Below are 57,671 nucleotides of genomic sequence, written 5' to 3' on the forward strand. Positions count from 1 at the left end.
ATGCAGGAACTGGCGCGAGACGCACTTCATCTGAGTGCGCCGCCGGCCGACGATGACTATCGACGAATCCTGGATGTCGTGGGGCAAAGCGACGGCCAGCCAAGAAGCGCAGCAGCGCTTGCCGCCTATTTCCTGTCCGAGGAATACGGAGTTTTGGGCGAACTAACCGCATTCGTCGATGCGAACGGCCTCCAAGTTGGTCGAGACTGGTCAGGTGCGAGGACCCCCGCGCCCGATACTGCAAGCTATACGACCAGCGATCCGACCATGGGAGCAGTCAAGCATGCAGCCCCTTGGAGTGAACCTTATGTGATCATGACGGCCGGTCCGGCCGGTGCTCTTGTAGTCAAGGTAGGAAGTCGCGCCGTCCGAATCCATCATCCTGCTGAGCTGGCCGAACTCATCGCTCTGGACAACGGTCGCACTGGAATTCAAGACATCGTTCTAGCCATATCCCACGGAAAGGATCAAGGGTTCGGTCAACTCATAGCTGACCGGACAGGCGCGGTAGTTTGGGCGACCGACGCGCAGGTGAGCGTTGAAGTGGACGCTCAGACCGGGGCGGAGCATCTCCATCTCACCGGTGGTCAGGGAAGATGGTCACCGCACCAAAGCGGATTGGCAACTATCGAGGACGATGCACTGGCACATCTGCGGGCACGCCCGCTGATGACCACCGACTATGAAGTGATCGGAGCGCCCCCGGAAGCTGAACTCTTCGGCCACCCATCCAGTTTGACGGGAAGGGAGTTCCTCTATCGGTCGGAGGGCTCCGGAGACCTGCCGCCCCTGACGGTGCCAACCGTAGAGCGCCAGGAGGTAAGGGTCGATGCTCATCCGCCGTTGCATGTTTCTCAGGACCTTTCCCTCGCCACGATGCGAGATGCATATGGTCAGCAGGTCTTCGCTTCCCACCGCGCTGTCGAAGAGGCAAACCGAAACCTGGAACTCGCCGGCAGTCGTGTGAGAATGAAGATGGGGGATGTCCTTCTTCGTTTGTCGGATGGCAGTGGTCGGCATCGCGACCTGGTGAGAGTCACTCCCCAGTTCCTGACGCGGTCAGGACGGTCGGAAGAGGACATTTGTCGGGACTTCGCCCAGATGCTGGCAGGCGGAGTTTCTGCATCGCACGTGATCTTCCGAAATCCCGACGGCTCCGCAGCAGTCAAGGGTCCCATCAACGCCTTGGGGCGTACCGAGGTGACGGGGATCAACCATCTCGCTGCGGCTGTCAGTCAAGTCGCGGAAGGCCGTGAATCCATTGCTGTCGTGAATCCAGAATGGGCTGCAGGGCAGGTGCTGCAGGATAATAGGCTGATCGGTGAAGGTGATGGTCCCGCGCCGGGAAGGGAATACGGCAGCGCGTTGAGTGTTGCCGTGGATAATCCTCAACGCGAAGTCCTGTCTGATGTGGCGCGAATGATCGGTGTCAACGAGCATGCTTGGGCAGAGGTTGGCGAGACGTACCTCACCCAGTCGATCAACGCGCTCGACGAAAATGGCCTGCCTAGCATTTCACGAAATTATGCGAAGCCGTCCGAGATCGAAGGGAGTCACTTCGGATACCACTTTGCCATGGTTGTGATCGCCAGCGAGGACGGCAATCATCAGATCACGCTCGAGAATTTTTCGCGACGTGCTGTCGTTGCTGCAGAAGTGAAATCAGCTGTTGATGTAAACCTTGATCGAGTCTCTCCAGACGAGTTGAGGATGTTGCGCGTAGCCATCAACGAGGAGCTGGATCGTAACGCGGTCGACGGTTTCCCCGATGATGTGCTCAAGCAACTGCGTCAGCATGCGCGTTTGGTAGATGGTCTCATCACTGCAGCGGAAGCTAGGCGTGAAATTGCCCGGCATACCCCTGGGACCGAGCAGCATGAGGTCGCCACAGCTTCTGCCGAAAGGGCGGAACGGGCAGCCAGGTCGCGTATGAAGGAAGCGGCAGACCTGCCAAAGTCCAGTGAGCTGTGGCATTTTCGGATGTTTTCCCGACGTCCCGGAGAGTCCTATCATGAAAAATCTGCAGACCTACTGACCTCCGATTGGTCGCCCGTAGCGAACCCCTTGACCTCCGTGATATTGCATGGACATAGGCTCCCGCAGGTAGGAATCGTCTTCGATGCGGATACTCAGCGCATAGAAGCCGCCGAAGGGCGCAAGCTGGATTACGTGGTCGAGCAAGTGGTGCGAGTCGGTCTGTGGAACCTTCGCAACGGGCTCCCCATCCCGCAGATCGCCGTTACTGGGCGAGGCGAAGGGCGTCGCGGCTCGCTGGGGACCGTTCCTCGCGGAAGTGCACAGGTGCGAACTGCTGGAGTGCACTCCGAACTGTTGCGTCGACTGGAGGAAAAACTCAGCCAATTCCAGAAGAGCTTGATCGAGCCGCAGTTGACGATCGCTGACTTCCTCGTCATCGCCTCGATCGATCGCCCATCGACGTTTTGGCAGAGGCGGCATCATCGCCGGATGGCGAGTCAAGGGACAGTCGGCAGCACTGCTTCTCGGACCCCACCCTCCAGTCCTCTGCGGCATGATGGGCATTCGACGAGTCTGTCGTCGGCTCAAGATGCGGTGAAGGTGACTGCCTATTTCGCCGACCGTGCAGAAGACCCTGCCGTGCCGCCCTCGCCGCGCTCGCGTAAGAAGTCGGCGAGTTGGAATCTCCTGCTTCACTCGCCCCGCGTGCTCCGTCGCGTATCGGGGCCACCTGCCCTCTGGGGCTCCGGTGCTATCTCTGAGGAGCATGCGCCGGGTGCCCGATATTTTTCGGTATCTGAGACACCGCCTGCAACACCCGGAGCCTCCCGGCGCTTCACTGTCGGTCTGCATGCGTCCGACACCGCGCCAGCACCGACCCAGGCCACGGAAGCTGGCCGGCCGCACTCGTGGCATTCGTCCGCTACCGGCCACGCGCCTAGCGGCGGACAGACTGGTCAGGAGACGGTCACTGTTCTGCGAAGCTGGCGCCGAATGTCACGGCAAGTGGCAGATCCCGTTCCAACCCGCAGCCACTATGTAGAGTCGCCTGAGCCGGCAACTCCGCTAGGTGAAGACCATGCGAGCCGCGGCGACATCAGTAGGGGACCTGCATCTGACACGGGGCCTGGGGCTGCTCTCGGTTTCGGGCCCAAGCCTTCCAGCAAGACTGAGGACGCGGCCCAGCCCACGCCTCCTGGGCGCGAGCGCCGGGTGAGGTTCGCAGAGGACGTGATATCCGCTCCCGTTCCTCGGATCACACGCATCCGAGGAGTCCTCCAGCAGCTGGAGAACGTACGCTCCCATGCACGCGACGCGCTGGGGCGACCTGAGCCTGAGGTGCCGGGTGGTCGGCTCGCTGGTTATCCGACTCTGCCGACCGTAAGTGAGACCTCTGAGCTGACCGCGCCGCGGGCTCTGAGTGCAGACGAGCAGCAGGATTGGGTGGACTTCGTCGTCCACCGGGAGCTGTCAGGGCTACCGGGTAGCGCAGAGCAGCACCAGGAGTTTGAGCAGCCCATACGCGATCGCGCCTGGCAGTACCTTCGTGACCTGCATCGCGAAGTGCTCTTTGCTGCGCGCGGCGACGAGGATGCACCGCCACGTTTCGTGCGAGATGCCGATGTGACCATCCCCGTCGAACACCTGGAGGCCGACCGGCCTGCTGTCCTCGAGTACGGGGCCACCGACCCTGTCATCTCGGAAGGCGTCGTGGACGCCTTTGACGACGGAAGCACGCTCGCGCGGGACATCACCACGACTGGTGGAACCGAGATCACGCTGCGTCGATCCGCTGATGTGGCGCACGCTATCCTCGGCGTCTTGCGCCCGCGCGACATGCAACTTGTCCTGCACCGCGGAATGCCGCAGCAGATCACTCACAGCCATGAGGAGACCCTGCGGGAGACTCTTCTTGACCTTCTGAGGCGTCCCCCAGCAATACTTGCCGGACTGGCCTCCAGTTCCCAGGATGCGGCGGTGGTGTCACCTGCCGCCACCGGCAAGCGCAACACTCTCGAGGCTTCCTCTGCGCTGGGGGACGGGGCGTACATCCGGTATCAGGGCGCAGATGGGCGCGACTACCTGGCCACAGTCCGGGCACGCAACATCGGGTCCTTCACCCGCTATGCCGACAAAGTCAAAGTTTTCCTGGATGAGTCTCGCAGCTTCACGGAGAGCAACTCGCAGTCTTCGAAGCAAGCGTTCAACTTCACCCCGAACTTTGGCACCACGCTGACCCCCGGAACGGGGCTCAGCGGAATCGGCGCGATCAACGTCAGCGGCGGCTTCCACCAGAGCACGCACGTCACGACGCGCGGCTTCTCCTCGCAGGAGAAGCAGACGATAGGAACGAAGGAAGGGTCTGCCACCTTCGTCAGTGACATTGTTTACGACATCGACGTGCAGGAGTTGGGCGCTGACGGCTCACTGCATCCGGTAGCGGGTCGATCCAGGCGGTTTGTCGTACGCAACGGTTTCCAATGGCGCGTCCCGGACTACCTCACCAAGTCCAAGGAGGGGCGACTCGGGCTTCCCCGGAAGATCCGTATACCAGACGGAACGGTGCGGGCGAAGATGGTTGTGGTCGATGACTGCGTCCCGCCACGAGACCTGATCCCCTGGGCACTGGGGGTCGCAAACCAGCATGCAGGCGTCACTCTGGGTTCGCCCGGGGTCGACGAAATCACCAGGTTCTTCCGTCGCGGCACCATGGCGGACCGGTTCATCAAGTCGATGCGAGGGGTGGTGTGGTCCTCTGACCTGTTGGACAAGGACCGCAACGTGGTGGGGCACTTCAGCTACCGCGTCCTCTCGGATCCCAGCCTGACGGCGACCCTGGAGCGCTCCGTGCGCGGCACGCGGATGAACACCTCCAAGAACACCTCCGGTTCCGTGGCACGCGACAAGGAAGTCGCCAGCAGCATCACGGCATCGGTCATGGGCGGCCCGATCCTCAACTACCCCGGTGTCCGCGCTCAAGCCGGTATCACCGGACAGGCCAGTACTTCACGCTCCAATGACTCCTCCGTCAAGGAGCAAGGGCAGAAGGACTCCGGTATACGGCACAAGGGACTTCAGGGCCTCTACCGCCTGCAGCCCAGGGTGGAGGTCACCTTCCACCCTGCCTGGAAGAGCGGCGGCCTGGATCGCCCGCCGCACCTGGAGGACACCGATCCACAGGCATTGACGACGGTTCTTCCCATGCAGGCCGTCCTGCGCGTGCCGGAACACGAAGCACGGCAATGGGGTGGATGGGACACCAGCCCCAACAGGCCTCCACGAGAGGAGGCGCCGACGGCGCGGCGAGTGACTGCCCGCACGCAGGCCACTGAACTGGGTGCGGCGCAGTCGCCGGCGAATCCTGCCGCTTCCGGGCCCAGCCTGCCCCGCGAGCTCAGCGGCAGCATTGCTCAGCTGATGCCTTACCACAGCGTGCGTTTCGATGCCCGAACCACCGCGGGCCGCATCCTTTCTCCCATGCACGACGACGCTGACGCCACACGGCAGGCTTCGCGTCCGCTCGTCGACCAGATGGTTGACGACTTGCTCGCCAAACTACGGGCTCATCCCGATACGCACCGGTTCGTCGCACCCGCTCCCTCCGCAGTGCGCCGCTTGTCCGATCGGGCGGCGTATCCGGCCTCCCACGCCGTTAGGAAGATGCGTCAGCAGCTGCAGGCTGCCAATAGAGCTGGGGCGAACCTCGACCGAGCGACAGGCAAGCGCCGTCCTACCGTCCTCAAGACCACGCCTGCGCGCCACCCCACGATGAGCCGCGAGGCTCGAACCACCCAGCACAATAGGAACCGGCTGCGGACGGCACTGACTCAGCTCCTCCAGGACACGCGCATGCTCTCGGACGCCGAAAGCTCCGTGGTTCTGGTTGCGCAAACTCCCATCCATACACACAAGCTCGTACTGACCCTGCGTAGCCAACCCGAGCCACTGCAGTGGACGGGGCACCGGCCTGACCTGAGCCTTCGCGGGGGGCAGTCAGGGCAGACTGAGATAAGCCAGAGCACACAAGTCACCACGGGATGGAGAGTCACTGCAGGGCCCGAAGCCGGCATTAAGCCCATGGGGCCGAGGAGCCGGCTCACCGCAGGTATCGAAGCCTCGTACGGCGTGAACATCAGCCGTGGATCCACGACGGGCATGGAGGCGACCAATGTCCACCAAGTGACCGTCGAGGGTGTGCAGGCGTACGAGGCTCCCGCGACCATCACCGTCACGGCCGCCTACACCGTGAGGCCTCGAACGGTGGTTCGGATGACCACCGGCAACAAACTGAGGCAGCAAGACAAGCCGATCGCCCTGGGCAGCGCGATCGGGGAGGCCCAGGTCTTCCACACCTGGGCCCAGGTACTGCATCCCGCCGCCCTTATGCCCGATCGTCTGCGCCCCCTCCGGCGCGACCAGGACGATGGCCCGCAACCTCGGCCGCCCGAGTGGCTCACCGAAGACCAGGCCCTTGCCATGGACAGCGCCCGCAGGCGTGACCCCGCGTACTTTGACATGGTCCGCCACACGCACGTGCGTCTGGAGCATGCTGCACCGGTGGCCGAGCTGATCCGTAAGGTCCTTGTTGCGATATCACCGCGCGAGACCAAGTGGGTCTTCCGAACCAAGGGCACGGATGAGGATCAGGCTGTCGTGGTGCTCTCCGAGCAGGTCCCGTCACACCTCGATGCTCTGCTGGGAGAGGGCTGGATACAGCATCGCTGGTTCATTCAAGGGCAAGTGTTCCGCCACGAGGCGGTCATACGCATTGACGCAGTGTCCCAAGGCCTTCGCGCCACCGACGTCGTCGACAGGGGCGTCAGCGCGGAGCGCTCCGTAACGAGCACGCTGACGGCGGGATCGAGCACGGGAAAGCAGCACCAAAAGGCGCTACAAGCCCAGATCAACGTTGCAGCACCCGACCCGACGGCAGCCCCGGTTGTCGCTGGGGCGAGCTATCAGTTCTACGGCCGCTCCACCCGCGACGGCGACAGCCAGGGCCTTGCTGTTGCACACCAGGTCTCCGAGGAGCAGTCGGGCCGGCTCGTGAGGGCGGTGTACGACAGCACGACCTATATCGCTGTGGGGGAGGAGTGGTCGCACCGGGTGGGGGCGTCCAAGCGCAAGGCTGCGGCAGGAGTGGTTGTTTTCGGGCAGCGCGACGAGGCCCTACCGTGGGTGGACGCTCGGCGACTCGGTCTCGTGGACAACGGCTTCGAGGAAATGAGGGAGCCGGCACTGCTGCGACCGTTGGTCGGTCAGCCCGTCTTCGTATCCCTTGTCGGTGCTATCGACAGTGGACAGGCATTCCGTTCATTCCAGCAAGCGATGCAGCAACAGGCACCCGGTTCATTTCCGACAGGGCCGCGCGATGCGAGCGGTCTGAGCAGTATGTTGCACAGCTTGCTCACGCCTGTAAGCCTGCGCGCGAGCTACGATCAGCTGACCGCCGAGGGAGTGACCCTGCGGCACGGTCGGACCGCTTTGCTCAAGGATCACTCCGGCGTTGTTCGCGTACGGCTCCTCAGGGGCGCTCCGGTATATCGCAGTACACGGTACGGCTGGACCACAGCCGAGAATCGGTCGGCGACGGACAAGAGCCAGAGCACAACTGACCGCGAACACCGCCAAGGACTGTCGGTCACGGGTCTCACTCTGCCGGCCACGGGGGACGATGCTGTGCGGGCCGTAGCCTCGAGCCTGCAGGCGGCCATCAGCTTGCCCTCGGGCCACGGGAACTCGACAACCCAGGAGACCACTCTTAAGCAGTCTCTCTCGACGAGAGGACGCCACGTCGAATTCGACGTGCCCCTCGACCTCGAACTGACGTACACGCGGCACGACGGCAAGACAGTGCAGGTGGTCTCCAAGGACGTGGGTACCTTCCGCGAACTGCATCCCTCCTCCCTGCTGGTAGACGGCACGGACGACCAGCCACAGGATGCTGACCGCGCCCCAAACGTCTCCGAAACCGACCCGATCGAGTCATCCGCACACCAGACCACTGTGGCCGTCGAGACCGGCCCGAGCCATGGCGTACTCCGAGAGCCGGTCACCGTCGAAGAAGTCTCCCCAGGCGATGCACAGAGGTGGCTCCAGGACGGAGATGAGTCAACCCGCAACTTCCTGACACACCGTGACGTGTCGTTCCTGCACGTGCCCGACGTGGAACGCATGCAGCGTCACCTGATCCATGTCGTCGACCATGCCGACGACGCGAACCCCGGCGCAGCCGCCGACACCGTCAAGGGCCTCGAAAAGTCGCCATCGATCCGCTCTGACGGACATGTCCCACGCAACTCACCCCACACGAAATCCCGCTGGGGAAAGCTGTTCCGTTCACCAGAACTGAAGAATTCTGCGAGCCGCACCACCGTCACCCGGCAGGGAAGCGCATCGTTCCAGCAACTGACACAACAGCTCTCGTCCCGCTTCATGCGTGCCACTGGCGCTGCCCAGGCGCTCGGCCCGGATGGGTACCAGCCCCCGCCGGTCCCCGACAGCGCAATGATCGGCGCCACGACCGCCAACCCGACGATCCGCTACCGCCCTTCCCCAGGAGCCAAGCCACGGCTCATCGGGGTAGTGGACGACATCGCCGCTTCCTCATACCGCGGTGTTTCGGAGTCTCAGCAGCGCCAGGAGTTCACGCGCGCGATCGAGTCTGTCGTCAACGGCTCGGCCCTCCCCCTGCTTGTCGTGCCGGACGGCAACCCCGCGACGGGAAACCTTCTGCCGGGGCAACGAGTACCGCTGAACCAGGTGTCCGAGCCCACTCGAACCGCAGGGGGCATAAAGGACGCATTCCAGGTGGGCCCCAAGCCGGACCCCGAGCGCATGCTTCTGCTCGAGTTCCAGATCGATCAGAGAGTTGAGGCACACGTCACCAAGAACTGGGCGAGGCGGCTGATCGATGCACTGAGTCACCCACTTCGCCATCTACGCCGCACATCATCCGACAAGTCGGCAGCAAGGAGCCAGGCCTTCGCTGCCTCCTTCCCGGCGGAGGGCCGCCTGGTCGTCCTGGCGCCGGAGCGGGTTGCACGTGAGCACGGCATCATCGACGACGCACGCTACCCAGCAGAAGTAACCACTGCTTTCGACCACGTCAAGGACCTGACAAAGCAGCTTGACGAGGCCGAGACGGCGTACAGGGCGGCAGTCGTACCCGTCGAGCGCGACCATGCGGAATGGTACGAGATCCTTCGCGATCCGGACCCTCAACGGCGCAAGGATCGATTCGCGGCCGCGGCAGCTCGGTTCGTCGAACACGAAGAGGAACGTGCCCGACGGCGTGACGCGCACAGGCACCTGGTTGCCGAGTACGGAAAGGCCAAGGCCAGTGCTCAGGAGCAACTCGAATGGCACAGGGACGCCCACAACGACGACGACGTGGCCAAGCCCGTGGCCTATCAGCCGGCTAAAGCAGCCGACCTGCAGCGCCACGTACTTGCGGACACCGATGAGCGCTCCCAGCACCTTCTCGAAGTAGACGAGCCGGCCCCCTACGATGACGCCGAACTGAGGCGACTCGCCGCCACGGCACAGTCGCCAGGCGACCTCTGGCCTGGTGGCGTGCCCCCACGCCACACGGCGCTCCTCGAAACCATGAAGGCGCATGCACTCCGTCTGGTGGCGCAAGCCAAGCAACAGGAAGCACACGAAGCCCTGGCCTCGAGCGAGCACGACCTCGCCCGCCTGCTCCGCGCCGAAGCCGCCTACTACGAAAACGCGTACGCCCGTGCGGTCACAGCACGAGACGCCATGAACGCGGCGATCGAACGCGGCCTCTCCACGCTGGGCAGGACTGAGGCCGACCATCTCTCTCAAGGCCATCTCGTCGACGTTCGACCCGACGAGATCGAAATCCTGCGCAACGAACTCCGTATCCGCGTCGCTGAGGACAGTCAGCACGGCGTGTCTGCCTCCCTGCCATCAGTGACGGCAGGCCAAGATCGGGAGCCACTGCGCATCTCCTCCATCCTGCTGCCTCCACGCGCCGCCCACACTGCCGCCGCCCGGCGAGCCGCCCGGACTAAGCAACTCACACACGCCGCACGCGAAGCCGCACAGGATCGAGCAGCGCACATAGACCGGCTTCGGGATCGTCTGAAGCAGGCCCTCACCCAACAAGCCGTAGCCGACTTCGCCCGCGCACAGATGCCGCGACCCTCCGCACTCCCCACGACGGCCCTGGCACAGGACCGACCAGAGGCCGAGCGCCGCGCGCTGACCAACCGCGACCGGAACGACCGACAAGAGAAGTTCACAAGCGGACAGGACACTGAAGACGGCCCCGCTACCTACTACACCGCCCCCTCGGGAACGATCTACGACATCCGTGACCCGCATGATCCGGAACGACCCGAGACGACCCGAGGAGAGGGCCTCCCGCTCGCCCTCCATACGGCCTGGTACGCCCAAGCCCATCCCGACCAAGCCCCTCCGACCGACACCGCACAGGAGATCGCCCACCGCGTCCGCTCTGCGCTCGCCGAGCAGCTGCGCCAAGACGGAGCCCGAAATGCCTCCTGGCTGCTATCCACATCCGACGACGACAGCACTACGTGGTTGCAGCCCGAACCCGGCCGAGACGTCTTCACCCAACAGGACCTGCAGGCCGCAGGACTCGACCATCTAGAGCCGGGACACCGCGCCGAATTCGACCAAGACCACACGCTGCACACCAACGTCCCCCTCGGCCACGCCGCTCGCATTGAACTCCTCGCCCGTCAGATAGAACGCGACGCCACATTCACTTCAGGCGGGCCGGCAGACAGAGAGCCTGCGCACCACGACCACTCCGCGGCGGACTACATGCCTGTCCTATTCGCCCGCAGGTACGGCGTCGAGGTGAACATCGTGCGCCCCGACAAGCCAGTCCTCACCTTCCGCCCCGAGGACCTTGGCGCTCCGGACATGCATCGTGTGCACGTTCTTCTCGACGACGACACCTTCAAGGCGCTCATCCCGCGAACAGTGCCCACGGCCCACAGCCCGTCGCTCGCCCAGCACACGGAGCCAACACCCGAAGAGCGATCCGGTGAACAGCAGCCAAGGCTCAATGTTGCTCACCAATCCATGCTCCAACGGGCCCGCACAAGGCTTGGCAAGCTCACTCCAAGTCGCTATGACGAGTCCCAAGCATGGGCCAAGCGGCAAGTCACCGCTGACCGGCTAGCGACGAGCACCAGCGGAATGCCCGACAGCACGGCACAGACAGGGTCATCCGCACTCGCGCTGGAGCTCACCGACCTGGTGGCCCATACGTACGCCACGCAGGGAACGAAGGCCGCAGCCGCCCTGTCTGGCGAGTTGGCCGCCATGTACGGGATGCGGTCTCAGCAGACTTCAGCAGGAACGGTGCTGGTCTCCGACTCAGAAGCGACGCCTGAAAGGGCCAGCCGCTGGTCTGCAAAGCCCGTTCGAACGATGCCCCTCCACAACGCAACTGGTGAACAGGTGGGACTGTCCTTCCTGGACCAAGACGAGCACGACCTGGTTGCGGCGCGCGGATGGACAGGAAACCTGGCCGCACGACAGGTGACGCACGTCCTCACTCAGCAAGAAGACATAGGGCACCCTGTTCGCTACCAGCTCGCAGCTGGGCTACCGACCGAGGACGTTCCACTCCCCGACGACACCTACTTTGTCGACGCACACGGAACCGCCTCCGGCCTGTGGGCGGACAACGGCACACTTGCCGCGGACGACGTGGCGGACGTGCTCCAAGCGGACGGCAGCTACTGGCAGCTGCCCCGGAACGGTGCCGTCGTGCTTCTTGCCTGCAAGTCCGGAGATACAGCTCAAAGTCTTTCCAACCGACTCCGTCGACCAGTCTGGGCACCCACAACCCGACTGGACACAGTGGCGGGCATCTCCTCCATGACGCCATCCCCGCTGGTACTCATCAGCGAAGACGGGCAACGGGGAGAGCTCGCCCTTTACCAACCCGACCCGGATGAGGCCGAACTCCGATCGGTCGCCATTGCTGCCAGCATCCGAACTGAATCAGATGGGCCTCTGACTGAAGCAGAGCAAGCACGCCTCGTCGGCCTGGTGCGGACATTCACTCGCCTGTGGCCGACTGCAGACATCCGGCACCAAATCAGTGACCTTGCATCACTGCACGCTCTTGACCAGCTCTGGCTAGGCCTGGCTCCAGACACAGGGCAAGACAGCGGCAGACAGCCCATGAACTCGAACACTCTCAACGACTTGGTACGCGAAACCCTTCGACTGCCGGTCGACGGCGTGGTCCAGCCAGCAGATCACCGGCAACTTGTAACCATGATCACCCAGCAGAAACCCACCGGTGCACTCAACCTGACCCAACTGCGCATCACCGCCAGACTGACTGGACTTCGACCGTCTGATCCTTTGATTGCAGGCCGGGGTGAGCCTGTGTTGTCGGTGTTGCCTCGGGGTGATGAGCCTGCGCTGGGTGGTGCTCGTCCTTGGTATGCGCCTGTTGATTGGCATCGTGGTGAGGGGTCTGAGAGCAGGGCTTTGGACGCTGCTGAGCGGCTGGGGCGGGAGCTGGGATTTTCCTCCGTTCGTGCAGATCTGCATCTGAGTTTCGATGCGTTGCCGCCGGCAAGGCAGGTGGCACGTGTGGTGGCGTGGGCCTTCTATACCGGAGCGAGTGAGGACCTGGTCCGGAGCAAGGTGCCTGGGTGGGTGAAGCAGGCCGCTGCTCAGCGGGTGTCGTGGGGGCGTGACAAGCCAAGTGAGGCCCGGAGCCCAGGCTCGGGCCGGGGCCTGTACTGGCCGACGCGACCCAGCTTGCCGACGGCTGAGGCTGGCGGCACAGCTACAGCTACAGCTACGCAGCGGCCGCGGGCGGGTTCGTTCTCTGCTCAGCCTGCATACGGTGGCCTGAGCCATGCGGCACGATCACTTGGCCCGAGTGCCCCAGACGCTCGGCCGCGCACGAACTCCTCAGGATCTTTGATTGCAGGCCGGGGCGAGCCTGTGTTGTCGGTGTTGCCTCGGGGTGATGAGCCTGCGCTGGGTGGTGCTCGTCCTTGGTATGCGCCTGTTGATTGGCATCGTGGTGAGGGGTCTGAGAGCAGGGCTTTGGACGCTGCTGAGCGGCTGGGGCGGGAGCTGGGATTTTCCTCCGTTCGTGCAGATCTGCATCTGAGTTTCGATGCGTTGCCGCCGGCAAGGCAGGTGGCACGTGTGGTGGCGTGGGCCTTCTATACCGGAGCGAGTGAGGACCTGGTCCGGAGCAAGGTGCCTGGGTGGGTGAAGCAGGCCGCTGCTCAGCGGGTGTCGTGGGGGCGTGACAAGCCAAGTGAGGCCCGGAGCCCAGGCTCGGGCCGGGGCCTGTACTGGCCGACGCGACCCAGCTTGCCGACGGCTGAGGCTGGCGGCACAGCTACAGCTACAGCTACGCAGCGGCCGCGGGCGGGTTCGTTCTCTGCTCAGCCTGCATACGGTGGCCTGAGCCATGCGGCACGGCCGCAGAGTGTGGGTCCGGGGTTCGGTCAGGGTGTGCCCGAGGTTCGGCCGCGGGCGGGTTCGTTCTCTGCTCAGCCTGCGTACGGTGGCCTGAGCCATGCGGCACGGCCGCAGAGTGTGGGTCCGGGGTTCGGTCAGGGTGTGCCCGAGGTTCGGCCGCGGGCGGGTTCGTTCTCTGCTCAGCCTGCGTACGGTGGCCTGAGCCATGCGGCACGGCCGCAGAGTGTGGGTCCGGGGTTCGGTCAGGGTGCCCCCGAGACTCGGCCGCAGGCGGACGCGTACTTCAGGCACGCCGGCTTGTCATGGCCGAGGCACACAACGACAGGCGATGGCGGGCTCAGTTCGCAGCGGCGCGCTGAACGCAACCCTTCCGCAACTGACATGCATCCGTCCCACCGCTTCTTCACGGGCTTCCAATCGGTGCGCTCCAGAAGGCCAGCCCCGTCATCGCCCTTCGGGTATATCCCCCCGGATCCCGACCTCGGGATCCGGAGCGCCCCGACGGTACTGCGTACGACTTGGTCGTCTCCCGAATCTGCCGACCTCTTCCAGGTTGACTGAGCTGACGATGTCGGGTTGGGCTCTGACTGAAGAAGAGAGTGGGAAAGCATCGCTGCTCGCTTCGTACGTGTGGGTAGCGCAGTTGCTCGTCGCGCCTTCGTCAACTAGCGCGCGCTCGTGCACGGCAGGCAGTGAGGCGTCGAGGATGGCGGGCAGGATCGCTGCTTAGACTCGCTGCGCCGACGTCAGTCTGCGGGCCTGGTAGCGGGACGGTAGGCCCGCGAAGGCTTGGACGATGTCACTCATGTGCTCGCGGCGGGCCAGCCCCCGCCAGTTCCCCAGGTGGGCGAAGCGACGCTCGATGCGGGTGCGTCGTGAGGCGTGCGCTTTACGCTGCCACTCGTGCATTTCCTCGCACGCCGTGATCACAGCCCCCATGAAGATCATCTAAGTCGTGGGCCCGGCATCCCTGCACGGTCCAGACCTCCGGCCCTGGAACCGCCGGCCGGGGTCAGTAGGGCCAGCGGTCCAGGAACCCTGGCCAGAGAAACCCCTCGTAGCCGTTGAAGGCCGCCGGGGGTCGATCTCCTTCAGCTCCTCGGCCAGCCGGTTCAGCCCGGTGAACTCCAACCCGCGAGTCGGCGACCATGCCTCCGCCGTCCGGCATGGCGAAGTAGACCGCCCCGGTCTCCGGCTCGACGCCGAACGATGACCGCTAGGTCTGACTATCGGGGTCCGCCTGCTCGGTGAGACGGTAAAGCGGGTCCCCGGACGTGAGCAGGGCTGGCACAGCTTCACTCTGCACCACGACTCGTTCGACGAGGCGTGGAGCCAGCAGGATGCCCACCTCGACGAGCTGCGCCTTCGCGAAGCCGGGGATCCGCCTGACGGCCGCATCGTCCCCATCCGGCTCGCGTGACATGCCCTAGACCAGCCCACTCGGTCAGCTGGCCGCACGTCGCCATCGAACGATTCTCTTCCGTCGGTAGTGGTCCTGACCCTATCGAGCCGGTCTCAGGCCACGGCAGGCCGCACTTGCCGGGACAGCCTTGAGTTGGTCGGCTCCGGTAGGGCGCTCAGGGCGAGCCTCACGTTGCATGGACCGAATGTCTACGTGGAGAAAGTACTAACGGACACAGTTGTCTTGAGCTTTGAGCCCTTGAGAGGGACGCACTCGTACACTCCGGTAAGCGCGCCAGCGGTGTGGCGATTGAACGTGACCGTGTCGACTGGTCATCTAGTTGTTGCGACGAGTAGGCGTTCGTTCCTCGCTTGTCTGCGGCGTGTTCCGATGTAGAGAGAGGACGGGTTCATGCCGGATCTGACGCACTTGGATTCACAGGCGCTGAGGACGTTTCGTGAAAACGACGTCGCAGGGTTCATCAGCAATCTGGACAAGATCCAGAAGGATGACCCGGCGGGGGTTCAAGCCGTGAAGAGCATCGCCGAGGGGCGCACCACGCCGGACACGCTTTGGTATGCGGGAACCTCTTCCCACCCCCCGGTTGCGATCGGCTTGATGGGTGCAGAAGACACCGTGCACGGCCAGACACTGCTGAAGAGCATCATGACAGCCGCTTCCTCGGTAGCGGGAATCCTCGATACCCAGCAAAAACTCTTCGCCAACATTGATCGCAACCTCGGCGAAACTGTTGACACCCTGCTCAAGAATCAGGGTGACACTCTCGAATCCATAGGCGCTGAAAAGATGCTCGACGCCTTTGCGGACACCGGTCGAAGCGCTGTCACAGGTCAGCCCACCGGATCCGTTGGAGGCGTCACGCTTCCCTCGGGGACCGTGTAAGAGCCTAGAGCCAGTTCGGCTCCTACACCGCACACCCAACACGTCTGAGTCGCCCAACTTCCTCATCAAGGTGGAGCAACGCTGCCATGCCTGAGAACTCCGAGCCCCGCTTCGACGCTGATGACACCTGGGCCAGGGCTGTCTCGACGTTCACCGGGTTCCCCATGACCGGTAGGGCTGCGATGTTCGAGAAGCTTACAAGCAGCGACGGCATCCCCCTATTCCGCATGGGCTTCGACAAGGTCGCAATGAAAGCTGTTGACCTTGACAACATGGGCTGGATGAGAAGTAACGGTGAAGATTACGTCCTACCGTTCTACAACGCCCCTGGCGACGGTCATCACAAGGACGGGATCTCGATGTATGAGGCCCTGTTCGTGTTCATCGGCGTCATCATCGGCGAGGACGGCCGGGCGCGCCTGCTCCCTCAGGGAACAGGGGGCAGAGGTGGTGCTTTCACGGGTGTCTTGGGTGATGAATGGGACAGCACTGCCAAGGCACAGTACATCGGCGGTCCAGGAGTAGCCCTCGGAGCGCTGCTGCAACCCCCCTACTCAACCAGGGACCACGGAGATCACAACTCCGACGTCATCTCCGACGCAAACGCTGTTGACCTCGGCTCGTTCGAACGAGTGGCGCAGTCATTCGACCGCACGAAACAGTTCATTGTTGATCACGCAGCCGTACTCAATGCGTGGGAGCAGGCGATGGGGGCCGACGAGGCAGCCTGGAGGGGAAGTGCAGCCGGCGCATTCAAGGACCTCTTGCACACCCTTCGGACAAACTACGACGACTATCTGCGGCAGATGGGTGGACCCACGTTCCAAGGTGCTCACACCACCCTCGGTGGATACACGCCCACCTCCACGTACGGCGACGCCATGGCCCAGGCGCAGCAAGCCCTCGCCGTAGAAGCCAGGCGGCTTTACGACGCTTGGCACGCGTGGTCGCACGATCCCAATTACATTCACGATCCGCATCACGCTGTGCTGACCATGCTGGACAGAGTGCAGCAGTGGCTCTGGGTGAACAACATCAGCCAGGTCAACGTGCGCACCGGCAGAGGGCACACACCTTCCTACGAGACCACCGCGGCCTTCAAGGAAAACCTCGAACTCGATGTGCCCGAACTCGGTCGCGTGATCTCGGGCAACCTCCGCGATACGAACACCTGGAAACAGATCGGCCAGGCAGCAGTCGACCTGTGGAATCTGAACGTCAACAGAACGCTTGTTCCTGCCGCAGAGACTGCCCTGTCGAACCTGAACAATGCGTGGGCAAGCATCAGTTCCCTTATCGGAACGCCAATGGAGACCAAAGCCACCAGCCCGCTCTCCGCACAGACCCCAGGGGCGCAAGCAGCGGATGCCAGCGCGAGGGCCGGCCGAGCAGCTTCGGAACTCGAACGCCTTAACGAGACACTGGGCGCTGGGCCGGGCAGCAGTGGTCTGAACGGGGGTGGATTGGGCGGGGGCCTGGGCGTTCCAGGGGCGAACATCCCTGACGGGCTGGGTGCACCCGGGACCCCGGGGGGCCTCACTGAATCGGCTGACAGTCCGGGGTCGTCCGCTCCCTTGAACGGCTCTGGTGGAATCCCGGCCCTGGACGGCACCGCTCTGGATGCCCTCAATGGTCCGGGAACTGTTCCGAGCCTGCAGGGTGCCACCGGCGATTCCGGCTTGCCGACAGGCGGAACATCGTCTGCCGCGAACGGATCAGGTGCAGGGGCGCTCCCCTTCCTTCCACTGAGCCCTGGCATCCTCCCTCCGGCGCCCCCCAATAGGGGCACCGGCCCCGGCGGGCAATTGTCGTCGCCGCTCAACCCGGGCCTCGACACGAGCAGCCTCACCAATCCGGACGGCAGCGTTACTCGGCTGAACCCCGACGGCTCGCTTGTGACAAGCAATCCGGACGGTACTACCACTGCGTTCGACCCGGACACTGGCAAGCTCACAACGCTTTCTCCCGACGGCAGTGAAACGGTCACGGACCTGAGCTCAGGGCGTGCCGTCACCGGCTCGGATGGCATCACGTCGAGGCTGAACCCTGATGGCACCCTCACCACCGTCTTCCCCGACGGCACCAGTACGACGGTGAGCCCGGACATCGGTTCGGTAAGCACCACTACTCCGGACGGTGAAGTGTCCACGGCCCGTCTCAACCCCAGCGGGGGAGTTGACGGGTCCTTCGGTGGCGATGGTGCGTCCGGTCTGGACACCAGTGTGTCTGGGCTGTCCGAGCTCCGGGAAAGTCTCGGCGACCTGGGGACCCCGGGGGGAATTGGTGGTGGTCTGGCCGGCGGCGATTCCATTGCCGGACTGAACCCGAGTGGGGGAGGCGACGGGACGTTTGGGGGCGGTGGGCTGTCCGACCAGGGTGCTGGAACGTCAGAGCTGTCCGCGCTCAACGACAGTCTCGGAGACTTGGCGTCTGTCGGCTCGGGAGGGGGAGCGGGACTTGATGGACTTGGCGCTTCCGGTGGTCTCAACGCTGCTGAAGCTGCCGGTGCTGCAGGCGGAGGCGTGAGCGGCCTCGATGACGAGCTTGGCTACGACGAATTTGATGCCGACGCGACGACCGCAGGCGCGCTCGGCGCGCCAGCAGCGGGCGCAGGTGTCGGCGGTCCGGGAGCGGGTGCAACTCCCCTGAACCCTATGCCGATGGGTATGCCGATGGGCGGCATGGGCGGCATGGGTGGCATGGGTGGTGGCGGCCAGTCGTCCAACGAGCGTGTTCGAAACGTCCTGACCGATCCCGGTGGCAGCACCACTCCCGGTCGTGGCAACAGGTCGAGCAGGCGTTCGGCTGAGGGTGTAGACGCTGGTCCTGCGCGGCGACGCAGCACCTCAAGTGCTGCGGGCTCTGCCACCGCGACGCAGGACGCAGGCCAGGGCGCTCAGGCCACGCAGAGCAGCGTGCGACCGGTGGACTGGACACCTGAGGAAGAGGACGTCTGGGGCACCGATGAAGGTGGAGCGCCTGCGTCAATCGGACGTTGAGCACAGCAGGAGGACTGGCATGCAGGAATCATTTGAAAAGCGCATCGCGCAGGCGATGAGTGAACTCGAAACGACACAGGCAGCGCTGGCCAAGGCTCAAGAGGATCTTCGCGCAGCCACCATGATTTCAAGGTCGCGAGACCGTGCCGTGGAGGTCACTGTGGGGCCTCAGGGTGAGCTCATTGGGTTGAGCTTTCTCGAGAGCAAGTATCGCTCGATGTCGGCGACGCAGTTGGCTGCCAGCGTGCTTGAGGCTGCGGATAGTGCGCGCGCCATGATGGCACGGCAAGTCATGGAGGCTTTTCAGCCTCTGCTGACTGGCAGCCCCACTGTCCCTGAGATCGGGGCTACGCAGGTGGATTGGCAAGACATCTTCGGCGGCGTCGACCTTGAGGGTGTTGATGGGTTTTCGGTGGGTGGTCGGTTGCGGGATGAGTTGTCTGAGGATGAGGAGGGTTGATTGTGCCTGAGCATGGTGCGGGTGGTGTGTCGGGTTCTGGTGGTGGGGTGTCGGGGGCGGTTCCGGTGCCGGTGCCGGTGCCGGTGCCGGTGTCGGGTGTGGGTGGGTCGTCGTATTCGGCTGATCCGGCGCGGGTGCAGTACGGGTTGCGGGAGATGCAGAAGATTGCCGGCCTGGCGCAGGAGATGATGCGGGATTTTGAGGCTGCTGTTGCTGTGACGCGGGGTTGGGAGGGTGAGGGGGACAGTTTCGCGAGGGAGAACAAGCCGAGGGTGGCGGCGGAGAACAAGGCGGCGTCCGAGACGGTTCGGGCGGTTGCGGAGGCGATTTCGTCGGCTGCTGACGCGACGGCGGGGAATGTGAAGAGTATTCAGTCTCATCAGGGTGGCGTGGTGGACGCTGTCCGTGAGGAGGCGCGTAAGAGCGAGGGTCTGGGAAGGCGCTGAGCGTGTATGGCGATTGAGCCCTCTGAGGATTTGCAGCGGCTGATCTTTGTTTTGACCGGTGAGCGGTTTCTTGAGGCGGATGAGGATCGTGGCTATGCGAGTCATGATCCTTATGTTCGTCTGGCGAGGCGGGCGCGGGATCTGTCGGGGACGATTGAGGGCTCGGTTGGTGGGATTGGTCGTGCGTTGCCGGGGGAGGCGGGTGCGGCGTATGTGCGGGCTATGCGGTTGTTGGTGAATGATGGCGGCCGTAATGCTTTGGGGGAGTTTGCGGGGCAGTTGGACCGGATTGCTGATGGTCGGGTCCGGACGTCGATGAATGTTACGGAGTCGAAGTGGCAGTTGGTCGCTGAGCTGGTTCGGTTGTTGATCGAGCTGGCGGTGTTGGCGGCGATGGCGTTCTTCTCGGGGGGTTTGTCGGCGGGGCAGCAGGCGGTGGCGATGCTGCGGTCGCGGGTTTTTTTGTTGACGGTGCTGGATGCGTTGTTGAGTCGGACGCGGTTGATGCCGTCGTTGAGTGAGGCGTTCGAGGAGGCGTTCCAGACGTTTGCGGTGCGTCTGGCGTTGATGGTGGCGGGGCCTGAGGGGCGTCGTCCGAAGGGGTTCGATCTGGGGGATATTGCCCGGTCGGCTGTGGTGGGTGGTTTGGCGGGTGCGTTCCACGGGGTGTTGTCGGGGACGGTCGGGAAGGTGTTGACGGGCCGGTTGGGGCGGCCGTTGGTGAAGGATGTGTCGGGGGACGTGGCGGTGAAGGTTGCGCCGCGGGGGGTGTTCACGGCCGGCAACGGGGTGCGGGCGGTGGGTGCGGGTGCGGGTGCGTTCGTGGCCGAGGGGGCCGCGGAAGCCGGTGCGGAGTTCGTGACCAATGGTCTGTTCGACGGCCGGTGGAAGGTCGAGGCGTCCACGTTCTACGGCGCCGGGATCAGTGGTGTCACCGAAGGCGTCCTCACCGCCGGCGTCGTCGCCGGCGCGTTCGCGTTGAAGGACAGCATCTCGCGCATCAAGAGCGTCGCCACCAGCACGGGTGACGTCCGTTCCGGTGACGCGGGGACCACCGCCGATCAGACGTCGGTGGTCAACACCACCGACCTCACCGCGACCGGCACTGAAACCGGCCCGGTCACCAGGGTGGCGGGCGGCATCGTCACGAGCACCCAGACCACCGCGGCCGCCGCCAGCCACGACACGGACGCGCACAGCATCGACACCGCACCGGTCACAGCCCCCGGCACCACGCCACCGGCAACAACCAGCAACAACACCCCAAGCCCCGCCGTAGTAACACGCCAAGCACCCTCCACCGGCGCTTCATTTGCCGACAGTGACGCAACGAGCTCGACATCCATCACCGCCAGGCAATCGGGCCTGGCACCCCTAACCGGGGCTGTGGACACCACAGGTGCACATAGCGGAACCGGCAGGCAGCCGTCTCAGCACGCTGTAACCGGCGCGGAGTCTGACACGGATACAACTGACCGAGTCAGTGACGCGACGCGGCCTCCAGCCGCGCCGGTCGTTGGCGCCGGGATCCGCAGCGACGCGACGATCTCGCATGCACCTGAGCCGCCCATCGGCGGTCCGCTACCGCAGAGCGATGTCCCTACACCCACGGCAGGCGGACCCCCGACTCCCTCGGCTGCCCAAGCGCCCAGTGGAACACAGGAGCCTGCACGAGGCGAACGCGGAGTGAAGGATGCAGGTGTAGCGTCTCGCGCGGGCGCGGCGGAGGCGGCAAACCCTCAGAGCGCCCGCGCAGCGCAACCGCCGGCCTCGGCGTCGACGACCGGGCACCCCGCGTTGAGCAGCGGCGAAGCCCAGTCCCCCCAACATGTTGCACACGATGGGCAACAGCCTTACGGCTCGATTGCGTTGCCTTTGCCGGAGTCGGTGACCGCATCCACTGACTGGCCCACTCAGGACGTCGGCGCCGCGCTTACCACCCACGCCTCCCAGACCACACGCGGGCAAGAACCGTTGACCGGTCCCGCGCTCGGGACCGCCCACCAGACTGGCTCCGCAGCGCCATTCGCAGACGCGGCTGATGCAGAGCAGACCGGCCCCGAGCGAAGTGGCTATGCCGAGGCGCTTCCCCTACCTCCAACGGCGGCATCGGGCATAGCTGACGGTCCTCCGGGGACGGCGGCGCCGACTACGAAGCATGCAGCAGAGCAGAGCCCGAACGCGAAAGCGTTGCCACCACGCACTCTTGCCGTCCACGGTTCCGCTGCCCCCGCCACCAACCAGGCGGCGCCAAGGAGCAACAACGCGACAACGGGCGACACGGCAACTGCTGGCTCCACACATGATCGACCGCAAACCACAGAGTCGTCCGCGGGCTCGCACGAGGCAGACACCGCGAATTCAGCCCTGTCCACTGGTGAACAGGCGGGCTGGCGGTTGTCGGAGCTAGGGCTGGAGCCTGGCGCGGCTCGATCCGCTGCTGAAAGACAGGCCACCGAAGGCGCTGCTGGATGGGCGGAGCCCTCCGACGCGGCCGTCACCCCGAACCAGGGCGAGCTGACAGCCCCTGCCGGCACAGCGTTGATGTCTCACACGTCGACGGCGGGGGAGACGCTTGACATCACGCAGCTTGCAGGACAGTGGTTCGGTGTGAGGCGGCCCTCTCCATCGATGGAAGAGCGCACGGCCCGGTTGGTCGCCGTAGTGGAGAGACGCCAGACTGAACAGCGCGGCGAAGGGGCACCGCATGATGGCGCGGAGAGGGAGCCTTCCCTGTCGGAGGGTATTGCGGACCTCGCGACAGTACTGCTGGGGGTGCGCGACGCTGAACGCGTGGCACGCGACATGCCGATGGTCCTCCCTGGAGTGATGGTAAGGATGGTGGGCGACGTTGAGCACGTACTGGCCACCGCCCTCCTGACAGGCCCCGGAATACAGCACCCGCCTCTCGTTGCTCGAGCCCGCGAGTATCTTGCCGAACGCCTGCTCCCACTCGGAGAGCGTGAGCGGCTGATGCAGCAGGCCGAACACCTGGTGCGCTCCGGGCACAACCTTCATGACCAGTCAATCCTGCGGGGAACCACGCGGTACACCTTGCGCGAAGGCATCACCGCACTTGTTGCCGCGGAGTACCACCGCAACGGTCCCGAAGCAGCGTTGGAACTCTCACGCCTCCTTGCCCAAGCGCACAAATCGCAACGAAACGGGCTTCTTGGCGGGGGGAAGCACGTATCCGACGCACTCCTCGCAGAAGCGCTCAGGGCCTGGCGAGCCACGGATCCTGCCCGACAGCATCCGCGTCCATCGAAGAGCGTTGTTCAGCACGTTGACGGACAGGACGTAGATCTCGGCCCGATCATCGACAGGATTACCCACGGGAAGCGGAGAGTGTCCCAAGAGCTGGCAGATTTGCTGGCGCAGCTGACCGACATTCACGTCGAGGCCACCTCGGACACCGCTCGCCGGTGGCCGGATGACATGGTTATCGAAGCACTCGAACATCACTATGCCGACTCGCAGAATGCAGGGAAGCCACCTTCGACCAACACGAGAGTCGAAATCCGTGGGCAACAGGTGCCCGTGGGGAAGATCCTCTTCGAGATTCAGCGTGGCAACCGAACAACATCTCGGGAGGTCGCCGAGGCGCTCGAACGGATAGCCGGCATACAGGTAGAGCAGCGTGCTCGAGCAGCGGGGCGGCGCGAACGCTGGCCGGACGACCTGGTGCTCGAGGCGCTCGAACACCATTACGCGAACCCCGGAAACATAGGGAAGCCGCCTCCCACCGCAGTCAAGGTGGACATACGGGGGCATCAAGTCCCCCTGGGCGTCATCGCCTGGGACATCATGCATGGCCGACGAAAGACAAAGTCGACTGCGCTGCGACAGGCCCTGGAGGCACGAGGGCGGTCTGCCCCAACGGCCTTGACCGGCGGCACCTCACTCCCTGACGTGCGATCCGTCGATCTCCTGCGCACATCCCCACTGGCAACGGCGCATCTCGACCCGGCGCCTGGTTTGTGGCCGCATCTGCAGGGTGTGGGGGCTGGCTCGGTTGTGGGGGCGTCTTTTGATGGTGGTGGGTTTTTCTCTTCGGTGATGCCTGGTGGGTTGGAGGGTTCGTCTGGGTCGGCTGCTGGCTTTGCCGGTTTGGGTGGGTTGTCCGATGGGGGCTGGGGCTCCGCGATAGTGGTCGGCGGTCTTGCGTCGGCTGCTATGGGAGCTGAGGTGAGTGGTCAGGCTGAGTTGTTGGACCCGGCGCCTGGTTTGTGGCCGCATCTGCAGGGTGTGGGGGCTGGCTCGGTTGTGGGGGCGTCTCTTGATGGTGGTGGGTTTTTCTCTTCGGTGATGCCTGGTGGGTTGGAGGGTTCGTCTGGGTCGGCTGCTGGCTTTGCCGGTTTGGGTGGGTTGTCCGATGGGGGCTGGGGCTCCGCGATGGCGCCGGAAGGCTCCAGGACGACAACCGAAGCCGGTGCTGATCCCGCTTCGGCTGAAGTGCCGGTGGACCCGACATCCCATGAATGGGCGGATTTCAGCGAGCTGGTAGTCAACATCGCTGCCGAAGGTCATGGCCATCTCCGTGGCGAAGATGTGGTGCGCTCGGAATCCATGCATGCACCCGCAAGACGTGACGCAGCGTTGCCTGTTGGAGGGCCGTCGTCGGAGCCCGTTGGCGGCGACGCGTGGTCGGACCGCTCGGTAGTAGCAGCTCTCAAAGCATGGCGTGACGAGAATCGTGAGCCGTGGGGGGCCCTGCCGGGAGCAGAGACCGTGCAGCCTGTCGACGGACGGCAGGTGCCACTGGGGCAGATATTCGCGAGCATTCTGGCGGGTGAGCGTAAGCCGTCAGCGCACCTCATGAGAGCGACGTGGGAACTGGCCGGCGCGTTTGCGCTGAGGTCGGACGCTACGGAAGTCGAGGTGATGGAGTGGACCTCGGCGGCAATGAACGACTCTCAGGTTCCTGCCGATTCGATACCGCCGACTCCAGTGCAGCCATCAGAGTCTGTAGATCATGACCAGTCCCAAATAGCCGCTGGGCCGTCCACTGGACGCGTGCCGAACTCGAAGAACATCGGAACGCAACAATCCCGGAGAGATCATGTTTCCGATGAAACGCTGGCGGAAGCCATCAGGGCCTGGCGCGCAACGGACCCTGAGTGGAAGCACCCGCACCCTGCCACGAACGAGGTGCAATATGTTCGGGGGCAAAAAGTCCGTATAGGTGAGATAGTTCGCTCCATTCGGGCAGGAAAGCGAGTGGCAAGCCAAGAGCTTGTAGAGGTGCTGGACGCGCTGACGGATGTGCATGTGCCTGCCTCGGACCACCTCCGCACGAGGCAAGCTAAGTGGCCTGACGCACTGGTCATAGAGGCAATTGAGATGTACTACGCCGATCAGGATAACCGTGGGAAGCGGCCGCATTTCAACGAGGTCATCGAAGTTCAAGGTCGCCAAGTGCCGCTGGGTAGAATTCTCTATCGGATTTCGGCCGGCATTCGCTCGGAGTCACCCGTCATCGCCGAAGCGCTTCAGCGTGTGGCCAATATTGAAATTTCGTATACTCGTCGGAAGTTCGAGAGATGGTCTGATCGAGACGTAATCGCGGCTCTCGATCGCTATCATGCCAGTTCCGGCCATATGAACAGACTGCCGAACTATGATGTACACGTTGAGGTTAGCGGGCGTCAGGTGCCACTGGGGAGGCTGATCTCGAAGATCCGCAGTGGCGAGCGGAAGAATGTATCGGAGGACTTGCAGAGCAAGCTGACTCGACTGCTGCCAGTAGCTGGGGGCGTTGAATCTGCTGTGGGAGCATCCGGTGCCGTGCCCGGCCTGTCCTTGGCGACTACTGCAAGAACATGGCCGACGGAAGGTGGTGCGCACCTCTACGCGGTCATGGAGGACGTCCGGGGCGCAACGGCTTGGTCGGGTCCGCTTTTTGAAGCCAATTCCATGATCCCTATGGAGACAACGGGCACGAGCAGCGATGGAACGCAGCAGTCCCTCGTCGTGCCCGCCGCGAATGCTGCGGGATCGGTTGAATCTCGGGTAGTGCCTCATGCCGGGGGGGACGCGAGCGTCGAGACCGTCGGTATCTGGGCCGATCCGACGCGGGCCGAGCGAGATAACGTCACGTACCTTGCGGCTGAATGGTTCGGCGTGGAACAGCCTTCTTCGGGAATGGTTGAACGCGTGCGGCGATTGATCGCTGCGTTGGACCGGTATCGGGCGAGGCAGGAAGGGACAGCGATCCCGACCGGTGTGGAGCGTGACTCCGCTGGTCTGTCGGCGGGCATCGTTGATCTGGCTGTCGAGTTGCTTGGCGTGCGGGACGCTGAGCGTGTGGCGCGAGACGCGCCGGCTGTCCTCCCCGCCGTCTTGGTGCGCATGGTGGGTGACGTAGAGCAGACACTCCTTGCGGTCTCGCCGAGTGATGCAAACCCGCCACTGGTCCAAAGTGCCCAAGAGTACCTGGCCGACTGGCCGCTCTCGGAGGCAGAACGCGAGCGTCTGACACGACAGGCCGAAGACCTGGTCCGCTCGCAACACAACCTCCATGACCAGTCGGTCCTGCGCGGAACCATGCGGCACACGCTGCGCGAGGGCATCACCACGCTCGTCGCTGCGGAGTATCACCGCAACGGGCCTGAAGCAGCACTCGAACTCTCACGCCTACTCGCCCAAGCACACAGCACCCAACGAACCGGCCTTCTAGGGGGAGGCACCACACCTTCCCGCATGGCCGCCGCTGAAGGCACCAAGCCACACCTCAACGATGACGGATCAGACACCGATTCGCAGTCGATGCTTTCCTGGCACACCGCAGAGCAGGGTGAGCCAGATGAATCTTCCTCCGAGTCTGATCATGTTGTTGTGGCCCCCGGTGGTGCTGATGGGCAAGATAGACCGTCTGCTCCTCCTGCTGAGGCGGGCCAGCGTGGGGAGCAGGGTTCGCCGGCTGTTGTGTGGTTCGACGACGACTCATCGTCCGAGTCTGGTCATGTAGCTCCCGTGCCGGATGCCGGTGCCTCCTCTCCTCGAGCCGCGTCCGCTGAGCCGTCATCGCACCAATCGGCCCTGGGCGAACGCGGCACTACGTTTCCTGCTGAGGCGGGCCAGCGTGGGGAGCAGGGTTCGCCGGCTGTTGTGTGGTTCGACGACGACTCATCGTCCGAGTCTGGTCATGTAGCTCCCGTGCCGGATGCCGGTGCCTCCTCTCCCCGGGGCGCGTCCGCTGAGCCGTCATCGCAGCGGTCGGCCTTGCGACACGGCGCTGAGTCCGTACCGGCGGCTCTGAGGCGACGAGTGCGCTTCGCGGACATGCCAGAAGCCGAGGTCCCCGACAGCGCGACCTCTGACGTCCGTGAGCTGGTTCAGGCGTTGGAGAACGAACGAACTCGCAGACGCCGAGCAACTGGGCATGCGGACCCGCACATCCCTGGAAGTCGGGTCGCCGGCTATCCGAGAGGCATTCCAAGGGGCGCGGAGCAGGACAGACGGGTATCCGCGCCCCGCGTGCTCACCGCGGACGAACAGCGGGAATGGGTAGAGTTCGTCAGCGACCGGTCAGTGGGCGATGCGCCAGTCGACGTGAACGAGCGCCTGGCGTGGGGTAGGTCGGTTCGCGACGAGGCGTGGTCTTACTTGCGTGACCTCCAGCGGGAGGTTCTGTTCGCGCCGAGAGACGGGAAAGCGGCAACGCTCCCGTCAACGGGAGACCTCGACATTCAACTCCCGATGGCGACGATGGACCTGGACAGGCCGGTCGACACGGACCGGGGCTACTTTGACCCCTCCTTCATGGAAGGTGCAAAGGATGTCTTTGCGGACGGCAGCAGTCTGACCCGACACATCACGTCGGCTGGCGGCACTCACATCACCCTGCGGGGTGCGGAAGGCGTGGCTCGCACTATCACTGGGCTCCTTCGCCCTCACGATGCGGATGCCGTGAAGGTGCGTGCCGGGCTTCAGGAGATTCTGACGCGGCGACCTGACGTTCTGCTGTCGAATCTGGCGGGCTCTCGCCGCCGATTGGGTGCCTCCATGCAGCCAGCCGCCGGCGGCGCCCCTGGGCCTGCTGATCTTCTTGGTGACGGTCACTTCCTGCCTTTCCGCGGGGCGGACGGGCACAGTCGCGTGGCGGTGATCAGGGCACGCAACACGGGCCACTACACCCGCTACGAAGATGCCAAGAGTACCGACGATGACACACGTGACACTCATGTCGAACAAACACGTGGGGCTTCCGAGAGCAGCACGCAGTCGACCAGGCAGGCATCGAACCGCTCTTACGGTGTGAATACGGGTATTCTTCCTGGAGCCGGCACGACCATGATGGGAGCGGTCGCAGCAGCGGGAAGTTACAACCAGACCAGCCACGTCACGTCACACACCCTCAGTTCCGGGGAAACGTCGATCGTTTCCACCAAGGGCGCCTCGACTACGTACGTCAATGACATGGCGTACGACGTGGAGGTGTATGAGCAACTCGGCGACGGCACACTGGCTATGACGGAGGCGGCTCATCGATTTGTTGTGCGCAACGGTTTCCAGTGGCGGGTGCCGGACAGCCTGACACGCAAGCAGGAGGGCCCTCCGAAACTCCCCCAGGAGATCCGCCTTGCCGAGGCGAAGGCCGTGGCGCCGATCACGGTCGATGACTTCGCACCCTCCTCCGACTTGGTCCCTTGGGCTCTACAGGTGGCACAGAGGCACGCGGGTGTCACGCTCGCCATGGACGCGGCCGCCGACATCGTGCACTTCTTCCGGCGCGACACGATGGCGGACTGGCTGATCACTGGGATGCGCGGCACGGTGCGAAGTCCCGATCTGCGTGACGCCAAGGGGCGAGTTGCGGGGTACTTCAGCTACAGAGTCGTCCCGGATCCGGCCAGCCCCTCGAAGCTGCAAGCCACCGTTGATGAGGTGGATCAGACTGTGCTGGCCAGCACGTCGGTTGCCAGCTCGCGCACGCGGGCCGTGAACAGGAACGCCAATGTGGCCATCACTGTCGGGCCGGTGGAAAACATGGAAGTCGCCCGAGGCCAGGTCGGCCTCACTGTGCAGGCGAACGCGGCCCGCACAGATGCCACGACGGCCACAGCCTCGGGCGAGTCGGTGTCGGGAACAGTCAGGAAAGGGCTCACGGGGCTCTACCAGGCAAACCTTCGGCTACAGGTCACCTTCACGCCTGGATACGAAACCGCCGGCCTCACACCTCCGTGGTCACTGACGCACGACCAGCCCACCCTGCCGACGGAGCAAGAAGCGTGGCAGGAAGCGCTGCGCGCTGAACTGACGACCCAACTGCCCGCAAGAGCACTGCTCCGGCTCCCAGAGCAAGAGGCACGAGAGCTGGGTGGCTGGGACCCGGACACGGGATTGCGGCAGCCCGATGCGAAGGCCCTCCCCGAAGCGCAGGACACATCCCCGGCCCCGCTCACCCCTGCACTCGCACCACCACCCGCAATCAGGGGGCCTTTCCTGCAGGTCATGTCCGATCATGTAGGTCGCTTCGACGTGACGGAGCGCGTCAGCAAGCCGCTCCCTGACCGGCGACTTCCCCGGCGTAACGCCTGGACGCTCCAGCGCACGCAAAGTGACCCGCTGACGGAATCGACCGAGACGCGTACACGTCCTCACTCGCGGCCCTTCATGCGGCGAGCCGTGTCGCAGGGTGCGACCAGCAGCACCCAGTCCAGCGCCCGCCACAGCGAGTCAAGAATCGCTGCATCTCGTGACGACACCCCGACGGCGCTGCCTGACGACACAACGGCACCCTCCCCCGAGGTGGCAACCTCTCTCAGCGATCAGATGCTGCAGCGTGTCCTCGACGACATTCGCAAGCACCCGGAACTTCGGCCGTTTGTCGACCCGGACCCCTCTGCACTGCGTCGCTTGACCTATCGAGCGTCCAACGCCGTGTCTCACACGGTGCACAAAGCACGGCGTCGTATACAGCAGGCCAATAGCAAGGAAAAGGTATCGAGTACGACCACACAGTCGCGGCTCCGGGCGAGGACGAACGTCCCCTACCCGAGACCGGGACGCCAAGCTCGCAACGCGCAGATGAACAAAAACCAAAGGCTTGGCACGGTCTTCGGCCCTCACCGTCTCGACGGCCGACTGCGAGCGATACTCAACCCCGAGACGGGGGAATGGACTATCACCCTCAACCGGCACGGAGTCCTCCGCAGGGAAGCGCTCGTCCTGGTGCTAAAGGGTGGCCAGTGGGAAACCCCGACGTGGACCGGCTACCGCCCGGACATCCGTCTCGTCAACGGACTTGCGGCGACCACCGACACGTCACGCAACTCCGAGGCCAACTACGCCTTGCAGGTGGGACTGGGCGCCGAAGGAGGCGTGCACCCTGTCAGTCCCAGCGGGCGTGTCACAGCCGGTATCGGCGCATCCATCGGACTCGGCAAGTCCCACGGCTCGGCAACCGGGATCGAAGCCCGGAGCGAGCACGTCGTGTCCACGCCTGGAGCACACCTCTTCAAGACCGAGGGGGACTTCAAGGTCACAGCCTTCCTCCAGCGCAGGCCCAGGTCCGTGCCACGCATCCTCACCGGTAATTGGCTCCTGTCACCACGCCAACAGGTCCCTCTCAGCGGTGAGGCGGACGGAGCGCTCGTGTTCAAGGCGACGGCGCAGATCTTCCACCCGGCCCCGCTGATGCCCGACCGGCTGCGCCGTCTTCGACCGCTCACGGAGAGAGACCAGCCGACCCCACCCTCCATACCGCTCACTGCCCGGCAGGCTCTCGCCCTACGGAATCAATTCAGAAATGCGCCAGAGCCGAGCGACCGCAGCGACACGGAAGACCGCGACACCACGCAGCGTCTCGAGCCCGTGCACCACACTCACGTGCGGGTCGGACACACCAAGGCTTTGGCCGACCTCATCCGTAAAGTTGTGGCCGAGGTGTCTCCGGAGGAGTCTGCGTGGGCATTCAGTGTTCCGGGCAGTGACGAGTCTCAAGCTGTTGAAATCCACGCCAACGGCAAGCTTGAAGCCTACGTGGCCTCCATGCTCCGCGACGGACTCCGCCTCGACCGCCTGTTCATCCAGGGACGCGTCTTCCGGCACGAAGCAGAAGTACGCCTGCATGCCATGCCCCTGCTGCATCGCGCCCAGGACGTTGTCGATACGGGCCTGACAGCAGCCCGGGTCAACAAGAGCACTCTGTCGGTCAGCACCTCCGCTGGAACTCAGCGCACCACCGCTCTGCGGATCCAAGCCGGCGGGGTCGGAGCCATCGATTCTGCCGCCCCCGGCCGTACTCCCCTCGTCACGGCAGGAAACGCGGTGTGGAACCTCTACCAGCGCATCCGTATCCGCGCCGAGGCCCAGACACTGGGGGCCTCCTGGCAGATGCAGGAGGAAAGATCGGGCAGGAAGGTTCGAGCGGGGTACGACAGCACCATTTTCGTAGCCGAGGCATACGCCCGATCGCGCCGATGGGGTGCACCGGCCCGGACATCCGCGGCAGGCGTCGTCGTTTTCGGGCAGCGCGATGACGTGTTGGACCTGGACGAGGCGCAGGAACTGGGACTCGTCACCAACGGCCTCCAGCAGCAGGCTCCCGAACCAGGCACCCTCAAGCCCCTCCTGACGATCCCTGCGCACACTTCTGTAGCGGGGACACTGGACCCCTCCGCCGCTGTCCGAGCCTTCCAGAGAGAGTTGCGTAGCCAAGGGGTGGGTGATGTCCTTCCCGACTTTGCCGTCGGTGACCTGGGAGGTGTGCGCTCCGAGTTCAACGCTCATGTCACCCCTCACGGTCTGCTCGCGCACTACGCGCAGCTTGTCCGAGAGGAAGGAGTGACATGGCGGCATTTCCACAAGAAGCTTGTCGGCGCGAACTCCGGAGAAGTTCGGGTCCGACTGGTGCCAGTCGAGCGCCGCTTCCGGCGAACGCGTCACAATATTGAGATTGAGGAGCAGCGCTCGCTCACGACTGCATCTCAGATGGTGACGGAAAGCGAACACCGCGAAGGTGTGGGCATCAGCGGGCTTGTCCTGCCGGGCCTGGGAACCAACGACGACAAGGGAAAATTTGCAGGCCCCAGACTAGCCATCGCGCCACAAGCAGCAGTCACCGCCTCGAGCAGCCGAGGCAGGACTGTTCAGAACTCGACCACTGACAAGCGGACGGTCACCAGTAAGGGACTTCACGCTGAATTTGACGTGCAGCTTGATCTCGAGTTGAGCTACACCCGCGCAGACGGTCAGCACGTCACGGTGCGCAAACCGGCCGGCTCGGTCATTGAACTGCACGCCGTGCCACTCCTTCAGCCCGACGCGGGGCGTCCAGAGCGGAGTGCAGAAGCCGCCCCGACCCGAACCCCGGTAGCGGACGCGGCCTCTGAAGACGCACTTGACGTCGATACAGCCATCGAGGTGAAGCCAGCAACCGCAGCCAGTTCGTGGGACACCTTCGCGGACGAGCGGATCCTTGCCGTCCTGAGAAGCCCTGATGTGGCCATCCTGAACATTGCCGACGCACAGCGCCTTCAGAGGCACGTCGAGGCAGTGACTGAGCATGCCGTGAAGGCGGACCGACGCCGGCAGGCGACAGATGCCGACAAGAAGACGGCCAAGCTCGCCAGTCTGATCGGCACAGGTAGCCCCATCAACAGCAAGGCTACGAAACATCGTTGGGGCAAAGCCGCGCCGTCAGCAGCCATCACCGCCGTCAAAATGAACGTTGGCAGCACCACCCTCACCAGACCCGGAACCGCACCTCATCAACAGGTCACGCAGCAGTTCTCCTCGCACTTCCTTCCCCTGACCGCCCCCCGCGCCCTGGGGCCGAACGGCTACACACCACCCCCGGCACCCGACAGCCCACTGATCGGCTCCATGACCGGCACCCTCACCCACTATCTGCGCCCCACCCCGGGACAACGCCCTCGTTTGATCGAAGTGGTAGACGGGCTGACTGTGCAGACAAGGGCCGATCAGGCGAGCATGACTCAGAGCCAAGAGCAGGCCCTCGGCGTCGAGTCAGCCGTGGTTGGCGCAGTCTTCCCCATGGTGCCCACAGGTGACTCCACCATCAGCAATGTGGCTCCCAGCGAACGCCTTCCTGTGGGCAACGCCTCCGAGATGGGCCGCACAGGTCGAGGCCAGACGAATGCAGGGCAGACCGAAGTCGGAAACGAGGCCGAGCGGATGCTCGCCTTCGAGATCTCCCTAGATCACCGGGTGGAAGCCAGCGTCGTCAGAAGCCGAATGAAGCGCTACGCGGACGCAATCAGCGATGCGCTCCACGCCATGCGCCGCGCGCCCCAGCGTGGATACGCCGCACTGACCTCACAGTTCGGGTCATCGAGCTCGCCCTCCATCCGCCAGCGGGTTACTCCCGTCCCATCGCCTAGCAGCAGCGGCTTCTCAGCTTCCTTCACGTCGGAGAAGGGAGCGGTGTTCCTCATCCCCGAGCGAGTAGCCCGTGCGCAGGGGCTTCTCGACGATTCCCAGTACGAAGCTGTCAGCGCCGCCTACGACACGGTGAAGAAGCTTACCGACCAGCTGGTCGAGGCGAGGATCCACGAGGCTGCTGACACGACACTTGAGCGTGACTGGGAGGACCTGTACGGCGCCCTGCGTGAACCGAACCCGGACGCCCGGAAGGCCCTCTACGAAGCGGCCGCGCAGCGCCTCGTCGCACACCTACTGGAGCGAGCTTCGCGCCGTGACACACTCAGGCGCCTGACAGAAGAGCTGCAGCAGGCGCGGTTGAACGCACGCGAGCAACTGGAATGGCGCGAACGTGCCCCGGGCGATCCTGATGAGAGCCACCGGCCGGCACTTCACGAGCCCGCCGAGCTCGCGGTCCTGTCGAGCTACCCGCTGGCAGACCCCATCCCAGCGCCTGCGAACGTGGTCGAGCCCGACACACAGCCCTACGACGACGAGACGCTACGAATGCTGGCCCTCGAGGCTGAATTTGTCGGCGGGCTCTGCCCAGGCGGCTCGCTGCCGCCCCAGCACAAGCTGCTGCGCGAGACGTTTATCGCTCATGCTGTGGGCGTTGCGGCCCATGCCAAGCAGAAGGAGGCGCGGGCAGCGGAAGCTGCCGGAGACAGCGACCTGGCCGCACTGCACCGCGCTGAATTCGCATACCTTGCGACTACACAGCAGGCTGCCATCACTGCGCGCGACAACATGCGCACCGCTATCACCCGAGGCATCAGTCATCTGGGGGGCCTGGACACACCTGAAGGGTCCCATCTCGCGCGTGGAGGACTGCTCGACGTGCGGCCCGGGGAGGCAGCAGCGCTGCGGCACATGCTGGACGCCTTGCGGACGTCGGAGACCGATGGGGAGGCTGCGGACGCGGCAGACGACGTGACGAGTATGCGTCAGACGTATGTCGACCGGCTGAAGGACGAGAGCGTCCGCGCAGACGTGCAGCAAGTCGTCCAGGCATGGGCGCACGACAATATCCCGCAAGGTTCGGATGCACCCCCCACCGCACAATTGGCGGACCGGCCGCTGGCCGAACGGAGGGCCCTGGCCGCGCGGGAACTGCTGGGCAAGCCGTTCATCTTCGAAGCGGGACGCGACAGCGAGGCCAGCAGCACTACGCACTACACAGCACCCGACGGCACCGTCTTCGACATTCTCGACCCCCATGACACCGCCGACCCCTTGGCGACGGCAGGAGAGGGGCTTCCGCTGTCGCTTGAGGCGGCCCGACGCGTACTCCAGCAGCCCAGCGAGAACCCTCTCACCCGCAACCCTGCGCAGACAGCGCGCAATGTACGCAGCCAACTTGCCCAGCGACTGCGCCTCGACAGCCAAGACAATGCCCCTTGGCTGCAGGCAGCCTTCGACGACGGCGGAACCTGGCTACAGACAGAGGCGAACCGAGACGTCTTTACCGACCTCGACGTGCAGGCCGCCCAGCTCGGCGACCTAGACGCTCGGCATGCAACAGAACTCACACAGACTCGTGCGCTGCACGCCAACGTGTCGCTCCATCACGCAGCCCGCGTCGAACTCCTGGCACGCCAGCTCGAGCGCGAGGGATCATTCACGGCACCAGAAATCTCTGGAATTGTTTCAGCAGGCTACGACAATTCGGCCAGCGACTATGCTCCCCTCCTCTATGCCAGATCATTCGACGTCGAGGTCCACGTCGTCTGCCCGGGCCAGAGCACTCTAATATTCCATCCAGACGCATTGACGCCCGTCCGGCGTGAACTGCCACGTCTCCACATACTGCTCGACCATGGAACGTTCAAAGCGCTCATTCCGCGTCCGGAGTTCTCGGAACGGAAGTGGGAAAAGCTGCCTGACAGCCTGCCGCTTCACAAGGCACTCCGAACCGCTACGGAAGTGGTCGCGCAACGGCGAGGAAGAGGCGTCGAGTTCTTCACGCCGTCCGGGCAGCATCCGATCGAAGTACGACGTGTCGCTTACCACTTGCTCCAGCAGCCCTGGGACAGGGCCGGTGCGGAGAGACTGGCCCGGAAGCTCATTCCCAAAGTCCCTCTGGCACCCATCCTGCGCCTGCGCGGCGGCACGGATACTCCCACTTCAGAATCAGTCCCTGCCGAAAATCTGCCCGCTGCCGCCGACTCTTATGTCGATATCTCAACCATCACCCCCTCAAGGCCAGTCTGGCGACGCACAACAGAGACCTTGTGGCGTGCCACTAACGAAAAGCCGGAGATTGTATTTGCGCAAGGGTTCAAGCCCAAAGTGCCAAACAATACTGACCTGTTTTATCATGTAATGATAGGGGACAGGCATGATGCGTTCGTCTCAACCAGTACGAGAAGCGACATCGCCGATGTATTGCATCGGAGATACGTCGTACGCAAAGACCCATACCTGTATGAAATCAAGGCGCCTGGCGGAATAGATGTCTCTGCCACGATGCCCGATAATTCCTACTACCGCGAAGATAGGGAGATCGCATTTCCGGGCGGCGTCTCGCCACACTTCGTCAAGCAAATGGTCGAGTTGTCGAGCGGTAGAATAATTCACAACCCCGGATTCCTCGGCAGCGCAGCGCAGCAAACGCACCAACACGGCGACAGATCAGCAAGGCGCCCCCAGTCGACGGACCCTGGCCCACTGCGCCTGCGCGGAGGCTCGACGCGCGACAACACTGCAACGACCGGAGACCAAGCCGCCCCAACGCTCTCGGCCCAGCAAGCGCCAGCTCCAGCGCTGCCGGCAGGGATACGTGCATCGGCTCCGGAAGAGGTGACGGGCAACCAGTCTGAAGGCAACCCCTTCCGTTCCACGAACCTCGACGTGGCAACCAGCATCCCTACAGTCACGGCTCCCTCGTCGACAAGCAGTGAACTGGGATACCACGAGCACGTGCAGGAAAGAGTAACTCCGAGCCATATCCGCCCAGGTTCGGCAGAGGCGCCGAGCTCGAGTGAAGCACCAGTCGCTAGCGAGACCGACCCTGGGGAAGAAGCCAGTGCGTCAGGGCAGATCATTGAGCAAGTGATGCTGCGACTGGCCGGTCGCCCGGCAGGGCCCCACACGGAAGGCGGCGTGCCAGAGCGAGGAGGAAGCCCTGATATTGCGCAGCCATCCGCTGAGTCGCAGGCGAATCGGCTCGCCCGTGGCCCATTCGTGGGGGCGGCCGCCGGACCTCGTGAAGCGGGTAGCGCTGGGTCCGCCGCAGAGCGGGACCAGTCCCACCGGACGATGGTTGCGCACAGCTCGACGACCGTGCCCGCTGCCGCTCAGCCTGCTGCTGACCAGGGGATGGAGACGACTTCGGGACTGGAAGCGACGGGCGACCATCGGCAGGACCGCCACACAGCAGAGGAGAAGACCTACACGACAGCCCCTTCGCTACCGACCTCGCCAGAGTCAACAGGCTCGTCCGTCCCACAGGACCCACAGGACGGTGAAGGGCAAAAGCCTCGCGCAGGAGCGAACTCGGAGGAAGAGCAGGCGTCCCCGTCGGAGCGGACCGGTGACATGGCGTTCGACCCGACCCAGCTTGCAGGAGAATGGTTCGGTGTCAGCCAGCCCTCCCTTGACATGGTCGAAGACGTCCGGCGCTTGGTCGCTGCCGTGGAGAGACACCAAACTGCATGGCGGGGCGCAGACAGAGCGGCGGTAGGGCCGGAGAGCACTGCTGGGCTGTCCGCTGGCATCACCGACCTGGCGAGCGAGCTGCTGGGAGTGCGCCACGCCGAGCGAATAGCACGCGATACGCCAGCACTGCTGCCCGCGGTGCTGGTACGCGCAGTGGCCGATGTCGAGCAGACACTCGCTGCCGCACCCCCGACACGTCGGGGAGCGCAGTACCCGCCCCTCGTTGAAACGGCGCTGACCTATCTCGACGTTGCGGCGATCTCCGCGGCGCAACGGGAGCGGCTTATCCACCAGGCCGAGAACGTGGTCCGCGCCACACACAACCTCCATGACCACTCGGTACTGCGCGGAACCATGCGGCACACCTTGCGCGAAGGCATCATCGCCCTCGTAGCGGCGAAGTACCACCGCGACGGACCCGAAGCAGCACACGAACTCGCCCACCTCCTCGCCCAAGCCCACAGCACGCAGCGCTCCCGCCTTCTTGGAGGCGGCGACCACGTTTCTGATGAACTCCTTGCCGAAGCACTCCACGCCTGGCGCGCCGGCGACCCAGAACGACGCCGTCAGCGGCCGAGGCAAGCCGAGACGGTTCAGGTCAGGGGGCAGGAGGTAAAGTTGGGCCAGATCGTCTACAGAATTGGCCGCGGCCACCGAACGGTAAGTCAGCAGCTTGCTGTGGTACTGGCGGAACTTACTGACATCCAGGTTGCGGCAGACGCGTCACGGGCCTGGGGGAGTGACACATGGTCGGATGACCTACTACTTGAGGCGTTCGACGTCTACTACTCCGACCCTCGAAACGTCGGACACTCCCCACTCCCTGGCGCCAGGGTGGACATCCGGGGACGACGAGTACCCCTGGGCACGATCGCATGGGACATCACGAAGGGGCGCCGCAATACGACTCCGGCGGTGCGAGCCAGGCTTCAGGCCCAAGGACGCGTGCATGCACGAGACTTGTCAGAGGGCTTCGCCCCGAGCACCGGGATCACCGTTAGCGCTGGACGCGAACCCTCCGTTTCCGCTTCAGGAGTAGCCCCGGCGCCGGGTATGTGGCCCCACCTGCAAGGTGCCCGGCCCGGGGCGGGATCGACATCCCGGCGTGGATCCTTCGTGGGCACCACTACCGTGGAACCTTCCGCCGCTGGGTGGGACGGGATCAGGGTGGGGAACTTCGCCGATCTGTCGGCGGGTGATTGGGGGATGGGTTCGTCGGCCGGCGGTGCGGGACGTCAGTCGACGCCGTTGGGGTTGGATCCGGCGCCGGGTATGTGGCCCCACCTGCAAGGTGCCCGGCCCGGGGCGGGATCGACATCCCGGCGTGGATCCTTCGTGGGCACCACTACCGTGGAACCTTCCGCCGCTGGGTGGGACGGGATCAGGGTGGGGAACTTCGCCGATCTGTCGGCGGGTGATTGGGGGATGGGTTCGTCGGCCGGCGGTGCGGGACGTCAGTCGACGCCTTTGGGGTTGGATCCGGCGCCGGGTATGTGGCCCCACCTGCAAGGTGCCCGGCCCGGGGCGGGATCGACATCCCGGCGTGGATCCTTCGCGGGTTCCATCGCTGATTGGTACGGATCCGGGGTGGGGGCGGATTTGTTGCCGGGTGAGTCGAGGTTCGGTTGGTCGGCCGCTGGCGGGAGGCGTCCGTCGATGGCGGCTGGCGTGGATCCGGCGCCGGGCCTGTGGCCGCATCTGCAGGGTTCTCGGGGCGGGGCGGGAGTGCCGTCTCGGCCGGGATCATCGATGGGGATTGGATTTGGTGGGGTGGAGCAGCCGCCGAGGGCGGGTGGTGTGCGGTCTTCTGAGGCGCAAGAATCTGGACTGCTCGCCGATGGGGAGGTGTGGTCGGACAGATGGGTCGTTGCGGCGCTGGAGAGGTGGCGTGCGCAGCATCCTGAGGTGCGGGAGTGGGTACCGCCGACGGGCTTCGTGCAGCCGGTCAGTGGGCGGCTGGTGCCGCTCGGGCAGATCTTCGCCAGTATCCACAGCGGTGAGCAGAAGGCGTCTCCGACCGTGATGAGGGAGTCCTGGCGGCTGGCGGGGCTGATCGCGATTGGGCCGGGGGAATCGCATGCGGAGGAGTGGAGTAGGGCGCTGCTGGGTGTTTTGGACTCTGTGGGCCGGCCGGAGAGTGTGGCACTACCATCGGGAAGGGCCTCGGCAGCCGGGTCGTCTAGCTCGGGTGCCCGTGCAGTGTCCGGTCAGACATCGATGATGGGCCCAACGTTGAGCGCAGTAGGTTCCTACGCGGCCAGGCGCTCGTCTGTCAGCCAGGGTGGGCCCTATTTCCCCGCCGCAAGCCACCAGGGCGGGTCGGGGGCGCGGTCCAGCGCAACGCCAGCGGCAAGCCAGGACGATCCCTGGGCTTGGACACAGGACTTCGGGCGGTAGCTGGACAGGGGACTACTGATCTTGTCGTAAGTTCGGTGGGTCTTATGGGTGGATGGCCAGGCCGGTGTGGGCGAGGAAGGACCATGGCAGTTGTGGGTTGCGGTTCATGCGGTGGATACCGTGCTCGGTGGCGTCGGCGAGGTGGTCGCCGGCGAGGTTGGCGAGTTCACGTTTCTTGAGTGAGGACCACTGCAGCTCCACCGGATTGAGCTCCGGGGCATAGGCGGGCAATCGTTCCATGGTGAGCCAGTCCTGGTCGGAGACCCAGTCACGCATCGCGCGGCTCCAGTGTGCGGACAAGCAGTTCCGGACCAGCCCCACGCGCTCGCCGCCGTAGAACACCTTCATCTGCTCGAGGACCTCGATGAGGGTGGCGGTGTCGTAGCTGCCGGGTTTGAGATGGAAGCACGGGCGGGCCCCGCGGTCGGGGTCCGTGGCGTGGTAGCCCAGAGCCCCGGCCATCGACGCGCGCTTCAGCTCAGCCGGTGCCGCAGGAGCGGGGTCCGCCCTCGGGGTGCGAAGATGCGACGGATCTGAGGGAGCAGCGAGACGCCTGATTCGCCGAGGAACACGATCCAGGCACGTGTGTTCACCGCTCCTTTTTGATCCGCGCTCGTGAGCGACCCACCGGGCGATCTCCGACTCGTCCCGCTCGAGCGCCCGCCGCTCAGGACGCTGAAGAGTCCATCCGAGCCGGCCAGTCAGCAGTCGCCACGCCGAAGCCCGCGAGAGCACTACCCCCGTCGCACGCTCGACGACGACACCGACCCGCTCCAGAGTCCACAGGTCGGCCTCGAATCCATGAGCCCCGGCTCCCTGCTCCAATGCTGCCCGGACGGTCTCGACCTGGGTGTCGTCCAGCTTGGGAGGAGTACCGGTGGCCGCACGTCTTCGCAAGGCGACGGCACCACCTTCATCCCACGCGCGCCGCCAGCGCAGCATGCTCTCGGCACACACCCCACTGCCCGCGCGGACTCCGCATTTGCCACACCGGTCTCGAACAGCTCGACCGCCCGAACCCGACGCGCCTCCGCCAACTGAGGCCTTAACAATGGAGGAAGAGAGCTGCCAGCCGCCGAGGATGAAGATCCATAAGCCACCCCGATACCACCTCACCCACACCGCCACCACACCCACCGAACTTACGAAAGGTCAGTAAGAGGTCCTAACAGCAGCTGCTGACGGTGTGACTGTCGGCTCAGATGCTCGTTGCTCTGTTCGTGGGGAAGAGGAACTCTCGTGCGTGAATCGTGTCGGACGAACTGTGGTCGTTGGTCGCGCCGTTGTTGCCGAAGTTGGTCGCGGGGCGGCCGAGGGTTCCTGACTGGCAGGCTCTGTGCGGGATCCTGTTCGTGCTGCATACCGGGATCCAGCGGGAGTACCTGCCCCAGGAGCTCGGCTTCGGGTTGAGCATGACCTGCTGGCGGCGGCTCGCCGCCTGGAACGAGGCGGGCGTGTGGGACCGGCTCCACGTCGCCCTGCTGTCGAAGCTGCGCGGAGACCAGCTCGACTGGGCCCGGGCGGTGATCGACTCCAGCCACGTACGGGCCGCTCGGCGGGGCCCTACAGCGGCCCCAGCCCGGTCGACCGCGCACGTCCGGGCAGCAAGCACCACGTCCTCGTCGACGGACAGGGCATCCCGCTCGCGGTGTCGCTGACCGGCGGAAACCGCAACGACGTCACACAGTTGCTGCCGCTCCTTGCCAAGGTTCCTCCCGTCGCCGGTCTGGTCGGACGGCCGCGGCGACGGCCGGAAGTGGGGCTGGGAGACTGCGGCTACGACCACGACAAGTACCGCCGGCTCGTCCGGCCCCTGGGCATCACACCAGTGAGCTTCTTCAGCGTTGCCGGTTGAGGGCGAGGATGGCCTTGGCGATTGACGTCATGCGGTTGGGCTGCAGCGAGATCTGCGGAAGATCCGCCAGGACTTCAGGTGGGCAACGCCGCGTTCGACGGGTGCTCGTGCTGCGGCCAGGGCATGGTTGCGGGTCTTTTCGGTAGGGGCGAGTTCCTGCAGGGTCTTGCGGTTGATGCCGGTGGTCAGCCACGGGCTGGCGCCCTGGTAGGCGAGATCGGCCACGTTGGGAACGCCCTGGTGCTCGCAGATTCGGATGATCTGGTAGGTGCGTGCGGCCCGGCAGGGCGGGCGAGAGCCATAACAGCCGGCCGTCGGGATCGGTTACGACCTGCACGTTCACGCCATGGCGCCGGTGCTTGTGGGAGTAGTCGGCCCGACCGTCGCCCACCCGATCGCACTTGGCGAGGGTGCCGTCGAGCAGGACGAAGTCGGGCTCGTGCTCGCGCAGTGTCTTCAGCAGACCCGGCGCAGGCGTGGCAAGCAGGTCGACGACCGCGCTGGTGTTGGCGTGGGCGGTGGACTCGCTGATCCCGAACCCGGCAGCAACCTTTGCCAGAGTGGTGTGTTCGCGCAAGAACACCAGTGCCACCATCGCTCGCTGGGACGGACGGAGCTTGCAGCGACGGTCGCCCTGGGGTGGTCAGAGTGGTGATGCTGCCCACCAGGCGAACGCACACCACCTGCTAGTACTCCAGCAGCGTTTCGCTATCTGGCCTGGTCAGAGGCATCGTCGGGAGTGTAGTTGGCTGCTGGCACGTCAGGGGCGGTCTTGCCGGACCGCCCCCTTCAACGAATGACTTCGTCTTCGGAAGTGCCAGTGCCGGGACACCGCCTGACGCCTTCGCCGCCATCGCGACCAATTCAGTGCATGGATGCGAAGGGGCGAGTGGGGCCGGTGGGCGGGGTCAGTTGCCAGCAGCCGACGGACTTCTGCCACGGTGAGCGGGACCATGGTGGAACCGTTTCTGCATCCCCCTTTGCCGCTGCGTCTGCCGCCGTGGCCGCGAGAAAGGCATGCGCGAGCATGGCCAGGGTGATGTGCCTCATCCATCTGACATAGCGGCGGACTTCGTACTGGTCCAGGCCACACTCGTTCTTCGCAGCCTGGAAGCATTCCTCGATCGCCCACCGACATCCGGCAACGCGCACGAGCTGGTCGGCACCGGCTCCCACCGGCGCGTATGCGAGGTAGTAGGCAACCTGATCGGGTCTGCTGATGCTGCGCCGGGCCAGCGCCCAGCGATGATGGGTGGGCCGCTCACTGTCGAAGTCCTCGATCACCGGGAGCTGGACGGCGGCCCAGTCATAGACGCGCGGGCCCTTGGCGCCGTCGCCGCACGAACGTTGCTCCCATGCCTCATCCGGTGCCTGGCTGAAGAGATGGTCGATCCGGCCGAAGCGGGGCACCGAATGGGACTTCGGGACGGCGAGCACATAGCCGACGGCGGTTTCTTCCAGCATGCGGCGAAAGCGCCACTCCTGGCCGTAGGCGGCATCCGCGGTCACCCAGGCGATTGGCAGCGGCGAGGCGAGCGCGCGCAGCACCATGGCCCTGGCCAGTTCTGGTTTGGTGGCGAAGCCCCTCTCATCAGGAATCTTGGCGGCGCGGCAGCGTTCGCGGTCGTCCGTCCATGACTTGGGCAGATATAGCTCGCGGTCCACCAGGGCGCGTCCGTGGGTGGTGGCGTAGGCGGCGAAGACCCCGATCTGGCAGTTCTCGGTGCGGCCGGCGGTGCCGGAATACTGGCGCTGGACACCGGCGGAGGTGGTGCCTTTCTTGACGAAGCCGGTGTCGTCGAGGATGAGGACTCCGTCGGCTTCTCCGAGTCGTTCAGCGACGTATGCCTGCAGGTCGTCGCGGATGTCGTCGGCGTTCCAGATGGCTCCGTTCAGCAGCCGTTGCAGGCCGTCGGGGGTGCGGTGGCCTGCGTGTTCGGCCAGTTGCCAGCCGTTCTTGCGGCCGACCGGGCCGAGCAGGGCGCGGACGTAGTCACGCATGCGGCGTCGCAGGTCGGCACGGCCGAAACGGTGGCCGATACGCAGGAAGAGGTCGTCGAGTTCACGGTCCCAGGTCGCGTCGGCAAGGTCGTCGATCACGCGGGAAGGCTGCCCTCGTCACTGCGCAAACAGTTCTCGAAGTCATTCGTTGGAGGGGCGGTCCGGCAAGACCGCCCCTGACGTGCCAGCAGCCAACTACACTCCCGACGATGCCTCTGACCAGGCCAGATAGCGAAACGCTGCTGGAGTACTAGTACCAATGCCGTGTAGTTAGGGGTGCCGTGGGCGGTGTCAAGGGGCGGGCGTCAGGATGTGGACGCTGATCGTGGCCCTGTAGGTGGTGCGGTCGACGGTGCCTCTGGCGTTGTATCTCGAGATGGCCCGTTTCACGACGCGTGGACGGGTGCGGATGCGGCGGTCGGGCATGAGGGCGGCCAGGATTCGGCGGCCTATGGTGCCGGCGAGGTCGATCACGGCGCCACTGAACACGCCTGCGGCCTGGATGACCAGATCGCGGGCGGTGTTCAGGGCGATGGAGAAACTCGCCCGGTCGGGGTCGGTCCCGGGCCGGCTGGCGGTGGCGTCCGCCATAGCCAGCCGCAGGACCTGGTAGGTGACCAGCACTGCGAAGACTTCCTGGGCGACACCGGCGGGAGTGCGGGCACGAAGGACCCGACCGCCGAGGATCGTCGACTTGATCTCCAGATAGGTGGTCTCGATTTCCCACCGCTCGTGATACAGCCCGATCAGATCGCCGGCGGGGTGGGTGAAGGGGTCGGTCAGGGTTGTGACCAGCCGGTATGCGCCGGTGCGTCGTCCCTGTGATGTGCTGATGGTGATCTCGCAGCAGACAACACGGACCGGAACGGGTCCGATCCGGGAGAGCCAGGAGCCGTCGGGGAAGCGTCGCAGGACCGGCAGTCTGCGGTTCTCCTTCACCCGGACCAGGACGTGTGCGCTCCTCAAGGTGACTGCTTCGATCAGGGCCTGGACGGCGAAGTTCCGGTCCAGCAGGACGATCATGTCTTCCCGCAGGCTTCGGACCAGGCGTGGAGCGTAGGTGGTCTCACCGTCGGTGGCCGGACCGAATACCGCGTCCATGACGGTTCGGGTTCCGCAGGCGACCAGGATCAGAAGCCGCAGTGAGGGGTATCCCGCGCCGCCATTGTTGCAGCGGTGCCTGGTGAACTCGGCCTGGTTCGCGGGGCTGTCCGGCACTGCCATCAACGTGCCGTCGATGGCGCAGACGAGCAGTCCGTGCCACCGCGTTCCGGCGATCCCGAGTCCCGCGGCCGGTCCACGAAGCAAGTCGAACAGGTGACGCAACGGTCGGGTCCCGAGCCTCTTGCGGGCCTGGGCCAGCGCGCCGGCCGTGGGAGTCGCCGTCGGCAGTCCGTCCAGGCCGGCCGTCAGCCGCTGCCACACCTGCTGCCATCCGAGCCCCGGGAACAATGCCCCGCCCAGCAGCAGATACACCACCACGCGCGAGGGAAGGTCCCGTATCCGCTGCTGGGTTCTGCCGGTATCTGCCAACACCTCATCGACCATCTCGAACGGGACAATCCGTGTCAGCTCGCCGAGATGGCCGGGGGCAAACGCCCCTGCCGCAACCGCTACTTCACGAGAGATGACAGACTTGGCGGCCAACGGAGCTCCTGCTGAACAGTGATCTTGGTCGACACGGTTCTAGCAGGAGCTCCGTCACTTCATTAGTGTGCTTGACAAGCAGCCCAGAGCCCTAACTACACGGCATTGGTACTAGTAGGGCTTGGTCATGTTGGTGCAGGGTCCGGCATGTCGCGGTGACAGGTGGGGCAGGCGCCGGTCCAGGTCGCGAGGAGTATCTGCAGCTCGCGGACGACTCGGTAGAGGCTCAGGCCGGCGCCGTCTCTTTTGGGGATCGGCTCAGTCGCTGGAGGGTGCAGAAGGCGTGGGCTACTGAGACAAGGGTGACGTGGTGGTGCCAGCCTGGCCAGGTCCGGCCTTCGAAGTGGGCCAGGCCGAGGGCTTGTTTCATCTCGCGGTAGTCGTTCTCGATGCGCCAGCGGAGTTTCGCCGTGCGCACGAGGACGGGCAGCGGGGTGGTCTCGGGCAAGTTGGAGAGCCAGAACTGCACGGGCTCGTCCTGGTCGGCGGGCCATTCGGCCAGCAGCCAGCGGACCGGAAGCTCGGCGGTGGTCGCGGCCTTGCGGATCTCACGTCCGGCGGGCCGGATCCGCAGGGCCACGAAGCGCGAGTACATGCGCTTGAATCCGCTGCGGCCACTGCCCGGCCGTGATCCTTCCCTCCACTGCACCGGCCGTGCAGAGGATTTGCCGGCCGCGATGACCAGGTCTTTCACTCGCTGTGCCGACTCGGGGTATGCAGGGACCGGCCGCCGGCCCCTGCCGAGGTAGGCCGGGGTCGTAGGCTGTGCGTCCTCGGGGTGTGCGGTGGTTGTGGTCGAGATGCCCACCACGTAGTCGAGTCCGCGTGTCTCAAGGCCGAGCCGGAAGGCGGCGGTGTCCCCGTAGCCGCCGTCGGCGATGACCTGGGGCACTTCGATGCCCCAGGATCGAGTCTCATCGATCATGTCGAGGGCCAGCTGCCACTTCTCGACATGGCCCACCTGGGCAGGGATGGCGCACTTGTTACGGCGGGCGACCTTGGCCGGATCGGCTGTCGGTGAGGCGGGATCCCAGCTCCCTGGCAGGAACAGACGCCAGTTCACCGCCGCGGAGGCGCTGTTGGAAGCCAGGTGGAGCGAGACACCGGCCTGGCAGTTGGTGACCTTGCCCGCAGTGCCGGTGTACTGCCGGGTCACGCACGCCGACGCGTCCCCGTCCTTGAGGAATCCGGTGTCATCGATGACCAGCGCGATGGGCTTGATGACCGGCTGTATGCGCCAGGCCAGCCGGGCCCGCACATGCGCCGCATCCCACGGGCTGGAGGTCACGAAGTGGGCCAGGGCCTGCCGGTTACCTTCCTCGCCAAGGCGGGCGGCCATCGGCTCCACCGACTTGCGGCCGCCGTCCAGCAGCAGCCCCCGCAGATAGACGCCGCCCCACCGGCGCTGATCCGCCCGCGCGAACGGCTCGAACATCTCCGCCGCGAAATCCTCCAGATCACACCGAACCGCGGCCAACTCCTCGCTCAGCACATCCAGTCAACGACACGGCCGATCAAGAAGACACGCCATGGCAAATCGCACATGACCAAGCACTACTAGTACATCCGCTGTGGGCACCCGTTGTGGGCGGTCTGCGAAAGACGGTCCAACACGCGGTCCTGGAGCACAGCACTCCCTACACTCACCTTGACTCGCATGAGCGGGGAAACGCTGCTGGAGTATTGGATTACAAGGGTCGCTTCTTCTTGTCAGAATGCCTTTCTCCCTGTCAATGAACGAACCTCAACCTCTGCATACTTCGACGCGTCCGGCTCCTCGCCGGAGAACACCGAGCCAAGCCATCCGAATAGAAACCCAATCGGTATAGATATCAGGCTCGGATTTTCCATGGGGAACCAGTCGAAATTCGAATGAGGGAACATTGAAGTTGGTCTTCCGGAGAGCGCCGGGGAGAAAAGTACCAGACATACACTTGAGCTCAGGCCGCCATAAATTGACCACAAGGCGCCTCGCGTTGTGAAACGCTTCCAGTACAGACTGTAGAGAATGGTCGGGAGATTGGCTGAAGCGGCGACCGCAAAGGCCAGTGAGACAAGGCTGGCTAGGTTTAGGTTACGCGCAAAGATTCCAAGAATAACGGCTACTGCGCCGATCAGGACGGTCACTCCACGAGCGACGAATACACCCTCGTCCGGCGTTGCGTTCCCTTTCTTTATGACATTTATGTAGAGATCGTGCGCGACTGAGGTGGATGAGGCTAGTGTTAGACCGGCGACTACGGCAAGGATAGTAGCGAAAGCGACCGCAGAGACGACAGCAAACAGAATAGCGCCTCCCATTGAATGTGGTCCTCCGCCGATTTCCTGTGCTAGGAGGGGTACTGCGGTGTTGCCGGCATTGTTGGAGGCTTTGATATCGCTTGAATCAACGAGCGCTGCGGCACCGAATCCCAGGACTATCGTCATGAGGTAGAAGGATCCGATGATGCCAATTGCCCACATGACAGAGCCGCGTGCTATTTTCGCTGTGGGGACAGCGTAGAAGCGGATCAGTATGTGTGGCAATCCAGCGGTGCCCATCACAAGTGCCATGCCCAGCGAGATGAAGTCCAGCTTGGAAAGCGCAGAACCGCCGAACTTGATGCCTGGCTCTAGAAAAGCATCTCCCTTGCCGCTCCTCTCGGCAGCTGCCCCGAGGAGACCGGAAATGTTGAAGTTGAACTTGAGCATGACGAGAAAGGTGATGACGAGTGTTGCGGAAATGAGTAGTACGGTCTTGGCTATCTGTACCCAGGTGGTCCCTATCATGCCACCGATAGAAACGTAGATGACCATCAGCAAGCCGACCATGCCAACGCTTGCTGCTTTTCCGGCTTCGCTAGTAATGCCGAGAAGGAGTGAGACAAGCACGCCTGCACCAGCCATCTGGGCGACCAAGTAGAACGTCGAGACGACGGTGGTTGATACACACGCTGCCACCCTCACGGGTGTTTGGCGCAGGCGATATGCCAAGACGTCGCCCATCGTGTAGCGGCCAGTATTGCGAAGGGGCTCGGCAACCAGTAGCAGTGCTACCAACCAGGCGACCAAAAATCCGATCGAGTAGAGAAATCCGTCGTACCCGTAAAGCACGATGGATCCTGCGATGCCGAGAAATGATGCTGCAGACATGTAGTCGCCGGACAGGGCGAGTCCGTTCTGCATGCTGCCGAACTTGCGTCCGCCGGCATAGAAGGCTTCGGCTCCGTCGTCCTGAAGGCCCGCCCACAGGGTGATGCAGAGAGTTACTGCGACGATGCCGGAGAAGAGCATTGCTACAAGGGCGCCGTGACTGGAGGCGCTCTCTACGGCAAGTTGACTTGTATGTCTCATGACACGTGCCCTTCGTGACCGTGGATTGCAGCCTGAAATGCTGGAGGGGTTGCTTTGCAAGAGCGGTGCGATTGGGAGATGTCGCGGTGGTGAGGGATAGGGTTTTGCCCACGGTTGAGGAATTACGGGCTCACTCTGTGTGGCGACAGACGCTTGAGCTAGGTGATGTAAGTTTCTGTGAAAATAGGCTGCGACGCAGTGAACGCGACAGCACGCAACACGGGTATCCTCGCGACCTGCTAGAAGATCCCGGGCTTTGCAGGTTCCTGACGACTGAGGGCCGGGAGCGCTGGTCTTCTGTAACGCGGACCGCTGAATTCATCCAGTCGTGATTGCGTCACCGCAAATGTCACACTAGGGCGGCCGCGCTCAATGAGGGATGTAAACTGCGATCCATCGAGTCGAGCGGCTTTTTGGGCAGGCTCTAGTTTCTAGGCCGAGAGCGCAGCCATCACTCCATGCGAGGCTGACAGTCACGGCAGGTGGGATGACTGGGCCGTCTGTTGCTGTACGGAAAAGAACATTTTCACGACGCGTTAAGATAGCCAGAACGCGGTGGCGGTTACACTGTCAATCAGATCAGACCCGATCGAATAGCATGGGAGACGGCCTGAGTGCGATTCGTGAAATGATGCCTTTTCATCGCTGCATAGAGAACATTCTTGATAGTCCTCTCCGAATACTGCATCCTCTGTGAAACCTGCTCAAGGTCTAGGCCTTCAGATAGCAGGCGCAGCACCTCTATCTCGCGTTGCGAGAACGCCGAAGAGGTGAGTCCTCGCGGTGCCAGAACCTCCCTGTGTACTAGCTGCACCTGCCTCATCAAGGCTCCTTGGAGGCCGGCAGGAAGACATCCTTCTCCGTCTGCAACCGCACTAATGGTGTTGCAAATGGCAGTGGTGGAGAAGTTTGATCGCCACAGCATTGCGCGTACGCCTCTCTCAATCGCTGCGTATACGTCAACATGGCAGTCCTTGTCTATGACAAGAACAAATCGACCTGAGCCTGAAGGGGAAAGAGTGTCGATTAATTTGAGCGTTGAAGCATCCACGCTTTTGACGGAGAGTGTAAAGACGTCAGGCTCGGTGTCTCTGTGCTGGTCGAATTCGCGCAATCGGGGGGACTGCTGCAGGGAATGCACGAGACCGGCGTGAGCGATCACGTCGGATGCATGGATTTTAACTGCAATTTGTCGCTGGGTTTCGGTCTGGCCTGCGGTGGAAAGTGACGATGACTCAACGGCACCCGTTTTCATTTACCAGTTCTCCTGCTCCGTTATCTGCTGTGACGTTACGTGGGGATCTGGCCTTTCATCCGGAAAGGTGCGGAGACGACTCGGTTCTGGTGGGGGGTGTGGGGTGGTTTTGTGCGTGGGTGGGGGGTTGGTGGTCTGGGGTGGTGTCCGGTGTGGGGCTGGGGGGTGTTGCCTGCTTCTCGGGGCGTTCGGTGTCGTCGGCGCTTTCGGTGCTCTCCGGCTCGGTGTCGTCGAGTTCGGTGAGGAGGGCTTCTGTCTCGACGAGCATGCTGACGGGGCCGGTGGGATTGATGTAGAGCTGGTGGCCGAGGGGCAGCTGCTGGACGAGGTCGGTGACGGGGCGGACGTCGAACTGCAGACGGCCGGCGGCCTCGACATGCTTGGGAGAGGTGTAGACAGGCAGGACCGGGCTGTTATTCGGCGCGGTGCCCAGCACCGGAGCCCCGTCGAACTCGATCAGCACAGCCACTTCCGCCGCGGCCAGTCGGCGATGCACGTCCTCGGCCGGCCCGTACCCGGTACTCGCCAACTGCACCGCCGCATCAACCGGATCCGTCGGCTCAGGAAAACCCAACGCCTGCGGCGACGCCTTGTAAGCCCGATTCTCCTGCCACTCCTCGACCTTGCCGCTGCTCCCGGAACGCCACCAGCCGACCACGGCCCACTCGGGCGGCGCACCGCTGCCCTTCCATGCCGGGTCCACCATCCCGATCCAGCTCTCGGGAGCCAGCCGGGCAGCCTCCACCGTGTCCGCCGGCGGCTCGGGCGGCGGCGCCGAGAACTTCAGCCGGTACGCATCCGACGACACCGCATCCTCACCCGGGCCGCCGGCATCCGGCCCACCGCCGCTCTGGTCCACCGGCACCTCCACCGGCGCCGGCTCAGGGCGGACGCCACCCGGCACACCCTCACCAACCGGCCCGACACCCGCGGACCCCACGCTCTGACCCGACTCGAAAGAGCCAGAGCCCTCGGGAGACGAAGCAAGGCTGTCGTTCATACGTCCCTTCCCAACAAGCAGCACATCCGGAAAACAAGCCGCCGCCCAACCGGAAACGGCCAAGCAGGACTCGCAATGTACTCAGACACCCCCGCCACACACCCCACCCCCACCCGCCAACTGCCCGTTCCTCCAGGTGATAGGGGTACGGTTAGGGATCTAGCGCCAATTCGCCACGCTGCCGAGTGGACCAATAAGCCTTTTCTGAACGTCTGAGAATGGGCTTTGTCCGACTGCCTGGCAGTGCTAGTCAGCGTCAGGTCTCGCCATGGATTCCTGCAGTCGGAAGATCACAGGCGGATGCGGCTCGTCGGTTCGGCACTCCTGCGAATCGGACGGCTGCGCCGATTCTCCTGTGCTTCGGCGCAAGTCATTTGTGCGGCTGCTGTGATCGTGCAGTCTTATGCGACATTGTCGTCACGGGCCATGCAACGAGACTGGGGGAGTGGCCTGGGTACCTTGGCGTGCGCCCCACCGCTCTTCCGGACGTCTCGCGTAGTGGACGGGAAGGGTTGCTGGACCCAGCCACTGAGGAGCTGGTGGAAGGGTTGACGCGACCGCAGCACGCCAACTGCTCTGTTTGCGCTGCTACGACGGACGGACTGGCCTTCGGCTTGGCTGGACCACATCGTGCTGGTTCGGACCAGCCATCCACGGACAGGGCTGACCCTCTCGTTGTACAGGGGCATCCAGGCCATGCGGGATGTGCTGCATCGACCGGGGCGGCAGTTCGACTGACGCTGAGCCGGGTCCTCATTGCTCGCCTTACGGCCGAGCCCTGACTACTCAAGCGGTACTCCGAAGGGCACACGCCGTTCCGCAGCTCGTCCCGCATGGCCACCACTTACTCGTGCGCAGCCTTGGCATGCCATCCCCATGGCCGCCGCGTTCGATGCGCCGGCGGTCGAGCTGTTCAGGTGACGTCCCTTGCCCGAGATCGCGCAGATGTTGTGCACCCGCTGCCTCTGACTTGCAGGGCGTCCGCCGTTCGGGCACCAAGCGGGCATCAAACGGGCGCCGAGCGGACTCCGATGCGAGCTAGGCAGACGCAGACTTTCGGTCAAACGGACCCTCGCTGCGCCTCACCAGGAGTGGCTTGTCGGCGAATGAGGTACTAACGGGCAGGCATCGTGCCGCATATGCGCTGGTCGGGGGCGCCTGCTTACTTGTACAACAGCACATGGGCCCGAACGGACGTCGAGCCCGAGCCGTCTGTTCGAGTAAGCAGGGACGTAGCCGTGGACACCGACGACCGCCGACGTGAGATTCTCGACGCAGCGCGGCGTAATGGGTCGGTCCATGTCAATGGCCTCGCTACGCGTTTTGACGTAGCTAAAGAAACAATCCGTCGCGACTTGAACGTACTTGAGTTGCACGGCCTCCTACGTCGGACGCACGGAGGCGCGTATCCCGTCGAGAGCGCTGGCTTCGAGACAACGCTTGCTGTACGCACCACCCGCCATGTACCTGAGAAAGCGCGAATCGCCCGCGCAGCTGCAGACCTTATTGGCGATGCGGAAACGATCTTCATCGACGAGGGCTACACCCCGCAGCTCGTCGCCGAGGCACTGCCGATGAACCGATCACTGACGGTGGTCACAGCTTCCTTGGCTGTAGCCGGTGCTCTCGCACACGCGAAGGGCGTCGTCGTCCTGCTCCTCGGCGGACGAGTCCGCGGCGGAACGATGGCCACGGTGGACCACTGGGCCGCCCTCATGCTCGCCGAGTTCGTCATCGACCTGGCCTACGTCGGCGCGAACGGGATCTCCCGCGAATTTGGCCTCACTACACCGGATCCGGCAGTGAGTGCGGTCAAGTCCCAGGCCATGCGTAGCGCACGCCGTCGAGTCCTCGTCGGTGTGCACAGCAAGTTCGGGGCGGTGAGCTTCTGCCGCTTCGCTGAGGTTGGTGACTTCGAATCGATCGTCACCGACGTCGGGCTGTCCTCTGCTGAGGCGCAGCGCTACTCCCTGCTGGGGCCGCAAGTCATCCGGGCTTGAGCAGGGCACACCGACCATCGCACTCCGAGGGGCGTCATCCCGAGCCTCCGGCAACTGAACACCTGGATCTGAGTCCCGCTAATGCCGGGGCTCAGCCGGTCGCGCCCCTACGACGCCTGCCGGCGAACACAACGAGCCGCTACGAAGTACCAGGAGCCATCATGACCACCAAGCGACGCAACAGAGGACTCCACCTCCGTGCAGGGGCTGCCGCTGTAGCCCTCGCTGCCCTTACTGCGGGGTGTTCTGGAGCCGGGGGATCGGGAAGTACCTCGTCGGGCGGCGGGGCTCTGAACGTCCTGATGGTGAACAACCCGCAGATGGTCGAACTGCAGAAGCTGACCAGTGCGCACTTCACGAAGGAGACCGGCATCAAGGTCAACTTCACCGTGCTTCCCGAGAACGATGTCCGGGACAAGATCAGCCAGGACTTCTCCAACCAGGCCGGTCAGTACGACGTGGCGACCATCAGCAACTACGAGGTGCCGTTCTACGCGAAGAACGGATGGCTCCACGCCCTGGACGACTACGCCAGCAAGGACTCCAGTTTCGACCAGGGCGACATCCTTCCTCCTCTGCGAGAGTCACTGACCGCCGCGGACGGCAAGCTGTACGCCGAGCCGTTCTACGGAGAGTCGTCGTTCCTCATGTACCGCAAGGACATCTTTGAGGCCAAGGGTCTCAAGATGCCTGACAAGCCCACCTGGACGCAGGTCGCCGATCTCGCAGCCAAGGCAGACGGCGCGCAGAAGGGCATGAAGGGCATCTGCCTGCGCGGACTGCCCGGCTGGGGTGAGGTGATCGCCCCACTCACGACTGTCGTCAACACCATGGGCGGAACCTGGTTCACGAAGGACTGGGAGCCCCGACTCGACGCCCCCGAGTTCAAGAAGGCCACCCAGTTCTATGTCGACCTCGTGCGTCAGCACGGCCAGTCCGGCGCCGCCCAATCCGGGTACGCCGAGTGCTTGAACAACATGACCCAGGGCAAGACGGCCATGTGGTATGACGCCACAGCTGGCGCGGGATCCCTTGAAGCGTCCGGATCGCCGGTGAAGGGCAAGATCGGATACGTGCCAGCTCCGGTCGAGAAGACCGCCAGCTCCGGCTGGCTGTACACGTGGGCCTGGGGCATGCAGAAGGCATCCACGAAGTCGGACGATGCTTGGAAGTTCATATCTTGGGCATCGAGCAAGAAGTACGAGGAGCTCGTCGGGGAGCAGGTCGGCTGGGCGAACGTACCCGCCGGCAAGCGCGCGTCCACCTACCGCAACACCGACTACCTCGCCGAATCCGCAGCATTCGCTGAGGTCACCGAGAAGGCTATCGCCGCTGCGGACCCGGTGAACCCCGGTACCCAGCCGCGTCCTGCCCCGGGTATCCAGTTCGTTGGCATCCCGGAGTTCACCGACCTCGGCACGAAGGTGTCTCAGGAGATCAGTGCTGCCATCGCCGGTCGTCAGACCGTTGACGAAGCACTCAAGAAGTCCCAGGCCCTCGCTGAGAAGATCGCCGAGGAGTACCGGTGAGTACGCCGCTGAACACGCAGGCGCCCAGGACAGCCAAGCCCTCTCACACCGCTCCCGGACCTCGACGCCCCGCCCGTAGCGGACGGCATGGCAGCGTGCGCATGCGAGCGTGGGCGACTCGGGCCCCCCTGCTTCCGGCACTGATCTTTCTCATCGCCGTGACGCAGCTGCCCTTCGTCGTGACTCTCGTGATCTCGCTCTTCGACTGGAACTCTCTCGCTCCAGACGACCGTGCCTTCACCGGGCTGTCGAACTACGGCTCTGTCTTCACCGACCCCGCCATCCGTGAGTCCGTCCTCACCACAGTGGTCCTCACCGCCAGCGTGGTCATCGCGAGCGTCGTCTTGGGCCTGATCCTCGCGCTGCTTCTGAACCGCACCTTCTTCGGCCGAGGCATGGTGCGCACCCTGCTCATCACACCCTTCTTGCTCGTTCCCGTCTCCGCGGCACTGCTGTGGAAGCACGCCTTGTACAACCCGGAGTACGGGCTGCTCAATGGCGGGCTGAACTGGGCAGCCAGCCTCGTTGGCATCGACACAGCAGCTCAGCCTGACTGGATCTCCGATATGCCCCTGCTCGCCGTCGAGGCAGCGCTGGTGTGGCAGTGGACGCCCTTCATGATGCTGATCCTGTTGGCCGGACTCCAGAGTCAGTCCGCGGAGACCCTGGAGGCCGTCCGGCTGGACGGCGCCTCCGGCTGGCAGACGTTCCGCTACCTGACACTGCCGCACCTGCGCCGCTATCTCGAGCTCGGCATCCTGCTCGGATCGGTGTACATCGTGCAGAACTTCGACGCCGTCTTCACCATCACGTCCGGTGGCCTCGGTACAGCGAACCTGCCCTACACCATCTACCAGACCTTCTACCAGGCCCACGAATACGGATTGGCGTCCGCCGCAGGAGTCGTCGTCGTCATCGGCACTATCGTCGTCGCGACCTTCGCGCTCAGGGTGGTCTCCTCCCTCTTCCGTGAGGAGGCAAGCCGCTCATGAGCACCGCCACCCCACCCGTCCGCCACCAGATGCCCCCCGCGGCCCGGAAGGCACGACGTCGCTCTGCGGTCCTGGGCGTAGTCACTTGGATCGCCGGCATCGCCTTCTGCATGCCAGCACTGTGGATGCTGCTCACCTCCTTCCACTCGGAAGCCGACGCAGCCACCAACCCACCTTCCCTGGCCGCCTCCCTCACCCTCGACGGCTACCGGCAGTTCTTCAACGGGGGAGGAGGCGCAGAGCCCTGGCCGCCACTGATCAACTCTCTTCTGGCGTCCACCCTGTCAACGGTGCTCGTGCTGGTCCTCGCACTTCCGGCTGCCTACGCCCTGTCCATCCGACGGGTCCCCAAGTGGACTGACGTCATGTTCTTCTTCCTCTCCACCAAAATGCTCCCCGTGGTCGCAGGTCTGCTGCCCATCTACCTGTTCGCCAAGAACGCCGGCATGCTCGACAATGTCTGGCTGCTGGTCATCCTCTACACATCGATGAACCTCCCTATCGCCGTGTGGATGATGCAGTCCTTCCTCGCAGACGTCCCTGTCTCCATCATTGAGGCTGCTCAGGTTGACGGCGCTCGTCTGCCGACCGTTCTCGCCCGTGTCGTTGCGCCCGTCGTAGGCCCCGGGATCGCCGCCACTGCGCTGATCTGCTTCATCTTCAGCTGGAACGAGTTGCTCTTCGCGCGGGTTCTCACCGGCGTCGTGGCTCAGACCGCACCCGTGTACCTGACCGGATTTGTGACCAGCCAAGGACTCTTCCTTGCCCAGCTGTGCGCTGCCTCGGTCATCGTTTCTCTGCCGGTACTCGCCGCCGGCTACGCCGCCCAGGACAAGCTCGTCCAGGGCCTCTCACTTGGAGCAGTCAAATGAGGGCAGCGATCATCGAAGCCCCCGGCAAGGTCTCGGTCACCACAGTGCCCGATCCCACTCCTGGCCCTCGTGACGTCGTCGTAGAGGTCGCCTCTTGCGGGCTCTGCGGTACCGATCTGCACATTCTGCAGGGCGAGTTCGCACCCACGCTGCCCATTGTGCCGGGGCACGAGTTTGCCGGAGTGGTCGTAGGCATCGGTGCCGACGTCACCGAAGTCGCCGTCGGGGATCAAGTCGCCGTTGACCCCTCTCTGCCCTGCCACGAATGCCGGTTCTGCCGATCGGGCCGCGGCAACCTGTGCGACCGGTGGGCCGCGATCGGAGTCTCGGTGCAAGGAGGCGCAGCCGAGTATGCAGTCGCTCCCGTGGCCAACTGTGTGCGCCTACCTGAGCACGTTAACGTCAGGGATGCGGCCCTGATCGAGCCACTGTCCTGCGCCGTTCGCGGGTACGACGTGCTGAACAGCACCCTCGGTGCCGAGGTACTGATCTACGGATCGGGCACCATGGGGCTGATGATGCTGGAACTCGCGAAGCGCACCGGTGCTGTCGGAGTTGACATCCTTGATGTCAATCCACAGAGACTCGCAACGGCCAGCGTCCTTGGCTGCTCCCGAGCAGCATCCAGCGCGGACGAACTGGACCGTCCCGGAGGCTGGGATGTCGTCATCGATGCCACGGGCAACGGAGGAGCGATCCAGGATGGTCTGGGTCGCGTCGCCAAGGGGGGCACATACCTGCAATTCGGCGTGGCTGATTACGCCACCACGGCCGTCATCGAGCCCTACCGGATTTACAACCAGGAAATCACCATCACGGGCTCGATGGCCGTGCTGCACAGCTTCGAACGCGCCGCCGCCCTCTTCGCTTCTGGCGTCCTCGATCCTGCCGTCTTCATCAGCGACCGGCTCCCCCTGGAGCAGTACCCGCAGGCCATCGAACGCTTCCAGGCCGGCGTAGGACGTAAGATCGTGGTCGAACCGTGACACTCGACGCCGGCTCCACTCTGGTCATGGGCGAGGCCCTTGTGGACCTCGTGCCAGCTTCCGGTGAAAAGCAGCTCTACCGCGCCCAGCCGGGCGGCGCACCCGCGAACGTCGCAGTCGGCCTGGCCCGGCTCGGAGGGCGCTCCCACTTTGCCGGCGGAATCGGCGCAGACGGCTTCGCTCAGCAGCTTGAACAGTGGCTCACCGGCTCGGGAGTCGACCACTCACTGTGCCGACGCTCGCTTCTGCCCACTGCCCTTGCAGTGACAGACCCGGGGCACGACGGCAACGCCTACCACTTCCACACCGAACGTACCGCGACATTCGACCTCTCGGACCTGTCCCCAGAAGTGCACCGCTTCGATGCTGTGTACGTCGGGGGGCTCGCAGCGATACTCGAGCCTGCTGCGTCCGTCGTTGCCTCGACGGCACGCGCTGCCGCCAGCCGCAGCTTGCTCGTGGTCGACCCCAATGTGCGGGAAGACCGTGGCGTGGATGCACAACGCAGTCTCAAACGACTGCGCACACTGTGCGAGGAAGCCGACGTCGTGAAGGCCAGTGATGAAGACATCGCTCGGTTGTGGCCTGACCGAGACCCTGAAGCCAGCTGCCGCAGGCTCGCCAGCGGCGGCAGATTGGTGGTCATGACTCGAGGAGCCCGAGGAAGTACTGCCTACGCGCTGGCTCGTGAGCCGGTGTCCGTTCCGGCAGCACGCGTAAAGCTCGTCAACTCAATCGGCGCCGGGGACGCCTTCATGGCTGGTGTGCTCACGTGGCTCTCAGCCCACGCATGGCGGCTCGACCTGCCCGCAGGTCAGACGAGCGCCATGCTCGCCTATGCATCCCGTGTCGCAGGGTCTGTCTGCGCCCAGTCAGGGACTGAGCCCTCCATGTCTCACAGGCTCTGAAACTGGACGCAGTGTTCCTCAAGGCTGGGTCACTCCTTGGATGTGGGGTGGCCCAGCTACCGTTGAGGGACCGCGATGTACCGGATCCACCGTGGGGCGCAGCCCACGGTGGATCTGCGGTTGTGGAGGCAGAGTTCGTCTGCAGGTCCTGGGTGACGCTCGGAGGGCCGACGCCAGTCGCGGGAGGGAGGATCGCG

At 64.3% G+C, this 57,671-nt stretch carries 20 protein-coding genes and 2 pseudogenes (1 of these 22 running past the window's edge); 13 read left to right on the plus strand and 9 right to left on the minus strand.

The features are described 5' to 3' along the window. On the plus strand, window positions 1-14,004 hold the 3' portion of the coding sequence (locus tag JE024_RS38795) for a DUF8616 domain-containing protein (RefSeq protein ID WP_205378687.1). Its footprint begins 942 nt before the window's first position; only the last 14,004 of its 14,946 coding nucleotides appear in the window; the start codon falls outside the window, past its left edge; it ends in the stop codon at window positions 14,002-14,004. 655 nt (window positions 14,005-14,659) lie between these two features. On the opposite strand, the gene JE024_RS41690 is transcribed toward JE024_RS38795, so the two are convergent. Next, window positions 14,660-14,866, minus strand: a complete 207-nt coding sequence (locus JE024_RS41690; RefSeq protein WP_244883696.1) for a hypothetical protein — start codon at window positions 14,864-14,866, stop codon at window positions 14,660-14,662. Between the two features lie 390 nt (window positions 14,867-15,256). Between JE024_RS41690 and JE024_RS38805 the strand changes: the two genes are divergently transcribed. The 5 genes from JE024_RS38805 to JE024_RS38825 all read left to right on the plus strand — a co-directional run bounded on the left by JE024_RS38805 (window position 15,257) and on the right by JE024_RS38825 (window position 39,096). Then, window positions 15,257-15,748, plus strand: a complete 492-nt coding sequence (locus tag JE024_RS38805; protein ID WP_205378688.1) for a type VII secretion system-associated protein — start codon at window positions 15,257-15,259, stop codon at window positions 15,746-15,748. A gap of 86 nt (window positions 15,749-15,834) precedes the next feature. Beyond that, window positions 15,835-18,747: an AAWKG family protein gene (locus JE024_RS38810; protein WP_205378689.1), complete on the plus strand. Its 2,913-nt coding sequence runs from the start codon at window positions 15,835-15,837 to the stop codon at window positions 18,745-18,747. A gap of 19 nt (window positions 18,748-18,766) precedes the next feature. Continuing rightward, the gene (locus JE024_RS38815; RefSeq protein WP_205378690.1) at window positions 18,767-19,207 is read left to right on the plus strand and encodes a YbaB/EbfC family nucleoid-associated protein; all 441 of its coding nucleotides are present in this window, start codon (window positions 18,767-18,769) and stop codon (window positions 19,205-19,207) included. A 155-nt stretch (window positions 19,208-19,362) separates the two neighbouring features. Next, window positions 19,363-19,653: a hypothetical protein gene (locus JE024_RS38820; protein WP_205378685.1), complete on the plus strand. Its 291-nt coding sequence runs from the start codon at window positions 19,363-19,365 to the stop codon at window positions 19,651-19,653. Window positions 19,654-19,659: 6 nt separating this feature from the next. After that, window positions 19,660-39,096 (plus strand): scabin-related ADP-ribosyltransferase, encoded by a 19,437-nt coding sequence (locus tag JE024_RS38825; RefSeq protein ID WP_205378691.1) that lies wholly within the window; start codon window positions 19,660-19,662, stop codon window positions 39,094-39,096. A 42-nt stretch (window positions 39,097-39,138) separates the two neighbouring features. Here the strand turns inward: JE024_RS38825 and JE024_RS38830 are convergent, their stop codons facing one another. After that, window positions 39,139-40,038, minus strand: a complete 900-nt coding sequence (locus tag JE024_RS38830) for an IS630 family transposase (protein ID WP_205378692.1) — start codon at window positions 40,036-40,038, stop codon at window positions 39,139-39,141. Window positions 40,039-40,343: 305 nt separating this feature from the next. Between JE024_RS38830 and JE024_RS41695 the strand changes: the two are divergent. After that, window positions 40,344-40,924, plus strand: a pseudogene (locus JE024_RS41695) (IS5 family transposase); the annotation flags it as partial. Window positions 40,925-40,934: 10 nt separating this feature from the next. On the opposite strand, the pseudogene JE024_RS38840 reads toward JE024_RS41695, so the two are convergent. The 7 genes and pseudogenes from JE024_RS38840 to JE024_RS38870 form a co-directional block, all read right to left on the minus strand. Further along, window positions 40,935-41,588 (minus strand): annotated as a pseudogene (locus tag JE024_RS38840) (transposase); the annotation flags it as partial. 227 nt (window positions 41,589-41,815) lie between these two features. Beyond that, window positions 41,816-43,051 (minus strand): IS701 family transposase, encoded by a 1,236-nt coding sequence (locus JE024_RS38845; protein ID WP_372449916.1) that lies wholly within the window; start codon window positions 43,049-43,051, stop codon window positions 41,816-41,818. A 192-nt stretch (window positions 43,052-43,243) separates the two neighbouring features. Then, on the minus strand, window positions 43,244-44,581 hold the full coding sequence (locus JE024_RS38850; protein WP_205378946.1) for an IS4 family transposase: 1,338 nt from the start codon (window positions 44,579-44,581) through the stop codon (window positions 43,244-43,246). Window positions 44,582-44,825: 244 nt separating this feature from the next. After that, window positions 44,826-46,091 carry an IS701 family transposase gene (locus tag JE024_RS38855; protein WP_205374336.1) on the minus strand — a complete coding sequence of 422 codons (1,266 nt, stop codon included), beginning with the start codon at window positions 46,089-46,091 and terminating at the stop codon, window positions 44,826-44,828. A gap of 218 nt (window positions 46,092-46,309) precedes the next feature. Then, the gene (locus JE024_RS38860; RefSeq protein ID WP_205378695.1) at window positions 46,310-47,932 is read right to left on the minus strand and encodes a monocarboxylic acid transporter; all 1,623 of its coding nucleotides are present in this window, start codon (window positions 47,930-47,932) and stop codon (window positions 46,310-46,312) included. A gap of 574 nt (window positions 47,933-48,506) precedes the next feature. Further along, window positions 48,507-49,187 (minus strand): response regulator transcription factor, encoded by a 681-nt coding sequence (locus JE024_RS38865; protein WP_205378696.1) that lies wholly within the window; start codon window positions 49,185-49,187, stop codon window positions 48,507-48,509. A gap of 55 nt (window positions 49,188-49,242) precedes the next feature. After that, window positions 49,243-50,046, minus strand: coding sequence for a type VII secretion system-associated protein (locus JE024_RS38870; RefSeq protein WP_244883697.1), 804 nt, complete (start codon window positions 50,044-50,046; stop codon window positions 49,243-49,245). Window positions 50,047-51,425: 1,379 nt separating this feature from the next. Between JE024_RS38870 and JE024_RS38875 the strand changes: the two genes are divergently transcribed. From JE024_RS38875 to JE024_RS38900, 6 genes are all read left to right on the plus strand, one after another. Beyond that, window positions 51,426-52,187: a DeoR/GlpR family DNA-binding transcription regulator gene (locus JE024_RS38875; protein ID WP_205378697.1), complete on the plus strand. Its 762-nt coding sequence runs from the start codon at window positions 51,426-51,428 to the stop codon at window positions 52,185-52,187. A 161-nt stretch (window positions 52,188-52,348) separates the two neighbouring features. After that, on the plus strand, window positions 52,349-53,716 hold the full coding sequence (locus JE024_RS38880) for an ABC transporter substrate-binding protein (RefSeq protein ID WP_205378698.1): 1,368 nt from the start codon (window positions 52,349-52,351) through the stop codon (window positions 53,714-53,716). A gap of 8 nt (window positions 53,717-53,724) precedes the next feature. Further along, window positions 53,725-54,708 (plus strand): carbohydrate ABC transporter permease, encoded by a 984-nt coding sequence (locus tag JE024_RS38885; RefSeq protein WP_372449926.1) that lies wholly within the window; start codon window positions 53,725-53,727, stop codon window positions 54,706-54,708. Continuing rightward, the gene (locus tag JE024_RS38890) at window positions 54,705-55,580 is read left to right on the plus strand and encodes a carbohydrate ABC transporter permease (protein ID WP_205378699.1); all 876 of its coding nucleotides are present in this window, start codon (window positions 54,705-54,707) and stop codon (window positions 55,578-55,580) included. Before JE024_RS38885 ends, JE024_RS38890 begins: the two co-directional genes overlap by 4 nt. Beyond that, window positions 55,577-56,566: a zinc-dependent alcohol dehydrogenase family protein gene (locus JE024_RS38895; RefSeq protein ID WP_205378700.1), complete on the plus strand. Its 990-nt coding sequence runs from the start codon at window positions 55,577-55,579 to the stop codon at window positions 56,564-56,566. The genes JE024_RS38890 and JE024_RS38895 overlap by 4 nt, the downstream gene beginning before the upstream one ends. Further along, window positions 56,563-57,474: a PfkB family carbohydrate kinase gene (locus JE024_RS38900; protein ID WP_244883701.1), complete on the plus strand. Its 912-nt coding sequence runs from the start codon at window positions 56,563-56,565 to the stop codon at window positions 57,472-57,474. Before JE024_RS38895 ends, JE024_RS38900 begins: the two co-directional genes overlap by 4 nt. The last annotated feature ends 197 nt before the right edge of the window (window positions 57,475-57,671 follow it).

It is taken from the genome of Streptomyces zhihengii (assembly GCF_016919245.1).
Lineage (GTDB): Bacteria > Actinomycetota > Actinomycetes > Streptomycetales > Streptomycetaceae > Streptomyces > Streptomyces zhihengii.

Bases quoted from the DNA above. Each gene is read 5' to 3' on its own strand.
- JE024_RS38805 (WP_205378688.1), top strand. From the start codon at position 15,257: ATGCCGGATCTGACGCACTTGGATTCACAGGCGCTGAGGACGTTTCGT.
- JE024_RS38895 (WP_205378700.1), top strand. From the start codon at position 55,577: ATGAGGGCAGCGATCATCGAAGCCCCCGGCAAGGTCTCGGTCACCACA.
- JE024_RS38865 (WP_205378696.1), bottom strand. From the start codon at position 49,187: ATGAAAACGGGTGCCGTTGAGTCATCGTCACTTTCCACCGCAGGCCAG.
- JE024_RS38810 (WP_205378689.1), top strand. From the start codon at position 15,835: ATGCCTGAGAACTCCGAGCCCCGCTTCGACGCTGATGACACCTGGGCC.
- JE024_RS38820 (WP_205378685.1), top strand. From the start codon at position 19,363: ATGCAGAAGATTGCCGGCCTGGCGCAGGAGATGATGCGGGATTTTGAG.
- JE024_RS38860 (WP_205378695.1), bottom strand. From the start codon at position 47,932: ATGAGACATACAAGTCAACTTGCCGTAGAGAGCGCCTCCAGTCACGGC.
- JE024_RS38830 (WP_205378692.1), bottom strand. From the start codon at position 40,038: ATGCTGCGCTGGCGGCGCGCGTGGGATGAAGGTGGTGCCGTCGCCTTG.
- JE024_RS38815 (WP_205378690.1), top strand. From the start codon at position 18,767: ATGCAGGAATCATTTGAAAAGCGCATCGCGCAGGCGATGAGTGAACTC.
- JE024_RS38825 (WP_205378691.1), top strand. From the start codon at position 19,660: ATGGCGATTGAGCCCTCTGAGGATTTGCAGCGGCTGATCTTTGTTTTG.
- JE024_RS41690 (WP_244883696.1), bottom strand. From the start codon at position 14,866: ATGTCACGCGAGCCGGATGGGGACGATGCGGCCGTCAGGCGGATCCCC.
- JE024_RS38890 (WP_205378699.1), top strand. From the start codon at position 54,705: ATGAGCACCGCCACCCCACCCGTCCGCCACCAGATGCCCCCCGCGGCC.
- JE024_RS38880 (WP_205378698.1), top strand. From the start codon at position 52,349: ATGACCACCAAGCGACGCAACAGAGGACTCCACCTCCGTGCAGGGGCT.